This window comes from Rhodobacterales bacterium HKCCA1288 (assembly GCA_015693905.1).
Taxonomy (GTDB): Bacteria; Pseudomonadota; Alphaproteobacteria; order Rhodobacterales; family Rhodobacteraceae; genus M30B80.
In genome coordinates, this window is sequence record CP065161.1 from 1,595,001 (window position 1) to 1,651,211 (window position 56,211).

At 56.5% G+C, this 56,211-nt stretch carries 57 protein-coding genes and 1 tRNA gene (1 of these 58 cut by a window edge); 30 read left to right on the forward strand and 28 right to left on the reverse strand.

Annotated features, from left to right (window positions below):
- A protein-coding gene (msrP, locus tag I3V23_07805; protein ID QPI84511.1) for a protein-methionine-sulfoxide reductase catalytic subunit MsrP crosses the window boundary here: on the reverse strand, positions 1 to 589 show its 5' portion. Its footprint begins 317 nt before the window's first position; 589 of the gene's 906 nt are visible here — the first part of the coding sequence; it begins with the start codon at positions 587 to 589; its stop codon lies off the left edge, out of view.
- Positions 590 to 893: 304 nt separating this feature from the next.
- Between msrP and I3V23_07810 the strand changes: the two genes are divergently transcribed.
- Positions 894 to 1,376 carry a fasciclin domain-containing protein gene (locus I3V23_07810; GenBank protein QPI84512.1) on the forward strand — a complete coding sequence of 161 codons (483 nt, stop codon included), beginning with the start codon at positions 894 to 896 and terminating at the stop codon, positions 1,374 to 1,376.
- Between the two features lie 58 nt (positions 1,377 to 1,434).
- On the opposite strand, the gene clpB is transcribed toward I3V23_07810, so the two are convergent.
- Positions 1,435 to 4,050 carry an ATP-dependent chaperone ClpB gene (gene clpB / locus I3V23_07815; protein ID QPI84513.1) on the reverse strand — a complete coding sequence of 872 codons (2,616 nt, stop codon included), beginning with the start codon at positions 4,048 to 4,050 and terminating at the stop codon, positions 1,435 to 1,437.
- 117 nt (positions 4,051 to 4,167) lie between these two features.
- Positions 4,168 to 4,941, reverse strand: a complete 774-nt coding sequence (locus I3V23_07820) for a hypothetical protein (protein QPI84514.1) — start codon at positions 4,939 to 4,941, stop codon at positions 4,168 to 4,170.
- Positions 4,942 to 5,085: 144 nt separating this feature from the next.
- Here I3V23_07820 and pyrF point away from each other — a divergent pair, with 144 nt between their 5' ends.
- Positions 5,086 to 5,781 (forward strand): orotidine-5'-phosphate decarboxylase, encoded by a 696-nt coding sequence (pyrF, locus tag I3V23_07825; GenBank protein QPI84515.1) that lies wholly within the window; start codon positions 5,086 to 5,088, stop codon positions 5,779 to 5,781.
- Between the two features lie 11 nt (positions 5,782 to 5,792).
- Positions 5,793 to 7,046, forward strand: a complete 1,254-nt coding sequence (locus tag I3V23_07830; GenBank protein QPI84516.1) for a DNA polymerase IV — start codon at positions 5,793 to 5,795, stop codon at positions 7,044 to 7,046.
- Here I3V23_07830 and I3V23_07835 read toward each other — a convergent pair whose 3' ends face one another.
- The gene (locus I3V23_07835) at positions 7,047 to 7,931 is read right to left on the reverse strand and encodes an N-formylglutamate amidohydrolase (protein QPI84517.1); all 885 of its coding nucleotides are present in this window, start codon (positions 7,929 to 7,931) and stop codon (positions 7,047 to 7,049) included. It abuts the gene before it with no gap.
- A gap of 174 nt (positions 7,932 to 8,105) precedes the next feature.
- On the opposite strand from I3V23_07835, the gene I3V23_07840 reads away from it, so the two are divergent.
- Both I3V23_07840 and rpmJ read left to right on the forward strand, forming a co-directional pair.
- Positions 8,106 to 8,180: transfer RNA gene (locus I3V23_07840), tRNA-Val, on the forward strand.
- 63 nt (positions 8,181 to 8,243) lie between these two features.
- Complete coding sequence (gene rpmJ / locus I3V23_07845; GenBank protein QPI84518.1) at positions 8,244 to 8,369, forward strand: 50S ribosomal protein L36; 126 nt, start codon at positions 8,244 to 8,246, stop codon at positions 8,367 to 8,369.
- A gap of 69 nt (positions 8,370 to 8,438) precedes the next feature.
- Here the strand turns inward: rpmJ and I3V23_07850 are convergent, their stop codons facing one another.
- Positions 8,439 to 8,966: a DUF4329 domain-containing protein gene (locus I3V23_07850; protein QPI84519.1), complete on the reverse strand. Its 528-nt coding sequence runs from the start codon at positions 8,964 to 8,966 to the stop codon at positions 8,439 to 8,441.
- A gap of 267 nt (positions 8,967 to 9,233) precedes the next feature.
- Between I3V23_07850 and I3V23_07855 the strand changes: the two genes are divergently transcribed.
- Entirely contained in the window at positions 9,234 to 10,277 is a 1,044-nt protein-coding gene (locus I3V23_07855) for a saccharopine dehydrogenase (protein ID QPI84520.1), read from the forward strand.
- 13 nt (positions 10,278 to 10,290) lie between these two features.
- A complete protein-coding gene (locus tag I3V23_07860; GenBank protein QPI84521.1) occupies positions 10,291 to 11,433 on the forward strand; it encodes a saccharopine dehydrogenase NADP-binding domain-containing protein in 1,143 nt (380 codons plus the stop codon).
- Here the strand turns inward: I3V23_07860 and I3V23_07865 are convergent.
- The 4 genes from I3V23_07865 to I3V23_07880 are packed head-to-tail and all read right to left on the reverse strand — an operon-like array spanning position 11,430 to position 15,496.
- Positions 11,430 to 12,158: an SDR family NAD(P)-dependent oxidoreductase gene (locus tag I3V23_07865; GenBank protein ID QPI84522.1), complete on the reverse strand. Its 729-nt coding sequence runs from the start codon at positions 12,156 to 12,158 to the stop codon at positions 11,430 to 11,432. The genes I3V23_07860 and I3V23_07865 overlap by 4 nt on opposite strands.
- Positions 12,159 to 12,188: 30 nt before the next feature.
- Positions 12,189 to 13,427, reverse strand: coding sequence for an MFS transporter (locus I3V23_07870; protein QPI84523.1), 1,239 nt, complete (start codon positions 13,425 to 13,427; stop codon positions 12,189 to 12,191).
- Positions 13,427 to 14,191, reverse strand: a complete 765-nt coding sequence (locus tag I3V23_07875; GenBank protein ID QPI84524.1) for a DUF1365 domain-containing protein — start codon at positions 14,189 to 14,191, stop codon at positions 13,427 to 13,429. Before I3V23_07875 ends, I3V23_07870 begins: the two co-directional genes overlap by 1 nt.
- A gap of 12 nt (positions 14,192 to 14,203) precedes the next feature.
- Positions 14,204 to 15,496: an FAD-dependent oxidoreductase gene (locus I3V23_07880; GenBank protein QPI84525.1), complete on the reverse strand. Its 1,293-nt coding sequence runs from the start codon at positions 15,494 to 15,496 to the stop codon at positions 14,204 to 14,206.
- 274 nt (positions 15,497 to 15,770) lie between these two features.
- On the opposite strand from I3V23_07880, the gene I3V23_07885 reads away from it, so the two are divergent.
- From I3V23_07885 to I3V23_07910, 6 genes are all read left to right on the forward strand, one after another.
- Positions 15,771 to 16,349 (forward strand): sigma-70 family RNA polymerase sigma factor, encoded by a 579-nt coding sequence (locus tag I3V23_07885; protein ID QPI84526.1) that lies wholly within the window; start codon positions 15,771 to 15,773, stop codon positions 16,347 to 16,349.
- On the forward strand, positions 16,346 to 17,005 hold the full coding sequence (locus I3V23_07890; protein ID QPI84527.1) for a cupin domain-containing protein: 660 nt from the start codon (positions 16,346 to 16,348) through the stop codon (positions 17,003 to 17,005). The genes I3V23_07885 and I3V23_07890 overlap by 4 nt, the downstream gene beginning before the upstream one ends.
- Positions 17,006 to 17,075: 70 nt before the next feature.
- Positions 17,076 to 17,942 carry an MBL fold metallo-hydrolase gene (locus tag I3V23_07895; GenBank protein ID QPI84528.1) on the forward strand — a complete coding sequence of 289 codons (867 nt, stop codon included), beginning with the start codon at positions 17,076 to 17,078 and terminating at the stop codon, positions 17,940 to 17,942.
- Positions 17,939 to 18,154, forward strand: coding sequence for a hypothetical protein (locus I3V23_07900; GenBank protein ID QPI84529.1), 216 nt, complete (start codon positions 17,939 to 17,941; stop codon positions 18,152 to 18,154). The genes I3V23_07895 and I3V23_07900 overlap by 4 nt, the downstream gene beginning before the upstream one ends.
- Positions 18,155 to 18,161: 7 nt before the next feature.
- Complete coding sequence (locus tag I3V23_07905) at positions 18,162 to 18,812, forward strand: RluA family pseudouridine synthase (protein ID QPI84530.1); 651 nt, start codon at positions 18,162 to 18,164, stop codon at positions 18,810 to 18,812.
- Between the two features lie 114 nt (positions 18,813 to 18,926).
- Positions 18,927 to 19,580: a peroxiredoxin gene (locus tag I3V23_07910; GenBank protein QPI84531.1), complete on the forward strand. Its 654-nt coding sequence runs from the start codon at positions 18,927 to 18,929 to the stop codon at positions 19,578 to 19,580.
- Between the two features lie 35 nt (positions 19,581 to 19,615).
- Here the strand turns inward: I3V23_07910 and I3V23_07915 are convergent, their stop codons facing one another.
- The 3 genes from I3V23_07915 to rpsO all read right to left on the reverse strand — a co-directional run bounded on the left by I3V23_07915 (position 19,616) and on the right by rpsO (position 23,077).
- Complete coding sequence (locus I3V23_07915) at positions 19,616 to 20,263, reverse strand: L,D-transpeptidase (GenBank protein ID QPI84532.1); 648 nt, start codon at positions 20,261 to 20,263, stop codon at positions 19,616 to 19,618.
- Between the two features lie 156 nt (positions 20,264 to 20,419).
- Positions 20,420 to 22,555, reverse strand: coding sequence for a polyribonucleotide nucleotidyltransferase (gene pnp / locus I3V23_07920; protein ID QPI84533.1), 2,136 nt, complete (start codon positions 22,553 to 22,555; stop codon positions 20,420 to 20,422).
- Between the two features lie 252 nt (positions 22,556 to 22,807).
- Positions 22,808 to 23,077, reverse strand: coding sequence for a 30S ribosomal protein S15 (rpsO, locus tag I3V23_07925; protein QPI84534.1), 270 nt, complete (start codon positions 23,075 to 23,077; stop codon positions 22,808 to 22,810).
- Between the two features lie 354 nt (positions 23,078 to 23,431).
- On the opposite strand from rpsO, the gene I3V23_07930 reads away from it, so the two are divergent.
- Positions 23,432 to 24,928, forward strand: a complete 1,497-nt coding sequence (locus I3V23_07930; GenBank protein QPI84535.1) for a hypothetical protein — start codon at positions 23,432 to 23,434, stop codon at positions 24,926 to 24,928.
- Here the strand turns inward: I3V23_07930 and I3V23_07935 are convergent.
- Genes I3V23_07935 through rbfA form a run of 5 tightly spaced genes read right to left on the reverse strand, consistent with a single transcriptional unit; the run spans position 24,925 to position 28,457 of the window.
- Positions 24,925 to 25,818, reverse strand: coding sequence for an alpha/beta hydrolase (locus I3V23_07935; GenBank protein ID QPI84536.1), 894 nt, complete (start codon positions 25,816 to 25,818; stop codon positions 24,925 to 24,927). The genes I3V23_07930 and I3V23_07935 overlap by 4 nt on opposite strands.
- A gap of 14 nt (positions 25,819 to 25,832) precedes the next feature.
- Positions 25,833 to 26,339, reverse strand: coding sequence for a DUF1643 domain-containing protein (locus tag I3V23_07940; GenBank protein ID QPI84537.1), 507 nt, complete (start codon positions 26,337 to 26,339; stop codon positions 25,833 to 25,835).
- A complete protein-coding gene (truB, locus tag I3V23_07945; protein ID QPI84538.1) occupies positions 26,336 to 27,241 on the reverse strand; it encodes a tRNA pseudouridine(55) synthase TruB in 906 nt (301 codons plus the stop codon). The genes I3V23_07940 and truB overlap by 4 nt, the downstream gene beginning before the upstream one ends.
- Positions 27,242 to 27,274: 33 nt before the next feature.
- The gene (locus I3V23_07950; GenBank protein ID QPI84539.1) at positions 27,275 to 28,054 is read right to left on the reverse strand and encodes a phosphodiester glycosidase family protein; all 780 of its coding nucleotides are present in this window, start codon (positions 28,052 to 28,054) and stop codon (positions 27,275 to 27,277) included.
- The gene (gene rbfA / locus I3V23_07955) at positions 28,038 to 28,457 is read right to left on the reverse strand and encodes a 30S ribosome-binding factor RbfA (GenBank protein QPI84540.1); all 420 of its coding nucleotides are present in this window, start codon (positions 28,455 to 28,457) and stop codon (positions 28,038 to 28,040) included. The genes I3V23_07950 and rbfA overlap by 17 nt, the downstream gene beginning before the upstream one ends.
- Before the next feature lie 112 nt (positions 28,458 to 28,569).
- Between rbfA and I3V23_07960 the strand changes: the two genes are divergently transcribed.
- Both I3V23_07960 and I3V23_07965 read left to right on the forward strand, forming a co-directional pair.
- Entirely contained in the window at positions 28,570 to 29,379 is an 810-nt protein-coding gene (locus tag I3V23_07960; protein ID QPI84541.1) for a 4-hydroxy-tetrahydrodipicolinate reductase, read from the forward strand.
- A 56-nt stretch (positions 29,380 to 29,435) separates the two neighbouring features.
- Positions 29,436 to 29,798, forward strand: a complete 363-nt coding sequence (locus tag I3V23_07965; protein QPI84542.1) for a dihydrodipicolinate reductase — start codon at positions 29,436 to 29,438, stop codon at positions 29,796 to 29,798.
- Positions 29,799 to 29,813: 15 nt separating this feature from the next.
- On the opposite strand, the gene I3V23_07970 is transcribed toward I3V23_07965, so the two are convergent.
- Complete coding sequence (locus tag I3V23_07970) at positions 29,814 to 29,999, reverse strand: DUF1674 domain-containing protein (protein ID QPI84543.1); 186 nt, start codon at positions 29,997 to 29,999, stop codon at positions 29,814 to 29,816.
- A 91-nt stretch (positions 30,000 to 30,090) separates the two neighbouring features.
- On the opposite strand from I3V23_07970, the gene I3V23_07975 reads away from it, so the two are divergent.
- The 9 genes from I3V23_07975 to rmuC all read left to right on the forward strand — a co-directional run bounded on the left by I3V23_07975 (position 30,091) and on the right by rmuC (position 41,679).
- Positions 30,091 to 31,374, forward strand: coding sequence for a 16S rRNA methyltransferase (locus I3V23_07975; GenBank protein QPI84544.1), 1,284 nt, complete (start codon positions 30,091 to 30,093; stop codon positions 31,372 to 31,374).
- A gap of 103 nt (positions 31,375 to 31,477) precedes the next feature.
- Positions 31,478 to 33,157: a heparinase II/III family protein gene (locus I3V23_07980; protein QPI84545.1), complete on the forward strand. Its 1,680-nt coding sequence runs from the start codon at positions 31,478 to 31,480 to the stop codon at positions 33,155 to 33,157.
- A 51-nt stretch (positions 33,158 to 33,208) separates the two neighbouring features.
- Positions 33,209 to 34,798, forward strand: a complete 1,590-nt coding sequence (gene purH / locus I3V23_07985) for a bifunctional phosphoribosylaminoimidazolecarboxamide formyltransferase/IMP cyclohydrolase (protein ID QPI84546.1) — start codon at positions 33,209 to 33,211, stop codon at positions 34,796 to 34,798.
- A 10-nt stretch (positions 34,799 to 34,808) separates the two neighbouring features.
- Complete coding sequence (lspA, locus tag I3V23_07990) at positions 34,809 to 35,282, forward strand: signal peptidase II (GenBank protein QPI84547.1); 474 nt, start codon at positions 34,809 to 34,811, stop codon at positions 35,280 to 35,282.
- Positions 35,283 to 35,327: 45 nt separating this feature from the next.
- Positions 35,328 to 35,843 carry a DUF3035 domain-containing protein gene (locus I3V23_07995; protein ID QPI84548.1) on the forward strand — a complete coding sequence of 172 codons (516 nt, stop codon included), beginning with the start codon at positions 35,328 to 35,330 and terminating at the stop codon, positions 35,841 to 35,843.
- Between the two features lie 107 nt (positions 35,844 to 35,950).
- Positions 35,951 to 37,294 (forward strand): insulinase family protein, encoded by a 1,344-nt coding sequence (locus I3V23_08000; protein QPI84549.1) that lies wholly within the window; start codon positions 35,951 to 35,953, stop codon positions 37,292 to 37,294.
- 2 nt (positions 37,295 to 37,296) lie between these two features.
- On the forward strand, positions 37,297 to 38,616 hold the full coding sequence (locus I3V23_08005; protein ID QPI84550.1) for an insulinase family protein: 1,320 nt from the start codon (positions 37,297 to 37,299) through the stop codon (positions 38,614 to 38,616).
- 48 nt (positions 38,617 to 38,664) lie between these two features.
- Positions 38,665 to 40,536 (forward strand): DNA mismatch repair endonuclease MutL, encoded by a 1,872-nt coding sequence (mutL, locus tag I3V23_08010; GenBank protein ID QPI84551.1) that lies wholly within the window; start codon positions 38,665 to 38,667, stop codon positions 40,534 to 40,536.
- Between the two features lie 3 nt (positions 40,537 to 40,539).
- A complete protein-coding gene (rmuC, locus tag I3V23_08015; GenBank protein ID QPI86750.1) occupies positions 40,540 to 41,679 on the forward strand; it encodes a DNA recombination protein RmuC in 1,140 nt (379 codons plus the stop codon).
- Between the two features lies 1 nt (position 41,680).
- Here the strand turns inward: rmuC and I3V23_08020 are convergent, their stop codons facing one another.
- A complete protein-coding gene (locus tag I3V23_08020) occupies positions 41,681 to 42,130 on the reverse strand; it encodes a GAF domain-containing protein (protein ID QPI84552.1) in 450 nt (149 codons plus the stop codon).
- A gap of 129 nt (positions 42,131 to 42,259) precedes the next feature.
- Between I3V23_08020 and I3V23_08025 the strand changes: the two genes are divergently transcribed.
- The 3 genes from I3V23_08025 (at position 42,260) to I3V23_08035 (ending at position 44,889) form a co-directional block, all read left to right on the forward strand.
- On the forward strand, positions 42,260 to 42,604 hold the full coding sequence (locus tag I3V23_08025) for an STAS domain-containing protein (GenBank protein ID QPI84553.1): 345 nt from the start codon (positions 42,260 to 42,262) through the stop codon (positions 42,602 to 42,604).
- Positions 42,605 to 42,644: 40 nt separating this feature from the next.
- The gene (locus I3V23_08030) at positions 42,645 to 43,097 is read left to right on the forward strand and encodes an ATP-binding protein (protein QPI84554.1); all 453 of its coding nucleotides are present in this window, start codon (positions 42,645 to 42,647) and stop codon (positions 43,095 to 43,097) included.
- Positions 43,098 to 43,308: 211 nt separating this feature from the next.
- Positions 43,309 to 44,889: a gamma-glutamyltransferase family protein gene (locus tag I3V23_08035; protein ID QPI86751.1), complete on the forward strand. Its 1,581-nt coding sequence runs from the start codon at positions 43,309 to 43,311 to the stop codon at positions 44,887 to 44,889.
- 2 nt (positions 44,890 to 44,891) lie between these two features.
- On the opposite strand, the gene hspQ is transcribed toward I3V23_08035, so the two are convergent.
- Positions 44,892 to 45,218: a heat shock protein HspQ gene (gene hspQ, locus I3V23_08040; protein ID QPI84555.1), complete on the reverse strand. Its 327-nt coding sequence runs from the start codon at positions 45,216 to 45,218 to the stop codon at positions 44,892 to 44,894.
- A 191-nt stretch (positions 45,219 to 45,409) separates the two neighbouring features.
- Between hspQ and I3V23_08045 the strand changes: the two genes are divergently transcribed.
- Positions 45,410 to 45,994, forward strand: a complete 585-nt coding sequence (locus I3V23_08045) for a lytic transglycosylase (protein ID QPI84556.1) — start codon at positions 45,410 to 45,412, stop codon at positions 45,992 to 45,994.
- Here I3V23_08045 and I3V23_08050 read toward each other — a convergent pair.
- The 4 genes from I3V23_08050 to I3V23_08065 all read right to left on the reverse strand — a co-directional run bounded on the left by I3V23_08050 (position 45,991) and on the right by I3V23_08065 (position 52,156).
- Positions 45,991 to 46,590, reverse strand: coding sequence for an outer membrane lipoprotein carrier protein LolA (locus tag I3V23_08050; GenBank protein ID QPI84557.1), 600 nt, complete (start codon positions 46,588 to 46,590; stop codon positions 45,991 to 45,993). The two genes, I3V23_08045 and I3V23_08050, sit on opposite strands and share 4 nt — an antisense overlap.
- A gap of 55 nt (positions 46,591 to 46,645) precedes the next feature.
- On the reverse strand, positions 46,646 to 49,531 hold the full coding sequence (locus I3V23_08055) for a DNA translocase FtsK 4TM domain-containing protein (GenBank protein ID QPI84558.1): 2,886 nt from the start codon (positions 49,529 to 49,531) through the stop codon (positions 46,646 to 46,648).
- Positions 49,532 to 49,539: 8 nt separating this feature from the next.
- A complete protein-coding gene (locus tag I3V23_08060; GenBank protein ID QPI84559.1) occupies positions 49,540 to 50,721 on the reverse strand; it encodes an aminotransferase class I/II-fold pyridoxal phosphate-dependent enzyme in 1,182 nt (393 codons plus the stop codon).
- 82 nt (positions 50,722 to 50,803) lie between these two features.
- Positions 50,804 to 52,156, reverse strand: coding sequence for an amidase (locus I3V23_08065; protein QPI84560.1), 1,353 nt, complete (start codon positions 52,154 to 52,156; stop codon positions 50,804 to 50,806).
- A gap of 91 nt (positions 52,157 to 52,247) precedes the next feature.
- Here I3V23_08065 and I3V23_08070 point away from each other — a divergent pair, with 91 nt between their 5' ends.
- Positions 52,248 to 53,474 (forward strand): UbiH/UbiF/VisC/COQ6 family ubiquinone biosynthesis hydroxylase, encoded by a 1,227-nt coding sequence (locus I3V23_08070; protein QPI84561.1) that lies wholly within the window; start codon positions 52,248 to 52,250, stop codon positions 53,472 to 53,474.
- Here the strand turns inward: I3V23_08070 and I3V23_08075 are convergent.
- The 4 genes from I3V23_08075 to I3V23_08090 all read right to left on the reverse strand — a co-directional run bounded on the left by I3V23_08075 (position 53,471) and on the right by I3V23_08090 (position 56,090).
- The gene (locus I3V23_08075) at positions 53,471 to 53,659 is read right to left on the reverse strand and encodes a Trm112 family protein (GenBank protein ID QPI84562.1); all 189 of its coding nucleotides are present in this window, start codon (positions 53,657 to 53,659) and stop codon (positions 53,471 to 53,473) included. The two genes, I3V23_08070 and I3V23_08075, sit on opposite strands and share 4 nt — an antisense overlap.
- Complete coding sequence (locus I3V23_08080; protein ID QPI84563.1) at positions 53,656 to 54,300, reverse strand: LON peptidase substrate-binding domain-containing protein; 645 nt, start codon at positions 54,298 to 54,300, stop codon at positions 53,656 to 53,658. Before I3V23_08080 ends, I3V23_08075 begins: the two co-directional genes overlap by 4 nt.
- A 27-nt stretch (positions 54,301 to 54,327) precedes the next feature.
- Positions 54,328 to 55,230, reverse strand: coding sequence for a co-chaperone YbbN (locus I3V23_08085; GenBank protein QPI84564.1), 903 nt, complete (start codon positions 55,228 to 55,230; stop codon positions 54,328 to 54,330).
- 71 nt (positions 55,231 to 55,301) lie between these two features.
- Complete coding sequence (locus I3V23_08090; protein ID QPI84565.1) at positions 55,302 to 56,090, reverse strand: exodeoxyribonuclease III; 789 nt, start codon at positions 56,088 to 56,090, stop codon at positions 55,302 to 55,304.
- Between the last annotated feature and the right edge of the window lie 121 nt (positions 56,091 to 56,211).

Genomic DNA, 56,211 nt, shown 5'->3' on the forward strand with positions numbered 1-56,211 from the left:
GGCGGCCATAAATCCCCGTGGCCATAATCGTCAGCGGATGCATCGCCTCGTCTAGGCGCAAACCCTCGCGATACGGCCAATCCAAAACAGGGTAGCGCAGGCCAGGCATCTCGTCTGGTCGCATGACAGTTTCAAACGCCACATAATTTGCGCCCTCCTGAACACCGACCCGTGTCAGAATATCTGCAAGTTCGATCCCATTCCATGGAATGACCATCGACCACGCCTCGACACAGCGAAAGCGATAGATGCGTTCTTCAACCTCAAGACCATCAATCAACTCGGCCAGATCATAGGTTCCAGGGTTGTCCACCAACCCATCCACCTCAATCGTCCAAGGCGAAGTTGTCAGGCTGCCTGCATTATTGGCAGGATCCTCTTTGCCCGTGCCGAATTCGTAGTAGTTGTTATAAGAGGTAATCTCTTCCCAAGAATTCGGGACAAGCTCCTGCGCGTTTGCCCGACCAAGACCAAGGGCGGTTGCACCAATCAAACCTGCCGCACCCGCCATGATTTGGCGGCGGTTGATATAGGCCGCATAAGGCGTGGCATCTGCAATGCTCAGATCATTTGTCCAACGTCTTGCCATCAGCTTACCCTTTCTGTCGTCACGTTTTGCGACGAACATGGACGCGGATGCGCCATTTCCCAAGCCTTGTTGCACGATCTCACGAAACTGTTTGCAACGCGTGATCGCAGTTTCATTCACATAGGCTCACACGCAATCACATCAAATTTATTGGAAGATCAAAATGCCCCGCGCTTCGGCGCGATACGCCGCGCGTCAAGTCACGCGCATTCACATCTGCACTATTGTTATCTCTATTTTTGCATCCATTTCGCAGCGAGACGGCAACCTGAACTTTAACCCCATATTGATTACGAGGCTAACCATGTTCAAACGCACTGCACTTGCACTTGCCACAACCGCAGCTTTTGCCACTTCGGCTTTTGCGATGGGTCACTCGAAGGATATCGTTGACACGGCCGCAGCCGCAGGCAGCTTTACCACGCTTCTGGCTGCTGCCGAAGCCGCAGGTCTGGTTGAGACGCTGAAAGGCGAAGGCCCTCTCACCGTGTTCGCACCAACAGACGAGGCGTTTGCCGCCTTGCCCGAGGGCACAGTTGAAACCCTGCTCTTGCCAGAAAACCGTGATCAGCTTGTCGCGATCCTGACCTATCACGTCATCGCAGGCGCGGTGATGTCTGGGGATCTTTCTGATGACATGACTGCCGCAACCGTTCAGGGCGCAGATATCACCATCGACCTCGACAATGGTGTGATGGTCAATGACGCCAATGTCGTCACCGCCGATATCGAAGCGTCAAACGGCGTGATCCATGTCATCGACAAGGTGATCATGCCTCCGATGTAATCCGCAACACGGATTGCGCATAAAGAAGGCCCCGCAAGATGCGGGGCCTTTTTCGATCTTAATGCACCACGGCATCATCAGGTTTGGGGCGATTTGTGGCCGCCACCCTGTCACCGATGATCAGGCCATCCGCACCTGCACTGACAACAACCCGCGCGCCATCCTTGACCTCACCGGCCAAGATCATCTCTGCCAACGGGTCTTGCAGGCTGCGTTGGATGACCCGCTTCAAGGGCCGCGCCCCGAAGACAGGATCATATCCTTCGGAGGCCAACCAATCCTTGGCCGCATCATCCAGATCAACGGTTATTTTACGCGCAGCGAGGCGTTTCGCCAAAAGCCCAAGCTGGATTTCAACAATCCCACCCATATCGGCGCGGCCCAAACGATCAAACACAATCATATCGTCTAGGCGGTTTAAGAACTCGGGGCGGAAATGCGCCCGCACCGCATCCATCACATCGCGCTTGGCGCCTGCAATGTCCCCACCATCTGGCAACTGACTGAGCGCTTGCGCCCCCAAATTTGACGTCAACACAATCAAGGTTTGTTTGAAGTCAACGCGCCGCCCTTGGCCATCAGTCAGGATGCCATCATCCAAGACCTGCAACAGGACATTGAACACCTCGGGATGTGCTTTTTCGACCTCATCAAAGAGGATCACCTGATAAGGTCTGCGCCGCACGGCTTCGGTCAGAACGCCGCCTTCGTCATATCCGACATAGCCCGGAGGCGCGCCGATCAAACGGGCAACCGCGTGTTTCTCCATGAATTCGGACATATCAATCCGCACCATGGCCTGATCATCGTCAAAGAGATATTCAGCCAAGGCTTTGGTCAATTCGGTTTTCCCTACACCCGTTGGCCCAAGGAATAGGAATGACCCAAGCGGGCGATTTTCATCCTGAAGCCCTGCCCGCGCGCGGCGCACCGCACGACTGACGGCAGAAACCGCCTCGCGCTGGCCGATGACGCGGCGGCCAAGCTCCTCCTCCATCCGCAAAAGCTTTTCTCGCTCCCCTTCCAACATTTTGGACATGGGGATCCCCGTCCAACGCTCGACCACAGCGGCAATTTGCTCGGGGCGCACAGCCTCTTCGACCATGACATCTTCTTCGGCATTCTCAGCCTCGGCCAATTGCCGCTCGAGATCAGGGATCACCCCATAGGACAATTCGCCTGCACGACCTAAATCGCCCCGCCGTTTGGCCTGATCCAATTCAGCCCGCGCTTGATCAAGCGCCTCTTTCAGCTTGCGCGCTGCATCAAGCTTGTCGCGCTCGCCCTGCCACTGTGCCGTCATTTGCGCAGATTGCTCCTGCAAATTGGCCAATTCTTTCTCAAGCTTTTCCAACCGTTCACGGCTGGCGCTGTCTTCTTCTTTCTTGAGCGCCTCAGCTTCGATCTGCATTTGCAGGATTTGACGATCAAGCGCGTCTAATTCTTCGGGCTTACTGTCGACCTCCATCCGCAAACGGCTTGCAGCCTCATCAACAAGGTCAATCGCCTTATCGGGCAAGAATCGATCCGTGATATAGCGGTTCGACAAGGTAGCCGCGGACACAAGCGCCGCATCCGAGATCCGCACCCCGTGGTGAAGTTCATACTTCTCTTTGATCCCGCGCAGGATAGAGATTGTATCTTCCACCCCAGGTTCTTCGACCATCAAAGGTTGGAACCGCCGCGCAAGAGCGGCATCTTTCTCAACATATTTGCGATATTCATCGAGCGTGGTTGCACCCACGCAATGAAGCTCGCCACGGGCAAGCGCAGGCTTGATCAGATTGGCCGCATCCATGGCACCATCAGATTTGCCCGCCCCGACCAGAACGTGCATCTCGTCAATAAAGAGGATGATTTCACCAGATGCAGCCTCGATTTCTTTCAAAATCGCCTTCAGCCGTTCCTCGAATTCACCGCGATATTTCGCACCCGCAATCAGCGCGCCCATATCCAAAGCCATCAAACGCTTGTCGCGCAGGCTTTCGGGAACGTCACCATTGATGATGCGCAAGGCAAGACCTTCGGCAATCGCGGTTTTCCCGACACCCGGCTCCCCAATCAGAACGGGGTTATTTTTGGTGCGGCGGCTGAGAACCTGCATCGCGCGGCGGATTTCCTCATCGCGCCCAATGATCGGGTCAATCTTCCCGTCCCGCGCAGCCTGCGTCAGATCTCGCGCATATTTCTTGAGAGCCTCATAGCCATCTTCAGCCGAGGCCGTATCAGCCGTGCGACCCTGACGGATGTCATTGATTGCAGCGTTCAGGGATTGAGCATTGACCCCGCCCGCCTCAAGCGCAGATTTCGCTGGCGATTTCACAAGGGCCAACGCGGTCAAAATCCGCTCGACAGGCACGAAACTATCGCCCGCTTTGGTGGCAAGCTTTTCGGCTTCGTCCAAAACCTTTACGGTTTGGCTGTCTATATAGACCTGCCCCGCATCCCCTGTGACTTTGGGTAATTTGACCATGGCGGCATCATTAGCAGCGCGCACCTCGCGCGCATCGCCCCCTGCCTTGGTGATCAGATTGCCTGCCATACCCTGCTCATCGTCAAGCAGGGCTTTGAGCATATGCTCTGGTGCCAATTTTTGGTGATCTTCGCGCTGCGCCACTGTTTGAGCGGCCTGAATGAACCCGCGCGCACGGTCTGTGAACTTTTCAAAGTTCATCGTCTGTCTCCTTCATCTAAGCACCCGTCTCGCACCACCCGCTTTGCGGCATGATGCATCTTTCGGGCCTTCTCTTTAAACTTGGGAGGTCAGCGCGCCTTGTTCAAGGGTTAAGGCTCAATCACGAATGCGTTCTGACAAAAGTTTTGCGGGCCGCAATCGCTCCGCCGCCTCAAAGAGCGAGAATGTTTGGTTGACGTAATTCGTCACCGCGGCCAGCTCATTCATATACCCCATCAATTCCGCTGTGCGGGCCGCCTCAACCAATTGAACTGCACGGGCGGGGTCATGGGTTTCAAACTGGACATAAAATAAAGGCTCCCCCCGCCTCAGCACCAAATCTTTCCCCGTTTGGTGCCATTCGAACGCCCACATCAGCGGACGCGGCCAAATATGCAGCGGAAACCGCCCCCCAAAAATCGTGCCCGGAAGGGGGTCTGTGCGGTAATGGGCAAAAGCGGCCAGTTGGGTCAGATAGATGGGCTCATCCGCAATGAAGCAATAGGGCAGTGCAAGCTGAATGGTCGGGCGATCAGCATAGCGCCATTCCGCCTCGGACACCAAGGTCACCACTTGGGCAATCTTATTGCCACGGATTGTGCTGCTCGTGCCTGCGCGATTGATCAAGACGGCCTTCCCATCTTTGTCACGCCCAAATCCTAAATGCAGATCATAGGGGCAGCGCACCATAAAGTAGCGGCTTTCCATCTGAACCACGGCAGGGCATCGCGCTGCTGATTTCGCATGCGCACGGCTGGCCCCGCGAGAGGCCACGCGTTCGGGCGCATCAAAAAGCACTGCGCCTTTTTCTTCGGTCAAAAACCACCCCACACGCGCAGGGCCCTGTTCGGGCTTTGCATCGTCACGCGACACTTCAATCGACAATTTCATGATCTGACGTTCCGTCCAGTTTAGCTATTCTGAGAATGAAGGTTGCAGAAGGGCGCGTCAATGCTGCCTTGGTCGGGCAATTGACCCACGGGCCAAGCATCGCTACCACGGGACGGAAGCCCAACCCATGAATAAGGACGTCCAATGACCGCTGCATCTGACCGCTTGATTGTTGCCCTTGATGTGCCACATGCGGTGGCGGGTTTAGAATTGGCCGCCAAACTTGGCAATGCAGTCAGCTTTTACAAAATCGGCTTGGGGATGCTGACGGGCGGCGGGCTTGCCTTGGCGCAAGAGCTGAAAGACGAACACGGCAAGCGCATCTTCCTCGACATGAAGCTATTCGATATCGGCGCAACAGTCGAAGCGGCGGTGCGCGGGCTTGCCCAATTCGACCTCGATTTTCTGACTGTGCATGGTGATCCCCATGTCGTGCGCGCGGCAAAAGAAGGGGCTTCTGGACACAAGACCAAGATTCTGGCTGTGACCATCCTCACCTCATTGGATCGCGCGGATTTAGACGCAAGCCTGATCACCGCAGGCGACATTCCCGATCTAGTCACAACCCGCGCTGCGCGTGCCTTTGAAGCGGGCGCAGATGGGGTTATCGCCTCACCACAGGAGGCCGCAATGATCCGCGCCCTGCCCGAGGCCGCAGGACGCCTCATCGTCACCCCAGGTGTGCGCCCCGCAGGCAGCGCGCTTGGCGACCAAAAGCGCGTTGCCACACCAGCCCAAGCCATCTCTGACGGGGCCGATCACATCGTGGTGGGGCGCCCAATCTGGCAAGCCGCCGACCCCGCTGCAGCCGCCCGCGCCGTGTTGGCGGAGATTGGCTAAGGGCGCCGCCCATGCCCGCCCTCTGCCGCGATTGTCTGAGCGAGTTTGAGGCAGGCAGCCGCTGCCCCGACTGCGGGCGGCCAAATGTGATCTCTCATCCTGAACTGTTCGATCTATCCATCGCGCATATGGATTGTGACGCATTTTACGCTTCGGTGGAAAAACGGGACAATCCCGATCTTGCGGATAAACCCCTCATCATCGGTGGCGGGCGGCGTGGTGTCGTCTCGACTGCCTGTTATATTGCCCGCATCCGTGGCGTGCGCTCTGCCATGCCGATGTTTCAGGCTCTTAAACTTTGCCCTGACGCGGTGGTGCTGCGGGGGCGGATGTCGCATTACGCGGCAGTCTCGCGCGAAATTCGCGCATTGATGAACGAACTGACCCCCGCGATTGAGCCGTTATCGCTTGACGAGGCCTTTTTAGATCTCTCGGGCACGGGCAAATTACATGGTCACCCGCCCGCTGTGATGTTGGCGCGCTTGGTCAAACGAATGAAAACCGAATTGGGGCTGACGGGGTCGATTGGCCTCAGCCATAATAAATTTCTGGCCAAAATCGCCTCTGACCTCGACAAGCCACAGGGCTTTGCGGTGATTGGCCAAGCGGAAACACAAGATTTCCTGACTCAAAAGCCCGTGTCGATGCTGTGGGGAATTGGCGCAGCCGCACAGGCGAATTTGCAGGCGGCAGGCATTCACAAAATCGGTGATCTGCGCCGTTGGCCCAAAGATGAATTGATCGCGCGTTTCGGCGCATGGGGCGCGCGACTGCATGATTTGTCTTTCGGACGGGACAACCGCAAAATCTCGGCTACGCGCGAGGTGAAATCAATCTCAAACGAAACCACCTTTCCCAATGATCTCCGTGATCCTGATTTGCTCGATGGACATATCTGGCGTCTGGCAGAAAAGCTATCGGCACGGGCAAAAGCGCAGGGGCTTGCAGGGCGTGTTGTGGTGTTGAAATTGAAAACCCATGATTTCAAAACGCTGACCCGCCAGACCGCTCTGCCCGATGGCACGCAAATGGCAGACCGCATTTATGCGCAAGCCGCGCAATTGCTCGCGGCTAATCTGAAATTTGCGCCCTTTCGACTGATCGGTTTGGGGCTGGGGGATTTGATCCCCGAAGCTCAGGGGGATCGCGCAGGCAATCTGCTTGACCCACAAGAGGCCAAACGCCTCCAAGCGGAACGCGCCTCGGATGAAATTCGCAAAAAATTTGGCGATCAAGCGATCGTAAAGGGCCGCGCGCTGCGATGATCACTCAGCGGCGAGGGGCTGCGCGTCAGTTTCCTTAAAGGCCTTAATGACCTGAGCCAAAGCCGCTGTGACCCGCAGACGGGTATCTTCGAACCCTTCATTTTGGGCAATCGCAGCCTCATCCATATAAAGAGCGCGGTCAATTTCGATTTGCACAGCATGAAGCCCGCGGTTCGGCTTGCCATAGGCTTGGGCAATATACGCCCCTGCAAAGGGCGTGTTGCGCGCCACAGTGAACCCTTGCTCTTCAAATGCGGCATGGACAAGATCAACAATCTCACGATCTGCGGCACCACCAAACCGATCCCCCAGAATGAGATCGGGGCGCTTAGTTTTGCTGCCCACCAAAGCTGCGCCCAAGGCGTCATGGGGCATGGAATGCATATCCAGCAAAATGGCGCGGCCAAATTGCGCGCGCGCAGTAGCCATCAAATCACTCAGACAGGCGTGATAGGGATACCAAACACGGGCCAGACGCGCCTCAGCCTCAGCGCGGGTGATCTTGCCGCGATAAATACTTCGCCCATTGGCCACCACGCGCGGAATCACCCCAAGCCCTGCCGCAATGCGTGGCGATGCCGCCCCCCGCGCCACCCCGAAGATGACAGCGGGATCCAATTCATCCGCATTGCGATTGAGATCAACATAGGCACGCGGGAATCGAGCCTTTAAAAACGGAACCCCAAATTCAGCAGTGCGTTCCGCCAAAAGATGCACAAACGCATCTTCGGAACTGCGGATTTGGTGGGGATCAATATCAATCGCGCCCAGAAACTCTGCGGGATAGACATCACCAGAATGCGGCGAAGCCACAACAACAGGGGCCAGATGCACCTCTGGCAAGGTCAAATCATAGGCGGGACTGCTATTTTGTGCGTTTCTCATGTGTTGGATATAGCCCAGTTCTGGAAAATACCAAAAGCCCTTGAACCGCCCCGCGATTCCTTTTAAAGACCGCGCTACTGCGGAACGGGCTTGGCTCGTGACGTCCGTTTTTCTGTTTCATTTGGCTTTACCTTAAGGCCGCGTGGAAAAAGCGGTGCGATCCGTAACGACATCGGGCGGTTAGCTCAGCGGTAGAGCACTACGTTGACATCGTAGGGGTCACTGGTTCGATCCCAGTACCGCCCACCATCGGCACAATCCCGTGCCAAACGAACAAAGGCGCACCGCCGCGCCGCGAGAAGGAGAAGACCCATGAAGGTCAAGAATTCGCTCCGTTCGCTCAAGCAGCGTCACCGCGATTGCCGCGTCGTGCGCCGCAAGGGCCGCGTCTATGTGATCAACAAGACGCAGCGCCGCTTCAAAGCCCGTCAGGGCTAAGCCAAGCGCAAGAGCTTATGATCTAATGAAAAACGCCGCCCTCTTTTGGGGCGGCTTTTTTCTTTGCGCCTACCAACCAGATTGGCGATCTTCTAATTCGTCCAAACTATAGCTGTCTTGGATTTGATCTGAGACATCCTCACGATAACGCGGATCTTGGCCCATGCAATTCGGCCCACAGATCAGATAGGCAACCCCATCCTCTCCGTCATTGAACCATAGCCGCCCACCCGGTGTGGCGACATATCCATTAACGCCTTCGTCTATGTCGCCCGCGAGATCCTCAACGGACGGCACCTCACTATCGGCATCAGGGTCATAGCCTGCATGGGTGTGGAAGGATGCCGTAACCTCGACAAAGCGGCTTTCATCCCCACGCGACAGACAGGAATCCGATGTCCCCCGTGTCACCTCGGTCGCCATATAGGTGCCATCGGGCATCAGGCCAATATAGCCGCAATATTCTCGATTCTCCGCGAAAGATCGGCTTTGCAGTTCTAACAATATCTCGCGCGCCGCCTCCATCTCGCCCGCAGGTTGGGCCGTGGCCATGATCGGACAAAGGCCAAAAGCCCCAAGCATCACTATGTGCCGCATCTTCATTTTTCATAAAACCCCAAGAAACCCATCTTGTCGCAAATTTGCGGCCCGCATCAAAATGGGGCAAGTTTTCTGCGACACGGCACAGCAAACGGCCTCACAATTCCCTAAAAAGAGGCATAAAAAACACAATAAGACCGCCGCAGATACGATGCTGCGCCGTCTTGCAACTCGCCCGCGCATATGCGCTTTTGTGCCAAAAGCGCGGTTGCCGCAAAAAGCTGGCTCGCCTAAAGACAGATCCGCATTTGGAAGGAAGAGGGCATGACACATATCTGGCTGCGCGCCGAAGAACGCGAAAGCGAGGAGCGGGTGGGACTAACCCCAGAAGGCGCTGCCGCACTGATCGCCAAAGGCATGAAAATTACGGTTGAAGAAAGCCCTGCGCGCGTGATCCCTTTGGAGGGATATATCAAAGCAGGCTGTGCAACCGCACCCTTTGCCTCGTGGGCGGATGCCCCCCAAGATGCGATCATCTTCGGCCTCAAAGAATTGCCAGAAACCGATCAACCCCTGCACCATCGTCACATCATGTTCGGACATGCCTATAAGGGCCAACCTGCAGGACAAAGGTTGTTGAAACGATTCAAGGCGGGCGGCGGCACGCTTTACGATTTGGAATATCTGGTCGATGAAAATGGCCGCCGTGTAGCCGCCTTTGGATATTGGGCGGGGTTCGCGGGCGCGGCAGTGTCGCTGAAGGCGCTTATTGCACAACCCAACGTCATGGGGCCGATCCAAGGCTATCCCAACAAAGACGCTTTGATTGCCGAATTGCAGCGTGAGATGACAGCAATTGATCTGCCCCGCGCCATCATCATCGGTGCCTTGGGGCGGGTCGGGACAGGCGCGCGCGATCTTTGCGCGGCACTTGGTATTCCAGTGGCTGCTTGGGACATGGCAGAAACGGCATCAGGCGGGCCATTCCCAGAAATTCTGGATCATGAAATGTTCCTCAATTGCATTCTCGCGGATCCTTCTGTGCCCGTATTTGTGCCTCAAAGCGCCAAAGAGGCCCCGCGCGCATTGCGCGTCATTGGGGATATTGCCTGCGATCCAAGTTCCGATTTCTCGCCAATCAAGGTCTATGATCATGTCACCACATGGGGGAAACCTGCGTTGCGGGTGCATGATGCGCCACCATTGGATGTCATGGCGATTGACAATCTACCCTCTCTCTTGCCGCTAGAAAGTTCGGAAGATTACGCCGCGCAGCTTTTGCCATCTTTGCACGGGTTAGGGGATTTAACCCAAGGCGTGTGGGGCCGCGCCAAGGCCCGCTTTGACCACCATATCGCACAAGTTTAAGGGAGTTTAGATCATGACAATTCATTGGTGTGGAACAGGTCTGTCCTCCATTCCAGGCCTGCGCCATCTGATTGAAACCGAAGGCGATGTGGTCGTGTGGAACCGCAGTGTCGACAAAGCTAAGGCCGCTGTGGGGGATATCGCAAAAGACATCCGCGCGTTTGATATGGCAGCCCTCGCCGAAGCCACGAAAAAGGGCGATGTGGTAATCTCAATGCTGCCTGCCGATATGCATGTGCCGCTGGCCACAATGGCGATTGCGGCAGGGGCACATTTTGTCTCCTCCTCCTATATCGCACCTGAGATGCGCGCATTGGATGAGGCGGCACGCAAGGCTGGGGTTCGCGTGATCAATGAAGTGGGCCTTGACCCGGGCATTGACCATTTGATGGCCCATGCCCTTATGCATGACTATCGCAACAGTGCTGCTTTTGATCCGCAAAATGCGCATGATTTCATCTCTTATTGCGGCGGGATTCCCAAAATCCCGAACCCGTTTCGCTACAAATTCAGCTGGTCGCCGCTTGGCGTTCTCAAGGCACTGCGGTCGCCTTCGCGTTCCATTGCCGATGGCAAAGAATTGAACGTCTCGCGGCCTTGGGATGCGATTTCGCACTACACCGCACCCCTTGAAACGCCAGAGGAATTTGAGGTCTATCCAAACCGCGATAGCCTGCCTTTCATGGCCGAATACGGGTTTGAAGCCGATTGGAATGTGCAGCGCTTTGTGCGCGGCACTTTGCGACTTGATGGGTGGTCTAAGGCATGGGCGCCCGTGTTCCGCGAAATCGAAACCCTCGAGGGGGCGGCGGGCGATGCGCGGCTGCGCGAGATGTCTGACCAATTCTGGCGCGAAAATTCCTATGAGGCAGATGAGCCAGACCGCGTTGTTTTATGCGTCTCTCTCAAGGCTGAGGTCGCGGGAACTGCACGGTGGCACAAAACCTATGTGATGGATGCATGGGGCGATGCGCGCGGCACAGCGATGGCGCGGCTTGTCTCAACCCCTGTCGCACTGGCCGTCAAAGCGGCAATCACAGGGGCCGTGCCTGCGGGCGTATCCGCTGCGCCGCATGATATCGGGCTTGTCCGCGACTGGATGGAGGTTGTGGGAACCCTTGCCCAAAGCCTGTCTGTGGTCGACCATCTCGCCTAGAAAATGCGGTAATAAAGCCAATCGGGGAAGAACTGACTGACCCTGAAAAACGCCCCAAAGCCCCATGGAAAACTGCAACTGAATTTCTTGCGCCGCATATGGCGCAAGAAAATATCTGCCGCAGGTGCGGCGTCCATGATGAACGGCATGGCAAAATTGTTCTTATCGGTCAGCCTTGTGCGGATGAAACCAGGGTTGACCAGTTGCACTGCAACATTGCTGCGCCGCATATCCACACGCAGGGATTCCGCCATATGCATCACCGCTGCCTTCGATGCGCCATAGCCCGTGGCCGAAGGAAGGCCACGAAAGCCCGATAGACTGCCCGTGATGACGATATGACCTGCATCCTTTGCCACGAATTGCGGCACGACATGGCCCAAGACGCGCGCCGCACCCATGACATTGATATCCATCATCGCCAAGACTTGGTCACTATCCCAAGCGCTGGCATGCATCGGCCAATAAACGCCTGCAAGATAGACTATCCCATCTATATCGCCGACATCCCTAGCGGCTTTAGCCACGCTTTTCGCGTCACTGACATCCATCGGCACAACCCGAGATGGGCCGTTTAGGCGTGTAGCAACCTCGTCAAGCCGCGCCTCAGATCGGGCGGATAAGATCACCTCCGCGCCCGCGCCAGATAATTTCTCAGCCAAGGCTGCACCCAACCCTTCGGATGCGCCGACAAGCCAATATGTCTTTCCTGCAAAATCTCGCATAAAATCCCCATCTCTCTCGCGAAGGTAAACCTAGCGCGCGCGTTCTTGTGGCAAAGGTGTGATGCTCAGAATCGTGATCGCAAGCAGCTTGAGCGCGCAGGGAACCGCCGCATAGAGCAGCACCAAGCGCGACAATGCCGCTTCGGGATTGGTCGCGCCCGCCTCAAACCCTGCGGCCTGCAACAGGGGCAATAGGGTAACGGCGGCGAAGGCCAAGGTGAATTTGGTCGCGAAAGACCACAATCCGAAGGCTGCGCCCGCCTCAGGTGCGATTTTGGACAAATGACGCGAGAAAATGGCAGGTAGGATCGTCAAATCTGCCCCAAGCGCCATGCCCGAAGCCAAACAAATCAAAGCAAAAGCGACCACATCGCCCGCCCCCAAAGCGAGGGTGAAGGCGAAGGCTAAAATCGACAAAGCCATGCCAAACAACAATATAGGCTTGGCCCCGAAGCGCGTGGCGGCCCGTGTCCAAAATGGGGCGGAAAGCGCGGCAGCGAGGAAGAACAACAACAAAAGCGGCCCCTCCCATCCAAGAGCCTGCAACACCCCTTCAACGTAGAACAGGAAAAGGGTGGAGGTCACCGCGACTGGGGCGGCATTGATCAAAGCAATGCCCAACAAACGCCGCGCCGTCTGATCGCGCAAGATTGTGCCAAAGGCGGTTGGCGGTGTCGCCGCCCCCTGCCCCCAGTCAGGGCGCATCAACACATAGGCAAGGGCGCAAAGACCCACAAAGCCAATCGCAAAACCCGTAAACGGGTTGGGCAAGAAGCTTGCCAATGCAATCGGGGCAACTGACGCCAAGCATACCCCCAACAACCCCCCCGTTTCGCGCCATGTGGCAAGGCGCAAATGACCATCTTTTCCAAGCCGCTCGGCGGTTTGCACACCCTCGGCGTAAAAGCAGATCGTGAGGAAGGAGAAAGACGAGAACAATCCGATTAAGGTCAGCGCAAACCACCACATCGGGGCAATCGGGGGCGCAATGGCAAAGAGGCCATACATGGAGGCGGCAAGGATCGTCACAGCGCCAGCCACCATGCCCCCCCGATAGGCGCGGGTGGTGCGTGCCAACCATCCCAAAGCGGGGTCTTGCACCACATCAAATAACCGCAAGCCGAAAAGGATGCCCCCCAGCGCCGCAAGGCCCAAGCCATATTCATCGACATAGAATTTAGGAGCATGGATATAAATGGGCAGGCCCGCGCTCGACAGCATGGCGGCAAAAACTGCGTAGCCCGCCAAGGGCGCGCTGCGCTCAACCATCAAGACACCTCGCGTTCGGGCGGCTCAGGGCGCGGACGATAGGGCGCGCCCTTGATCCATAATTTCAGCGCCTGCCAATGGATCAGGCCCAAAACCCTGCGCGACCCAAAAGGCCGCCGCCATAAGGCGCGCAAGATATCGCCATTGCGCAACGGACGGCGCGCGCCGGTCAGCGTGGCATAAAGCCCCTCATTCCCCGTGGCATAATCAATGAAAATCCCCACCCGATCCGCACGAATATCAAAGCGGAATTCATAACCGCCCTCAATTTCTTGGAAGGGCGAGACGTGGAAGATCTTTTTCGCGCGCAGAATATCGTGACGGGTGATTTCCTCGAGATCTTCGCGATGGCAAAGATAGGAATGCCGATCACCGAAAGTATTAGAAACTTCGGCAATAACAACGCGCAGGCGCGCTTGGGTATCATAGGCCAACCAAAAACTGACAGGGTTGAACACATGACCCAAGAGACGCGGTTGCGCCAAAAGCATCAGTTGCCCTTGGGTCTGCTCGGCCAATCCATGCGCGTCCAAAACAGCGCGCGCCCAACTGGCCCCCGCTCCGTTTTTGGGCGCACCGCCATGGTCAAGATCCCGTAGGGATGCAAGATTTCCCTTGTTCCGGCCAAACAATGCGGGGGCAATCAGATCATCCGCCTCTGCATCAAGCATCACGTAATCAATGGAATATCGAAACGCATTTTCCACAGCGCCCCTGCGGCCATGAAACGTTTCGCCTGCGATATAATCCACCGATGATGACACTGCTTTCTCCCGTCAGGCCGCCGCGACCATGCGATCCCGTTCGGCCATGGCATTGACCACATCAATCGCACTGGCCAACCCGTCCTCGTGGAACCCATTTTTCATCCACGCCCCGCAGAACCAAGTGTTTCCGGTGCCATTCATGGCCCGCACTGTGCCTTGCGCAGCTAGTGCGGCCAAATCATAAACGGGATGACGGAAGGTTGCTGTGTCATAGATCAAATCATCTGCAATTTCACCGCGGCTGTTCAATGTCACAAACAGCGGGTCAGATTTTGGGATAGGTTGCAGGCGGTTCATCCAATAGGTCAGATCAATTGGGCCACCGCTATGGCCTGCACGCTCGGTGTAATTCCAACTTGCCCATGTGACTTCGCGTAATGGCATCGCGCGGCGATCTGCGTGCAACACCATTTCATTGGGCTGATAGCGGACTGCGCCAAGGGCGGCTTGTTCTTGCGTGGTCGGATCGGCCAAGAGCGCCAAACTGTCATCAGAATGTGTTGCAAATACCACCTCGTCAAAGCGCTGCCATTGGCCATCGCGGCGGAGCTCAACACCGCCCGCCACGCGCTTGACCTTGTCCACACCTGCATTGGTGACGATGGTCACCCCGCGCTCGCTCAACGCGCGCTCAAGCCGCGTGACATATTCAATAGAACCGCCATGCACAGTCCACCATTGGTGTTGGCCTGACGCCTGCAGCAAGTTGTGGTTTTGGAAAAACCGCACAAGGGCCTGGGCGGGGAAATCCATGATCTCCTCTTTCGGGGTCGACCAAATCGCGCCAGAAATTGGGGTCAGATAGTAATCGCGAAACCACGCGCCCATACCCAACTCATCCATGAACTCGCCCAAGGTTTGTGAGCTGTCATTGGCCAAACTGGCCGCCTGCGCGTTAAAGCGCATGATGTCGGCCAACATGCGCAGATATTGCGGCCGCATGAGGTTTTTGCGTTGCGCGAAAAGCGCCTTGAGCGAATGCAGGCCATATTCAATCGCCCCGCCCCCGATTGAGGCCGCAAAACTCATGTCACTCTCGACAACAGGAACCTGCAGCTCTTCGAACAGACGCACCAAATTGGGATAGTTGACGTAGTTGAATACGATGAACCCCGTATCAACAGGCTGATCGCGGTGGCGGCCTGCAACCACTGTGCGCGCGTGCCCCCCAAGGCGATGCTCCGCTTCAAACAAGGTTACCTTGGCATTTGGCGCAAGGTAATAAGCGGCCCCCATCCCTGAGATCCCTCCCCCGATGACGGCCACAGTGCGAGGGGGGGCGGGAGGTGTTTCAAATGGCACGGATGTTTTCCTTGTTAGTGTTCTTTCTCTGTCTAGCCAAGTTTACGCCCCCTGTCGCGCCTTGGATTAAAAATTGCCTCAATTTTTTCTAAGCGTGCGTCAAAGTTCGAAGGGGGGACGGCGCTCACGATAATTTTTTGATCCAACCCTGTAACCTGCGCGTAACCGTGTTATGCTCGACCTTGATGTTCATAATTTGACGGCAGGTAACCCTCGCGATGCACATTGCGCGCAAGGTCGGCATGAGTCAGCCCCCGCTGATGCGGAACCGCTGATGTCAAAACCGCTGACCCCTCCCCCCCTCAAGGCGCAGTCCTGCGAATGGATCGCCGAAGTGATGGCGATTGCGCAAGATCGTGATCAAGCGGCCTTCGCTGCTTTGTTTCGGCATTTCGCCCCACGCGTTAAGGCCTTTTTGATCAAGTCAGGCGCGGATGAGACGCTGGCGGAAGAATGCATGCAGGATGTGATGGCCACTTTGTGGCGCAAAGCACATCTGTTTGATCCCGCACGGGCCTCGGTTGCGACATGGATTTTCACCATTGCGCGGAACCGCAAGATTGACCTGTTGCGCAAATATGCACGACCAGAGCCAGAAGATTTACCATGGGGGCCAGAGGCAGAACCCGACCAAGAAGATGTTCTTGCCCTCCAACAAGAGAGCCGCAAACTGGCCGAAGCCCTAAAAAGACTACCTCAGAAACAAAGAGTTTTGATCGAAAAAGCCTATTTTGGGGATCTCAGCCATGGCGAGATTGCAACAGAAACTGGCCTGCCCCTTGGCACGATCAAATCGAGAATTAGGTTGGCGCTAGAGAGATTGCGTCATAACATGAGCCAAGCGACCAAATGACCGAAGTAAAACACCATATCAGTGACGACTTTTTGATCGGCTACGCGGCAGGCAGTTTGCCTGCGGCTTTCGATCTTGTTGTCGCCACTCATGTCTCGCTCAGTGATGACGCCCGCGCAAGGCTGCATGCCTTTGATGCGGTTGGCGGCTGCATCCTAGACGAAATGGACGAGGCCCCCCTTGCACAGGACAGCCTTTCCAAAACCCTGAGCCTTATTAATGAAAACGCCGCATCAGACGCGGCCAGCTCGCAAAATCAAACTCAGCCAGAAGATGGCATTTTCCCTGCCCCGCTGCGCGATATGATTGGGTGCGATTTGGCAGATGTGAAATGGCGCCCGATTGGAATGGGCTGCAAGCAAGCGATTATCAGCGAAGGCAAGGACGCCACCGCGCGGCTTTTGTTCATTCCAGCGGGCCAGGCGATGCCCCGCCACACACATCGCGGAACCGAAATGACCTTGGTGCTTCAAGGGGCCTATCGTGATGAAACCGACCGTTTCGGGCGTGGTGACATCGAAATTGGTGATGAAACCATGAACCACACCCCTGTGGCTGAGGCGGGCGAAGATTGCATTTGTCTGATTGCCACTGATGCGCGCCTGAAATTTGAAGGCCTGTTGCCGCGTATCGCGCAAACATTCCTGCGCATCTGATCAACTGGCCGCTTTCCATTCACGCCCTGCTTGGCTAGGCAGGGGCGTGAACAGGCGAAAGGGCGCTCTCATGTCCAACAAAGTCGTGCTTATGGGTGTAAAAGGCGGGCCTGCAATTCGCCCCAATGGCCCAATGCCCACCTCTAGCTTGCTTGAGATTGCAGGGCGCAGCTGTGTTGTGGATTGCGGACTTGGTGTGTCCAAGGGGCTTGTGCAGACAGGGCTTTCGCTCAAATCGCTTGATCTGATTTTCATCACCCATCTTCATTCAGACCATATTTTGGAATTGGGAGGGTTGATCCACACCGCTTGGACATCTGGCCTTGCCACCCCTGTCCATGTTTACGGCCCCAAAGGCATTGGCGCAGTATGGGAAGGGTTCCTTGCGTCCCTCGCCTTCGATATTGACCTACGCATTGATGATGAGGGCCGCCCCGATTTGCGTGGGTTGGTGACGATCGCCGAATATGATGAGGGCATCGTGGCAAATCTGCCAAATGGCCTAGTGGTGCGCGCGTTGCGGGTTGATCACCCCCCCATTCTTGATTGCTTTGCGCTACGCTTTGACAGCCCTGACTGGTCAGTCTGTTTTTCAGCCGATACCGCATATTTCCCACCTTTGGCCGATTTCGCCCGTGGATGTGATCTCTTGATCCACGAAGCCATGCTTGAGGCAGGGGTGGATCGCTTGGTCGCCCGCACCACGGGCGATGGGGCAAAACTCAAAGCGCATATTGTGCGCGCCCATACAGAGGCGCGTGATGCTGCCGAAATCGCACAAGCTGCTGGCGTGCCGCGTCTGGCCCGGCACCACCTTGTGCCCGCAGATGACCCCGAGATCACAGCCGATCACTGGCGCGCGGCCTGTGCAGATGCGTTCTCGGGCGAAATCATCATCGGTTACGATGGATGTGTGATAGAGGGGCCAAACTCATGAGCAAAAAGCGCAAATTCGGGCCAGATCGTGCCGAGCTTTGGTTTCGCCTCTGCTTTTCCTTGGTGGGTGTGGCCGCGCTTGGCGGTGCTGTCGCGTATCGTGGCCTGCCATCTGGCCCCGCAATGGCGGAGATTGGTATAATTGCGGGTGGGTTTTTCATTGGCAGCGCGATTTGGTCAGCATGGCGTTTGATCACGCGCGATCATCCCTAAGCCTCCCATGACCGAATTCGTCTACAGCCCCCCAAACACGCCCCTTGAATTGATCCATGAGGATCATGAACTGCTGGTCGTTAATAAGCCCGCAGGTCTTTTATCTGTTCCAGGCAAGGGGGAGCATCTGAAGGATTGCCTGATCACCCGCCTGCAAGCCGCCTTTCCTGAGGCCCTATTGGTGCATCGGCTGGATATGGATACCTCTGGCGTGATTGTCTTCGCGCGCACCCCCGCTGCACAGCGCCATTTGGGGCTGCAATTCGAAAAGCGGATGATGAAGAAATCCTACCTCGCCTTGGTCTGGGGCCAAGTTGACGGTAAAGAGGGCGTGATTGATCTGCCCCTGATTGTGGATTGGCCAAACCGCCCCTTGCAAAAAGTCTGCCACGAGACGGGCCGCGCGGCGGTGACGGAATGGAAGGTCTTGCGGCATGACGAGACAAGCACACGGATGCGGCTGTTCCCCCAAACGGGCCGCTCGCACCAATTGCGTATCCATATGCGGGAATTGGGACATCCAATTTTGGGCGATCCGTTCTATGCTACAGGGCCTGCACGCGACTTTCCGCGCCTCATGTTGCATGCAGAAACCCTGCGTCTGCGCCACCCTGATGGCGGGCGTGGCATGACCTTTCGAGCGAAAAACCCGTTCTAGGACCTGCGGCGCTTTGTCATGTCATAATTAGAATAATTCTAAAGATTGGGCCTGTAAGGCGCGAGTTAGCTTTCCTATATCGAGGGGATAACGGCAAAAAAAGGAACCTCCCCCATGGGCTTACGTATCAATGACATTGTCCCCAATCTTGAACTGACCACCGATCATGGCACCTTTAAATTCCATGACTGGATTGGCGATCAATGGGCCATTTTATTCTCTCACCCCAAAGATTTCACACCCGTCTGCACCACGGAATTCGGCGCAGTCTCTCAGCTTGGCGCAGAATGGGCCAAGCGCGGCACCAAAGTTATTGGCCTTTCCGTGGACAGCGTGGAAGAGCATGGCAAATGGAAATCAGACATTGAAAGCTTTGCTTCCGCCAAGGCCGAATTTCCAATCATTGCAGACCTTGATCTGACCGTGTCCAAAGCCTTTGATATGCTGCCAGCCGAGGCCTACCTGCCCGATGGTCGCACCGCCGCAGATAGTGCAAGCGTGCGCTCGGTCTTCATCATTTCGCCTGACAAGAAGGTGCAATTGATCATGACCTACCCCATGTCGGTTGGGCGCAATTTTGCCGAAGTTTTGCGCGCTCTGGATGCGTTGCAAGCCACCTTCGGGCAGCCAATTGCAACACCTGCAAATTGGCAACATGGCCAAGATGTGATCGTGGCGCTCTCGCTCAATGACGATCAAGCGCGTGAAAAGTTTGGCGAGATTGATGTGAAATTGCCTTACCTGCGCACCACGAAACAGCCAAGCTAATCAAAAAAGCCCCCGACACTCGGGGGCTTTTTATTTTACGCGGCAGTGCCGTTGCCTGTGATGGCGTAATTCGGCCTATGCAGATGCACGACCGTGCCAATCGGCAATTTTTCATAAAGCTCGATGACATGCGCGTTGACCATACGCACGCAGCCCGATGACGCGCTGGTGCCGATTGACCAAGGCTGTGGCGTGCCATGAATGCGCAAATAGGTATCGCGATCCCCGTCATAAAGATAAAGCGCGCGCGCACCCAATGGGTTTTCAGGCCCACCGGGGACACCGCTTGCAAATTCTGCGTAAAGATCTGGTTCGCGCGCAATCATCGCGGCTGTCGGTTGCCAACTCGGCCATTCAACCTTGCGGCGGATCGTATATTGCCCAGGCGATTGCAGGCCCGAACGGCCAACAGCCACGCCGTAGCGCATAGCGGTGCCATCATCGAGAATGTGGTAGAGATATTTTGCAATCGGGTCGACATGCACATGACCTGGCACCATGCCAGCCTTATGCACAATCCGTGTCGGCATCAGCCGGGGATGTAACCCCCACGGGTTTGGGCCTTGTGGTTCGGGGCGCTCAATCGTCTCGTCAAAGCCTACGGCATCTTGTGCCACGGCTGGGGTCGCAAGAAAAGCGGCGCTGCCTGCAAGAAACTGTCTGCGATCCATAGCAAAATCCATCGTTATGGGGCCAATTTATTAGCCGAAATATGCCGCAACTGCCCCTAATGACACAAGAACATCACGCATTGGGGCGGTTAACATTTGCGTCAGTGACGCCTTGGTAAAAACCCCCGCAACCAAAGCTGCGGGGGTTTTCTTAGTCTCAGGCGGGGCTTACTCCGCTGATGCTTCTTCTTCGCTGCGTTCTTCGCCAGTCTCTTGGTCAACCATTTTCATGGCCAAACGCACTTTGCCGCGGTCGTCAAAGCCCAAGAGCTTCACCCAGACCTCTTGGCCCTCCTGAAGAACATCGCTTGGATGGTTCAGACGGCGGTTTTCGATCTGGCTGACATGAACGAGACCATCGCGCTTGCCGAAGAAATTCACGAAAGCACCGAAATCAACGATTTTGACAACTTTGCCTTTGTAAACCTTGCCTTCTTCAGGCTCAGCCACGATGGAATAGATCATATCATTGGCCGCTTTGATGGCGTCTTGGTTCGCACTTGCGATCTTGATGATGCCATCATCATTGATATCAACCTTGGCGCCCGAGGTTTCCACGATCTCGCGGATCACTTTACCGCCAGACCCGATCACTTCGCGAATCTTGTCGGTTGGGATTTGCATGGTCTCAATGCGTGGGGCATGTGCCGAGAACGCATTGGCCGAAGACAATGCCTTGGACATTTCGCCAAGAATATGCATCCGCCCTGCTTTCGCCTGCGCAAGCGCCTTTTTCATGATTTCAGGGGTGATCCCTGCAACCTTGATGTCCATCTGCAGCGAGGTGATCCCCGCTTCAGTGCCTGCCACTTTGAAATCCATGTCGCCAAGGTGATCTTCATCACCAAGGATATCGGTCAAAATAGCGTAGGAGCCATCTTCTTCCAAGACCAGACCCATGGCCACACCCGCAACAGGGGCTTTCAACGGCACGCCTGCATCCATCATCGACAAGGAACCGCCACAGACCGAAGCCATTGAGGAAGACCCGTTCGACTCTGTGATCTCAGAAACCACGCGGATCGTGTAAGGGAAATCGGTTGGCGCAGGCAGAACCGCCTGCAACGCACGCCAAGCCAGCTTACCATGGCCGATTTCACGGCGACCTGGTGAGCCAACACGCCCAACCTCGCCCACAGAATAGGGGGGGAAGTTGTAATGCAGCAGGAAGTTTTCTTTGAAATTGCCATGCAGCGCATCGATGAATTGCTCATCATCGCCTGTGCCAAGCGTGGTCACAACCAAGGCCTGAGTTTCACCACGGGTGAACAGCGCCGAGCCATGCGTGCGGGGCAGAAGACCCGTTTCGCTGACAATCGAACGAACCGCATCCAAGGCACGGCCATCAATCCGCTTGCCGTCTTTCACAACCGAACCACGCAGAACCGAAGATTCCAGCTTCTTCAGTGCCGAACCAAGGTTTTCATCTGCCAATTCTTCTTCGGAAAGCTGCGCTTTGATCGCTTCTTTTGCGGCGGATACAGCGGCAACGCGGTCTTGTTTATCAAGGATCGCATAGGCGTCACGCATCTGCGCTTCACCCAAGGATTTCACCTTTTCATACAGCGCGCTGTAATCGGGTGGGGTGAAATCAAACGGCTCATTCGCCGCAACTTCTGCCAGATCAATGATCAGATCAAGCACGGGCTGCATTTGCTCATGGGCAAATGTGACCGCGCCGAGCATTTCATCCTCGGTCAGTTCATAGGCCTCGGATTCAACCATCATCACGGCGTCTTTGGTGCCCGCCACAACCAAATCCAAACGCTGGTCGGGGTTGTTGCGCAGACCCTGCATATCGTCAACGGTCGGGTTCAGGATGTATTCCCCATCCTCAAAGCCAACGCGGCAGCCTGCAATCGGCCCCATGAAAGGCACGCCCGAAATGGTCAGCGCTGCAGAAGCGGCGATCATCGCAACGATGTCAGGATCATTCACCAAATCATGGCTGAGAACCGTACACATCACGAGAACTTCGTGCTTGAAGCCCGAAACGAACAAGGGGCGAATGGGTCGGTCGATCAAGCGCGCGGTCAGCGTCTCTTTTTCGGTAGGACGCGCTTCGCGCTTGAAAAAGCCACCAGGCACCTTGCCTGCGGCGTAGTATTTCTCTTGGTAATGCACAGTCAGCGGAAAGAAATCCTGACCTGGCTTAGCTTCTTTGGCGAAGGTCACATTTGCCATAACGCTGGTTTCCCCGAGCGTTGCGATCACTGTGCCATCTGCCTGACGGGCAACCTTGCCCGTTTCTAGGGTGAGGGTTTCCTCGCCCCATTGAATCGATTTTTTCACTTCGTTGAACATCATCATTTCCTGTGTGGAAGCACTCCCAAGCCTTCTCGGGTCTTCCGTTTCATTGGCGGCCCCATTGCCGCCGACCCCCTTCATCATCCCATGCGCCGGGGTCGTTGCGTCACGTCTCAGATGCGCGCCACATAGCGCAGATTGTGCGATATGAAAAGCATAGACAGAAATCGCGCCTGAAATATCCAATGATCAAATGAAAAACGCCCGCTGACGGGATCAGCGGGCGCTTCAAACTGATAAAGGCAAAGATTAGCGGCGGATGCCCAAACGCTCGAGGAGCGACTGGTAACGCGCTTCGTCTTTCCCACGCACATAATCCAGCAACTTACGGCGCTGAGCAACAAGCTTAAGCAAGCCGCGGCGCGAATGGTTGTCTTTTGCGTGAGTTTTAAAATGCTCAGTCAGCGTAGTGATGCGCGATGTCAGGATCGCGATCTGCACCTCGGGGGAACCAGTGTCGCCCTCTTTGGTGGCAAATTCTTTGACCAAACGGTTCTTTTCTTCAGCAGTAATCGACATCGGGCTCTCCTTTACATTAGAGGGTTGCAGCACAGGCCGGGATGTCGTCCAGCAAGGCCATTTTCCCAAAGCGCAAGCGCCATGGATTGCGGCCACATAGGGGGGAATCGCGGAAATGAAAAGGCTTTTTTGACCTGTGCCGCCCAGGCCCGTTAACCTTGAGCGCAAATTTTCATCCAAAACCGCGGCGATTTATGGCATCTTCGGGCCTCGCCATACGCCGTTCATCGGCGCTTGGCATCACGCATCTGCTGCTGCCATAGCATCAGATTTTGCCATTAGGGCAAGGTTCGCGCCACATCACGCAAATCCGGTGATCGTTTGTGGGTATCGCATAATGTGCGGGAGTGGGTGATGCTTGCGCTTACGGGTTTGATCAGTTTGATCGCGGCGGGCTATGCCGCTGCAGGTATGTTTGACCTGCAATTGGATGAGGCCGAAGACGGGCCTGCGGAAAATAATCCGCAGATCACACCCCTGACCCTAAATTCTGCCCCGCTTGGGTTTTTGATCATGGGGGGCGAACAGCCTGACGCATTGATCGGCAGCGATGGTAACGATGAAATTCTCGGCGAGGATGGTGATGACATTTTGCTCGGCGGTATGGGACGGGACGTTCTATATGGCGGCACGGGCGATGACCTGATTGGTTTAGATCGCGATGATGTGGCGTTTGGTGGCTTCGGTGCAGATACATTCGCGCTGTCCTTTGATCCGCTCAATGGCTCCGATCAGCTTCCAGAAATCGCTGATTTCTCCCGCGGCGCCGATAAATTGGTGGTGAATTTAGCAGGCGACTGGGGCAGCGCCCCGAGCGTCACCTATGACAACACCACCCTTCCTGGAAATATCACGCTCTATGTCAATGATATGCCGGTTGCATTTCTCAGCGACATCTCCGACCTATCCGTTGATGATCTTGAATTTAATCTCCCCGATGGCGTGAGCATCGCCGACATTGCGCCGCGTTTCCCCGATCTGCTTGCGCCGAACACGCCACCTGCGCCCACTGGGCCAGTTTCGTCCCCAACACTTAATCTGCCAGAGGCCAATACCCCAGACCCAAGTCTCTCCGATTTGATTGACGAAAGCCTCGCACCCGCCGTTGAGGCGCGCGCCGACATGGCCGACAATCTTGGCCCCGTCTCAAACGATGCAATAACGGGCAGCGATGGGAATGACACAATCACAGGCGGCCTTGGCAATGATGCAATATTTGGAAATGACGGCAATGACATCCTCCAAGGCGGGGAAGGTGCGGATGAGTTGGTTGGGGATGGCGGCGATGATGGTATCCTTGGCGGCGCGGGAAATGACTTTATTGACGGCGGCGAAGGCAATGATGCGCTGATCGGTGAAACGGGGGATGATTACATCCTCGGCGGTGAAGGCGATGACATCATTCTCGCGGGCCTCGGCAATGACAGCCTCACGGGCGGGGCAGGTCATGATCTCATTCTGGGCGGCGCTGGCAATGATCGCATTGATGGGATCGTTGATGAGGCCGCAGGGGGCAGCGCTGACGATTTATCAGGCGATGAGGGTGACGACACCATCATCGCAGGCGCGGGCGATACCGTATTCGCGGGCAGTGGCGCAGATTTAATTATCGCGGCACCCTTGCTGCAACAGGCAGGCACCGCTGCACATATCCTAGACTTCGACCCTCAAGAGGATCGGATTGAACTTCTCTATGATCCGACCACAAACCCTGACCCAAGCCTTGAACTGCGTGAAATAGATGGCAGGACAGATGTCTATCTTGATGGCAATCTCGCCCTATCGCTGAGCCAGATAACGGGTCTAAATCCCGACAATATCCATCTGCGCGCGATTGGAGGCGCGTCCTAAAGAAAATGCGCCCGTAAGGCGGCCAAAACCGCCTCAGGCTGTTCTTCGGGCATGAAATGGCCTGTATTGGCCACGGCCTGCCCCGTCACGTTTTCCGCCCATGCCCGCCAGATCCCCAAAGGATCACCCGTGCGCGCGGGAAAGCCTGCCTCAGCCCAGAGAAAGCAGAGGGGCGCCGTGATCATCCGACCCGCCGCCCGATCTTCTGCATCCAATCCGCGATCAAAAAATGCGCCCGCGCGGTAATCGTTGCACATTGCTGCAATGCGCGCAGGATCAGCCGCTTGGGCGCGATAGGCGGCCAAAGCCGCGTCAGAAAAGGCGCTTAGATCTTTGGTATATGTCCATGAGGCCAATGTCCAATCCATATAGGCCGGCCCATCTGTCGCGATCATCCGCTCGGGCAAAGGGGCGGGCTGCGCAAGGAACGTCCAGTGATAGGCCTTCATCGCCAATTCCGCATCCCATGCCGCCCAAAAATCAACGGTCGGAACGATTTCCAAAATCGCCAAACGCTCAAGCCTATCAGGATGATCCAAAGCAAAGCGATAGGCCACGCGTGCGCCGCGATCATGCCCCGCAATATGGGCCTTTTCGATGCCGAAATGATCCATCACGCCCGCCACATCCAAAGCCATCTCACGCTTGGAGTACATGCGATGTTCTTCATCGGCGGCGACAACTTCACTCTCACCATAGCCGCGCAAATCAGGGATGATCACATGAAAATCGCGGGCCAAATCGGGCGCGACTTTTGACCAGCACATATGGTTTTGAGGATAGCCATGCAGCAAAATCAAGGGCGCACCATGACCGCCATGATGCACTGAAAGCGTGATTCCGTTGGTTTTGATTTGTTCCTTCACAAAACCTGAAATCGCGCTGTCCATCGGTGCCTCCAAGATCAATTCCACAAAATTGGCGTGGTCGAATAGGGAATATAGAGCGGGTGTTTGGGATGACCTTCCTTCGACAATCCCAAATGGTAAAGCGGTTTTTCAACTTGGCGCAGCAATGCCGCCACCTGCGCCCCCCGCCCCAAAAACGCCCCATGCGCCCCCCATGCACAGATGATCTGATGCGCCGCAGTTGCGCATTCTAAAATGGCATCATCATTGGCAGGCCCAATCGGATCAGCGGCGGCCCGCATCGCGCGGGGGTCTGTGTCGCGCCATGCGAAAATATTCACCACTGTGAAGCTGCCAAACCCAAGCGCGCGGGCACGGCGTTCGCAGCGCTCGACTGTGGGGTCGTTTTGCGTCTCGGTCGCGGTGGAGGGGTTCAGCATCACAAACCCCACGCGCTGGCCGTCTCCCTCCCAAATCCGCGTGAGGCTATAGCGATAGGCCTCACAATCGGAATAGACCGCCTCTGACGCGGCATCACCCTTTTGGAACACGCGGCGGATCACAGGTTGAACACGCGGCTTGGATGCAGCTCGCCCCCCATATACCGCCCAATGGCAACAGGCCGCCCCTCAAAACTGGCCCATGCTTGATCACCATAATTGGGTGCAGCATCCATCACCTGCCCAGGGTTTCCAACCCGCAGGCGCTGCGCGCCTTCTGAGGTTGCGCGCACATGTGGCAAACCGTCCAACGCATATTCGAGTGGCAAGAGAGCCGCATCAAGCGCCGTGGTTTTTGCGGCCAATTCAACCTGTTCCAAGCTCACAGCATCGTCCAAGTCAAAAGGCCCCGACCACAGACGGCGCAACCACGCAACATGGCCATAACAGCCCAATGCGGCACCCAAATCGCGCGCAATCGCGCGCACATAACCCCCCTTGCCGCAGACCATCTCTAAGACAGCAGACTCAGGGTTTTTGCGCGAAACCAGATCAAGCGTCTCAACGTAAAGCGGCCGCGCGGATAGTTCCACATCTTCGCCCGCCCGCGCCAAGGCATAGGCGCGCTGACCATCTATTTTCACAGCTGAATATTGCGGCGGAATTTGCGTGATATGCCCCCGAAACGCGGCTAGGCCCGCACGAATATCGTCATCACTCGGCCTCAGGTCAGAGCGCGCGATCACCTCGCCTTCGGCATCATCAGTATTGGTCGCCGCGCCAAAGGTGACTTCAAACTCATAGGCTTTGAGGGCATCGGTGATGTAAGGCACCGTCTTGGTTGCTTCGCCAAGCGCCACCGCCAAAAGGCCTGTCGCTTCAGGATCAAGCGTGCCTGCATGGCCCGCTTTATTCGCATCCAACGCCCATTTCACTTTGTTCACCACAAAGTTGGAACTCACCCCCGCAGGTTTATCGACAATCAACCAGCCTGAGATGTCGCGTCCCCGTTTGCGCCGTGCCATGCGTGATCCTTCCAAAATCCAAGAGGGGTCGCGTTACTCTAGGCCTGTTTGCGCGTCAACCACAGCCCCTAAGATCGGCCCAAGGGGCAAACCGAAATCCGCGCGCCCCAATTGCGGCGCATAGAAGCGGGATACGTTTCCGTCCAAAAACAGCGCGTTGTTGATGGCGAAATGATCCCGAAACACGCGGGCAAATTGGTGGAATGTGACAGGCGCATCCGAAATCACCGCCACAACAGATGTCCCATCCATCCGAACGCCAACGCCGTTGCGAATATATCGCGATGTGCTGTCGGGCAAAAAGGCGGGATGCAACGCACCATCAATCACCAACATCGGGCCAGATTGTGTCGCATATTCGCAAACGGGTGGCGCGGCTTCAAAGCTGCGCGCCTCAATCACCGCGGCCTTCCCTGCATTCAGGCAGAACACGCCATTTGGCAGAAGGCCAAAATTACCTGGCCCATCAGATGTGATGATCCGCATCTCCTCTTGGCCTTGCTCAACATAAAGACCGACAGGTCGGCGATCAGGGTGATACATCCCGCCATTCATTGCAAAGGCCAAAACCTGATTTTCAGGTAAGCTGTCAGCCACATTGAGGAAGGAACCAAAAATCTCGCCCGCACCATCGCGTAGAAAGAGCCGCATCTGAGCGCGGGTCAAATCAATTTCACACGCGGTGAAAGGCGTTTCTTCAAAGCGAAAATCCGCGCAAGATACAGGCGCCTGATCCGCCCATAGGACTGCAGGCCCGCCTCCGCCCAGCGCACATAAGGCGCCCAAAAGCAGTGATTTAATCTTCCCCGTCATCGCGATCTGGGGCCTCGACATCGCGGCGCACTTTTTCATCGGCAAACATACGGCGCGTCTCGTCCATGCGATCAAAGGTTTCATCAATCAAAAACCGCAGGTCAGGTGCATATTTCAGCGTCATCTCACGACTGATGGCGCGGCGTAATTCGCCCGTGTTGCGCCGCAGCGCTGTCAGGGCTTCCTCGCGCTGACCACCGCCCAACGGCATCACATAAACATGCGCCACTTTGAGGTCTGGGGTCGCGCGCACTTCGCCCACTGTGATTGACAGGCGATTAAGCTCGGCATCATGCACTTCGCCGCGGTTCAGCACATCGGACAGAGTGCGGCGGATCAATTCGCCCACGCGCAACTGGCGCTGTGATGGGCCTGGCCCCTCATGGAACTTGTTTTTTGCCATCCGCACTCTCCTAAGTCTCTCTCGCATCTAGGCGATCATGGCCCGCCTCGCAAGCGCGGGCTTTCCGATTTGCATCGCTTGCGGTAGAGGGAAGGGAACACAGGAGGATGGCATGAGCGAGTCAATCGGGATCATCATTACAGGCGCATCAGGCCGCATGGGGCGGATGTTGATCGAAACCGTAGAGGCCAACCCCGCCACCCATTTGGTCGGCGTCACCGAACGCCCGGGCCATACATGGATCGGTCAGGATTTGGGCGCAGCCATGGGGCGCGGTGAGATGGGTGTGCCAGTCGTGGACGACCTTCTTGAAATTTTGCCCAAAGCCAAAGCCATCATCGACTTCACATCGCCTGAAGCCACGGTGGCGCATTCAGTTTTGGCGGCCCAAGCCCGTGTGGCCCATGTCATTGGCACAACGGGCATGGATGATGCAGCGCTTGCAAAACTCAAGGCCGCCGCTCGCCATGCCACCGTCGTGCGCGCAGGCAATATGAGCCTAGGGGTCAACCTGCTCGTGCAGATCACCAAACAGGTGGCCGCTGCATTGGATGAGGATTTCGACATTGAAATCGTGGAGGCGCATCACAACCGCAAGGTTGATGCCCCTTCTGGCACGGCCATCATGCTCGGCGAAGCCGCCGCAGAGGGGCGCGGGGTTTCCCTTGCAGATGTCCGCGATGCAGGCCGTGACGGGATCACTGGCGCGCGGGAGGCGGGCGCAATAGGTTTTTCCGCCATTCGAGGCGGCGATATTGTCGGCGAGCATGATGTGATCTTTGCGGCGGCAGGGGAACGTCTTGTCCTGCGCCATATTGCAACGGATCGCGCCATTTTTGCGCGCGGCGCCCTCAAGGCTGCTATTTGGGCACAAGACCAAGGCCCAGGTGAATTTTCTATGCTGGATGTGCTTGGACTGTGATCTAAGCCGCTCTATCTTTCGTAACACAGCAATAGATGTTGGTTACGGAGCAGACTATGCTGAACAGATTGGCGCTCGGCACAATGCTTGGTGTCTTGATTGTGGCGGATGCCGCAGCGGCGGAAGGCTTTACGCCCGTGACGGATCGCGCAAGGTTCGTTTCTTTGATCGAAGGGCGCGAACTCACCCGTTTTGGCATTCGATTGACGGTTGAGCCTGATGGCGACATCACGGGCCGCGCCTTTGGACGCCCAGTTACGGGGGATTGGGCGTGGCAAAATGGCTATTTCTGCCGCAATCTCAGCTTTGGCGCAGAGCCATTAGAATATAATTGCCAATTGGTGGAGGAGCGGGAGGGCACCCTGCGATTTACGGCTGATGAGGGTGCGGGCATCTATGCTGACCTGACACTGCGCTAGGCGGCAGGGCCCGCATCAAAAATCAATGGCGATGCCTTTTTTCTCCCAATCGCCATAGCGCACGGGTTCGGGGCCATCGCGCCCCCCAAGCTCCTTGGGCAATTCTACCGCTTCCGCCTCAGCGCGGCGGGCTTCCGCCTCCGCCAAGGCCCGCTGTGCAGCGGGCGGCAGGTCACGCTTGTCCGTCTTAGTCTCACTCATAGCGGCCTCATAGCGCAGCAAAAGGGCTGCATGATTGATCTCTGTCTCCCCCGTGATATACGGCAGCGAAACCCAGAGACAAGGATAGAAAATGGCGCGGACACGCGAAGAGGGTCGCCAAGACACCCAAGGTTTAGGCCCCCGCAAGGCCGCATTGGCCATTTTGCGCGCGGTTTATCTTGACCGCCAGATGGTCGCTCATCTCGACCAACCGCGCGGTCTTGCCCCCGAGGATCGCGCCCGCGCCGAGCGTTTGGCCCAAACGGTGCTGCGCCACACAGGCCGCATTGACACCTTGCTGTCAGCCTATCTCGAGCGCCGTCCACACCCATTGGCCCAAAATATTTTGCGCCTTGGGGTTGCAGAATTGTTGCTTGATGAAGCCGAAGCCTATGGCGTGGTCAACGCGGCTGTTGCCATCGCCAAACAAGGCCGCGCAACAGGCGGCGCGGCTGGTTTGATCAACGCTGTCCTGCGTAAGGTTGATCAAGAAGGGCGTGCAAGATGGGCGCAACTGGCCCCACAAACCTTGCCCGTTTGGTTGCGCAAAGCGGTTGGGGGGGCATGGGGCGAAACCGCAACCCGCGCGATTGAAGCAGCGCATGAGGCAGGTGCGCCAATTGACATCACCTTACGCGACCAAAGCGCCCCCTTCGAGGCAGGTGAACCCTTGCCCACAGGCAGCATCCGATTGCCGCGCCAAACCCAAATATCCACGCTAGGCGGCTATGAGGCGGGTACGTTTTGGGTGCAAGATGCCGCCGCCGCCCTTCCTGTGAAACTCTTAGGCGATGTGTCAGGGAAACCTGTGCTTGATCTATGCGCAGCACCTGGCGGCAAGACCATGCAGCTTGCAGCAGCAGGGGCGAAGGTCACCGCTCTTGATTTGTCGAAACACCGTATGGGCCGCGTGCGTGACAATCTACGCCGCACGGGCCTGTCGGCGGATATGGTCACGGCTGACGCGTTGGAATTCAACAGTGGCCCTTGGCCCATCATCGTGCTTGATGCGCCCTGCTCGGCGACAGGAACAATAAGACGGCACCCCGACCTGCCCTTCGTCAAATCCGCCCGTGAAGTGGAAGCGCTGACAAAGCTGCAAATGCAAATGCTTGATCATGCTATATCGCTTTTGGACACAGGCGGGCGCATGGTGTTTTGCACCTGCTCGCTCTTGCCCAATGAGGGTGAAAACCAAATCAAAGCCGCGCTGAAACGACACCCTAACCTCGCCGTCTTGCCACTTGATCCCACAGCACTTGGGGTTGATCCCGCATGGATCAGTGCCGAAGGCGGTCTGCGTATCTTGCCGCATTACTGGCAAGATCGTGGCGGAATTGACGGATTTTACATGGCGCTTTTGCAAAAGCGGTGACAGCGCAGGTTCAAGCCGCTACACAAGACAGGACGCTTGGCCAGCTGCTTGAATTATACGCATAATGACATCACTCCCGCTCCCGATCAGGGGATCGCAATCGGTGCCTGCCTTACCCGTTTCGCAACCTCATCAGGCTGCGGGCCGTGTTCATTTGGGGCTCAGCATCGCGGATTTGCGATGGCTGCTCAGCCCCAAGGCCCTTGGTATCATTTGGCAGCCCGCGCCTTTTTCCCTGCCCAATCCACTGCGGGGGCAGCAGATTTTGGCGGGCAATTACGCAGGCGCGAACGGATTGATTGCCTTGGCAGGTCACGCCCCATGGCAGCACGCCACAGAGATTTCCGCGCATGGGTTTGACTGGCTTGATGACCTTGCTAGCTTGGGCAATCGCCCCGCCCGCGATCTGGCGCAGGGGTGGCTTGCCCTTTGGATCCGCGACCATGACCGCCCCTTTGCGCGCCAAGGCAAGGCTTGGACATTAGAGGCCATCTCTGCGCGCCAGATCAGCCTATTGACCCATGCGCATTTTTTAATGGCTGGACAAAACACCGCTGATCGCAAGGCGATGTTCAAACTTTTGGCGCGCCAAACGGCATGGCTTCGCCATGAGGTGACACGCTGCCCTGACCCTGTCGCGCGACTACACGGCGCAACCGCTTGGGTATTTTCGACTTCAAGCCTCATGGGAATGGAGGGGGTGCGACCCAAAGCGATACAGTGCCTTGAGAAAGCGGCCGCTCAGCTTAGCACTGCGCCTGAGGCCGATCTTCCCCGCAATCCTGCAAGACTTGCTTCGGCCTTAGCGGATTTGGTTTGGATGCGCGCGGTTCTCGGTCGTGCCGCAACCCCTCAGGCGGTGCAGCAGGCCATCACGCGCCTCTCTGATTGCGTCAGTGTTCTGCGCCCACCGCACGGCGCTTTAGCTCGATTTCATGGGTGCGATGGGGGCGCACCTGCCCTTTTGTCTCAAATCCAAGATCGGGCTGATGAGGGGCGTAAGCCCGCAGCCCTACCCCGTTTCAGCCATGCAGCAGGCTATATTCGCCTCAGCTGCGCCGCGTCTTGCCTGATATTGGACGCAAGCCCACCCCCCCTCAAAAGGGAAGGGGATATGGCCCATGCAAGCACGAATGCAATGGAATTCAGCGTCAACCGCTTGGCCTTTATCACCTCCTGCGGGACAGGGGCGGGGTTCGGGCCAGATTGGATGCGCGCGGGCCGCGCCACACAAAGCCACTCCACCGCCTGTCTCGCGGGTCGCTCCTCGGCGGGATTGGATGGTGCAACCTTGATTGGGGGGGCGACACAGGTCGCTCAAAGCTCAAAACCCACCCACGGCGCCGAGCGCGTGGCGGTTTCTCATAATGCGTGGCAAGCAGATTGGGGCCTGCACCACATTCGCGCCCTGACCCTATCCCATGATGGGATGCGCCTTGGGGGTGAAGATGCATTTGCGCCGCGCAATGAGGAAGATCGTGTCATTTTTGCGGCCCGCATGGCCCAAACCCCTAGGGGCAGTTTGGGCTTTAGCCTCCATTTCCACGTGCATCCCACGATCACAGCACAAAGCGACATGGGCGGACGGGCCGCCTCGTTCCTATTGCCAGATGGGCAAGTTTGGGTCTTGCGGCCAAGCGAAGGCGCAGAGCTTGTTTTGCGCCCTTCGGTTTACTTTGATCCCGACCATCGAAATCCACGCGCGACAAAACAGGTGGTTCTCTTTTCCACGCTAGCAGATTATGGGGGCGCCATCGGATGGTGTTTTCTGCGCGCGCAATAGCACGGGGGCATCATGCGACCCCGTGATTGATGCAAATGCCAAGGAAACCCCATGACCGATCTCGCCCCCCTCTCCCGCGCCCTGATCTCTGTTTCTGACAAGACAGGTCTGATTGAGTTTGCCACGGCCTTAGCCGCACGGGGGGTTGATCTTTTGTCGACAGGTGGCACAGCCAAAGCCCTGCGCGAGGCAGGTCTTGCGGTGCGTGATGTCTCCGAGGTTACAAAATTTCCTGAAATGATGGATGGCCGCGTCAAAACCCTGCATCCGATGGTTCATGGCGGCTTGCTAGCTTTGCGTGACAATCCTGATCACCAAGCCGCCATGGCCGAGCATAACATCGCGCCGATTGATCTATTGGTGGTCAATCTCTACCCGTTCGAGGCGACTGTCGCCAAAGGGGCAAGCTACGAAGATTGCGTTGAAAATATCGACATCGGCGGGCCCGCGATGATCCGCGCTGCCGCAAAGAACCACGGTTTTGTCAGCGTTGTGACTGATCCCGAAGATTATGCCGCCCTTCTGGCCGAGTTGGATGCGCAAAACGGCCAAACCACGCTGCGCTTCCGCCAAACTTTGGCGCAGACCGCCTATGCCCGCACCGCCGCCTATGATGCGGCTGTCTCCACTTGGATGGCCAATGCTTTGGGCGATCCCGCACCGCGCCGCCGTGCTGTGGCAGGGCGTTTGGTGCAGTCTTTGCGTTACGGCGAAAACCCACATCAAGCGGCGGCCTTTTATACCGATGGCACAGGCCGTGCGGGCGTTGCCACCGCGAAACAGCACCAAGGCAAAGAGCTATCCTACAATAACATCAACGACACAGACGCAGCCTTTGAATTGGTCAGCGAGTTCTTGCCCGAGGGCGGCCCTGCCTGTGCGATTATCAAACATGCCAATCCCTGTGGCGTTGCCCGTGGCGCAAGCCTGACCGAAGCCTATTTGCGGGCCTTTGACTGCGACCGCACATCGGCCTTTGGGGGGATTATCGCCTTCAACCAACCGCTTGATGGCGCGACTGCAGAGGAAATCACAAAGATCTTCACCGAGGTTGTTATTGCCCCCGGTGCAGATGAGGAAGCGCGCGCCATTTTCGCCGCCAAGAAAAATCTGCGCCTCTTGACCACGGATGCGCTTGCAGACCCAAAAGCAGCGGCAATGACCATCCGCCAAGTTTCAGGCGGGTATCTGGTGCAAGACAAAGACAATGGCCAAATTGATCTGAGCGATCTGAAAGTCGTGACCAAACTTAAACCATCCGATGCGCAGCTCACTGATTTGCTGTTCGCATGGAAAGTGGCCAAGCACGTCAAATCGAACGCGATTGTCTATGTCAAAGACGGCGCCACTGTTGGCATCGGCGCAGGCCAGATGAGCCGTGTCGACAGTTCGCGCATTGCCGCGCGCAAGGCGCAGGATATGGCCGACATCCTTGGTCTTGCGCAAAGTCCTGCGATTGGTTCAGTTTTGGCCTCTGACGCTTTCTTCCCCTTCCCCGATGGTCTGCTTTCGGCTGCAGAGGCAGGGGCCAAGGCGGTCATCCAACCAGGCGGCTCCATGCGCGATGACGAGGTGATCGCTGCCGCCGATGAGGCAGGCCTTGCGATGGTCTTTACAGGAATGCGCCATTTCCGTCACTAAGGGGGCCATGATGACCCGTTTAACACTTATTGCCGCACTGTTTTGGATCATCCTTGATCAGGCCAGCAAGTGGATCATGCTTTTGGTCCTTGATCTGGATCGTGTCGGACAGGTCTTGGTCATGCCGCCCTATCTGAATTTCATCATGGGTTGGAACCGCGGGATAAATTTTGGCCTCTTCGCCAACAGCCCCGACCTTCTGCGTTATGGTTTGATTGCTTTGGCGCTTGCGGTTTCCGCGTGGATGATCCAGCTGGGCCGCAACAGCCAGAGCAAACTCAGCGCGTTTGCGGCGGGCTCAGTGGCAGGTGGGGCTTTGGGAAATGCGTTTGACCGCCTCTATCACGGGGCGGTTGTGGATTTCCTGAACATGTCCTGCTGCGGGATCAATAACCCCTATACGTTTAATATCGCAGATATCGGTATATTTGCGGGTGTGTTCGGGTTGCTCTTGTTTTCGAATGACGAAAAGCCCAAGGTGTGAGAGAAACCTTGGCATGACGTGGTGCTTTGTGCCATGGAGGATTTTATGAGCCGCAAACCGCATATTCTCCTGACCTTATGCGCCCTGATGGGCCTTGCCGCCTGTTCACAAGGCGACCCATCTTTGATGAATTTACGCGCCAACCAATCTGGCCCAGATGAATTTGCCATTTTGCCAACACGCCCCATTGAAATCCCAACGGATTTGGCGGCGCTGCCTGAACCAACACCCGGTGGCACAAACCGCACCGACCCAACCCCTGAGGCAGATGCGATTGCCGCGCTTGGCGGAAATGCAGCGCGCGCCGGTGGTGTAACCAACAGCCTTTTGGCCCATGCGACACGCTTTGGTATTGAAGAGGGTATCCGCGACCAATTGGCTGCGGAAGATTTGGCCTTCCGCCGTGACAATGATGGGCGGCTCTTGGAGCGGGTCTTTGGCGTGAATGTCTATTACCGCGCCTATCGCCCGATTTCCTTGGATCGTTATGCCGAACTTGAGCGTCTGCGCCGTGCGGGCATTCGCACCCCCGCCGCACCCCCCGAGCCGCAGCCGCAGTGAGCCCGCATTGATCATCACTTTGTGACCGCGCCCTTGCGCGCGGCTGATTGAACCCTGTGCAGCGGCGGCCTATCTGTTTTTGCACATAGGCCAACCTAGGAGGAATTATGCGCAGGATCATTGCGGCTTTAGTGGGGCTTGCATTGCTGCCAATCGGCACAGGCTACGCGCAAACCTCTGGCGATGTGACGAGCTTTACCTTGGACAATGGCATGGATGTGGTTGTGATCGAAGATCACCGCAGCCCCGCCGTTGTGCATATGGTCTGGTATCGCACTGGCGCGGCCGATGAACCTGAAGGCAAATCAGGCATCGCGCATTTCCTTGAACATTTGATGTTCAAAGAAACTGAAACCCGCGAAAGCGGAGAGTTTTCGCGCATTGTCGAAGAAAATGGCGGCGATGATAACGCGTTCACCTCGTGGGATTATACGGCCTATTTCCAACGTGTGGCCGCTGACCGCTTGCCTTTGATGATGGAGCTTGAGGCCGATCGCATGGCCAATCTGCGCCTCAACCCTGATGAGGTGGAGACCGAGCGCAGCGTGATATTAGAAGAACGCGCACAGCGCACAGATAGCAATCCAGGCGCGCTGTTTAACGAAGAATTCCGCCAATTGGCCTATCCAAGCCACCCTTACGGCATTCCGGTCATCGGGTGGCGCACGGAAATGGAGACGCTCAGCCGCGAAGATGCGTTGGCCTTTTACGAAACCTATTACGCCCCAAATAACGCGATCCTTGTTGTGGCAGGTGATGTGACCCCTGAGGAGGTGCGCAGACTGGCGCAAACCTATTACGGCCCGCTCGCTTCTGCAGAATTGCCCGCCCGCGCGCGGGTCGAAGATACCACCCTTCCACAAGATCAACGATTTGAATTTGCCGATGAACGTGTCGCGCAGCCTTATGTGATGCGCAGCTATCGCGCGCCAGAGCGCGACCATGGCGCGCAGGAGGACGCCGCAGCCCTCAGCCTATTGGCTGAGATCTTGGGGGGTGCCCCTTCTACCTCCGTCTTGGGGCGCGCCTTGCAATTCGACACACAGCGCTCGGTCTTTGCGACTGCCTATTACTCGGGCCTCAGCCTTGACGACACGCAATTCACCTTGATCAATATGCCAAGCGCGGGCGTCACCCTTGCAGAGGCGGAAGCCGATCTAGATGAAGTCATTGCAGAGTTTCTAGAGCGCGGGATTGATCCAAACCAGTTTGAACGGATCAAATTTCTATATGAGGCCTCGGATATCTATGCGCGCGACAATGCTTCGGGGCTTGCGCGGCTTTACGGAATGGCCCTGACCTCAGGGCTTGAGGTGGAAGATGTCCAAAACTGGCCAGATGTGATTGCGGCCACCACGATGGACGATGTTATGGATGCGGCGCGGGCGCTGTTTGCAGATGCGCCGCGCGTGACAGGCTATTTGACCCAAGCACAGGCGGCGGAGAATTGATCATGCCTTTTGTCAAACATATCTCTGCCGCACTTTTTGCTGTTATCTCCCTCGTCACACCGCTGCGTGCGGAAATTCAAATTCAGCCTGTCCTCAGCCCCAATGGCCATAGCGCATGGTTGGTTGAAGATCATTCGATCCCCTTTGTGGCGCTTGATATTCGTTTTGAGGGCGGCACGAATTTGGATGAACCCGGCAAACGCGGGGCGACCTATATGATGACAGGCCTGCTTGAGGAAGGCGCAGGCGATCTCACGGCACAGGGTTTTGCCGAGGCTGTGCAGGGCTTGGCCGCAGAATTTTCATTCTCATCCTATCGCGATACTGTGGCCATCAGCGCGCGCATGCTGACGGAAAATCGCGATGCGGCGGCTGCACTTTTGCACGAGGCGTTAAGCAATCCTCGCTTTGATGCCGATGCCATTGAACGGGTGCGGGCTCAAATTCAGTCAATACTGGCAAGCCAAGCGCAAGACCCAAATGCAATTGCAGGCCAAACATTTAATGCCTTGGCCTTTGGCGACCACCCTTATGCATCCGCCGAAGAAGGCACCCCAGACAGCATTGCGTCCTTGACCCGCGATGATCTGATCACGGCCCATCGCAATGCTTTGGTCACATCAAGGGTGTCCATTGGCGCATCGGGCGACATCACTGCCGAGGAATTGGGCGATCTCATTGACCGCCTTCTTGAGGGGTTGCCACAAACAGGGCCTGCCTTGCCGAGCATGGCAGGGTTTTCACCAAACACGCGCCAAGCCGTAATTGACTATCCAAGCCCACAATCCGTGATCCTCTTTGGGATGGAAGGGATTGCGATGGATGACCCCGATTTTTTCCCTGCCTTCGTGTTGAATGAAATCATTGGGGGCGGGTTCCGCGCGCGGCTGATGGAAGAACTGCGCGTAAAGCGTGGGTTGACCTATGGGGTTGGCACAAGCCTCTCGACAGCCGATTGGCAGCCCATGTGGCTGGGACAATTCTCCTCATCAAACGCCACAGTTGGCCAAGCATTAGAGCTGGTCGATCAAATCCTGCGCGATGTCGCGGAAAATGGTGTAACTGACGAAGAATTACTGCGCGCCAAACGCTATATGACGGGGGCCTACCCCCTTCGCTTTGACGGAAATGGATCCATTGCAGGGATCATGGCAGGGATGCAGCAAAGCGGGATGCCGATTGACTATATCGCCAACCGCAATGCCTTCGTTGAGGCGGTCACATCTGAGGACATCGCCCGTGTCGCAAAACGGCTTTTGGATATTGATAAAATGCTGACCGTGGTTGTGGGGCAGCCCGAGGGGCTGAACACTGCCCCCTAACGCGCGTTCCATTTCCGAATCGTGCAGTCGCGTGCTACTGATAGTGGCATGGGAAAGCCTGACCACAACATAAATGCCAATGAAGCCGTAGCGCGGCCGGTGATCCGCCAGCTTGATGAAGCGGCAATCAACCGAATCGCGGCAGGCGAAGTCGTGGAGCGGCCCGCCTCCGCGGTCAAGGAATTGGTGGAAAACGCGATAGATGCAGGGGCACGGCGGATCACAGTAGAAATCGCACATGGCGGCAAAACCTTGATCCGCGTCAGTGATGATGGCTGCGGCATGGGCCCTGAAGATTTGCCCATGGCCCTCTCCCGCCATGCGACATCTAAGATTGACGGCTCAGACCTGTTGAATATTCAAAGTTTCGGCTTTCGTGGCGAGGCGCTGCCCAGTTTGGGCGCGGTTGGCCGCCTGACCATCACCAGCCGCGCAGCTGGTGAGGATGGTCATGAGATCTCTGTCTCGGGTGGACGGCAAGAGCGGATCAAGCCCGCCTCTATGTCACTTGGCACGGTGGTGGAATTGCGCGATCTGTTTTTCGCAACCCCCGCGCGACTGAAATTCCTCAAGACCGAACGCGCCGAAACCCAAGCAATCACCGATGTCGTCAAACGCCTCGCCATGGCCGAGCCCAGCGTTGGGTTCCAATTGATTGATTGCAGCGATGGCCGCCGCACTCTGTTTTCCGTTGATCCCGAAACAGGGGATCTCTTTGATGCGCTTTCCAGTCGATTGGGCCAAGTAATGGGCCGCGATTTTGTGGATAACGCCCTTCAGATTGACGCAACCCGCGAGGAAATCCGTCTCATCGGTCTGGCAGCCCTGCCAACCTATTCTCGTGGCTCTGCGGTGGCACAATATCTTTTCGTCAATGGTCGCCCCGTGCGCGACAAGCTTTTGATCGGGGCGCTGCGTGGGGCTTATGCCGATTTCCTTAGCCGCGATCGCCACCCTGCTGCGGCGCTCTTCATCGAATGCCCGCCTGAACGGGTGGATGTGAATGTGCATCCTGCAAAGGCAGAAGTGCGGTTCCGCGAGGCGGGTGTCGTGCGGGGGTTGATTGTCTCTAGCTTGCGCCATGCCTTGGCCGAGGCGGGCCATCGCGCATCAAGCACCGTGGCCGCAGAAACCTTGGGCGCCATGCGCCCCGAGGGTGGCGCGCCGCAGCAGGTCTATCAAGGTGGTTACTCGGCACCACAAACGCGGCCCAGCACCTATCGCAGCGCCTATGCGTTTCAAGCGCCCGAACAGGTTGGCCTCTCTGAAGCAGCCCCCCAATTTGACGCCCCATCCCACCGCGTGGCAGATTCTGAAATCGCGCCCTCTTTTGCCGAAAACAGCCATCCTTTGGGGGCGGCCGCGGCACAACTGCATGAGAATTACATCATCGCCCAAACCGCCACGGGCCTTGTGATCGTGGATCAACACGCCGCCCATGAACGCTTGGTTTATGAGCGGCTGAAAAAACAGATGGCCACCAACGGCGTGGCGCGGCAGACTTTGCTAATCCCTGATATTGTGACCCTTGGGCCTGATGCCGCCATTCTTCTGGATCACGCTGACAGTCTTGCGCAATTTGGTCTGATCATTGAGCCCTTTGGCGAAGGCGCACTTGCCGTGCGCGAAACCCCTGCCATTCTGGGTGCGGTCAACAGCGAGGCACTGCTGCGCGATATTTTGGACGAGATTGCCGATATGGGCGAAAGCCAAATGGTGCAGGCTCGGATTGAGGCGATCTTGTCACGCGTGGCCTGTCACGGATCCATCCGTTCGGGGCGTGCAATGCGCGTGGAAGAGATGAACGCGCTTTTGCGCGAAATGGAGGCCACCCCGCATTCTGGTCAATGCAACCATGGCCGCCCCACATATGTGGAACTTGCCTTGAGCGATATTGAAAAACTTTTTGGCCGCAGGTGAGTGATGCAGCTTGATCTGTCCAATCCAATAATCCTTGGCGCACTCATTGGAGGGGTGATCCTCATCGCCCTTTTTTGGGTGACCCTTGCAGGGGTGAAAGCGGCCAATCGATCGGCTGCAATGATGGAACCCTTGGCCCGCAACCTTGGCGGTCTTGAAGCACGGGTTCAATCTCTTTCCGATGGGCAACAGCAACTATCGGGTGGACTTGCGCAGGTGGTTGATCTGCAATCCAAGACCCAAGCACAGATGTTGCAGGCCATGGAGCGCCGCCTTGAGGAAGTGCAAAAGGGCATGAGTGAGACGCTGCACGGCACATCAACGCGCACAGCCCGCAGCCTTGGGGAATTGCAGCAGAAGCTCGAACAAATCGACCGCGCGCAGGCCAAGATTGAGAAACTGTCAGGCGATGTTTTGGGCCTTCAGGACATTCTTTCAAACAAGCAAACGCGCGGCGCATTTGGCGAAATTCAGCTCAATGATATTGTCTCAAAGGCGCTGCCCAGTGACAGCTACGCGTTCCAAGCGACCCTCTCAAACGGCAAGCGCGCCGATTGCTTGATCCATCTGCCCAAACCCCCTGGCCCGATTGTGATCGACAGCAAATTCCCGCTAGAGGCCTATGAGGCATTGCGCGCAGCAAAGACCGCACAAGAAACCCAAGACGCCGCCCGCGCCTTTCGCACATCTGTGCGCGGCCATATCAAGGCAATTTCTGAGCGCTATATTCTTGAGGGCGAAACCGCCGATGGCGCGCTGATGTTCCTGCCATCCGAAGCGGTTTATGCCGAATTGCACGCCAATTTCCCTGAGATTGTCCGCGAAGGATTCGCGGCGCGGGTCTGGATTGTATCCCCCACCACCTGCATGGCCACGCTCAACACGATGCGGGCGGTTCTCAAAGATGCACGGATGCGCGAGCAAGCGGGCGCGATCCGCAAGCAACTGGGCCTTTTACATCGTGATGTGGAACTGGTGTTTGAGCGGGTGAATAAGTTGAACACCCATTTCGGGCAGGCGCGCAAAGATATTGATGACATTTCAATCGCCGCAGAACGCGCAGGCAAACGGGCGATCAAGCTTGATAATTTCGATTTTGAGGAAATCGCCCCTGACCCAATGCCACCGCTTCCCGATAAATAGGTCAGCTCCGCGCGAAAACATGGGCGAGAATTTTGCTTAATTCCTTCACATCCGTTTCGGTAAAGGCATCCGCCTGATCGCTGTCGATATCAAAAACCGCAATTAACGCGCCCTTGGCATCAAAAACGGGCAAGACCAGTTCGGATAAGGTGCTGCTTGAACACGCAATGTGATCTGGAAACGCATTCACATCTGCAACCAATTGCGGGGCGCGACTGCGCGCGCAGGCCCCGCAGACCCCGCGCGAAAACGGGATCACCAAGCACCCATGCCCCCCCTGATAGGGGCCAATTTTAAGGGTTTCGGGCGCGGTGACGCGGTAAAAACCAACCCAATCAAACCGCGCATCGGCGTGATACACCTCGCAGGCGATGGTGGCCATCAGGGCGATCTGATCGGTTTCGCCATGGGTCAGGCTGTCAATCGTTGCGGCTAGGGTCGGGTAATCCATTGGGGGCCTCTTAATACTTCGCCTCGATATAGGCCATCCTGCGCGGCGAAGAAAGCTGCGCTTGGTAACCTTTCAGCAAGGAATTCGGACTAGCCTTTTGGTTGTGTTGCCCTCTCCATAGGTGATGAAATGGATGTGCGTCTGGATATTGAACCCATCCCTGACGGGTTGATCGTAAAGGTTTGCGCCAGTCGGGTGGATGCTGCCGCTGCCTTGGCCTTCCGTGATGCCTTTCGACAAGCCACCGCAAAAACCGAAGGTGCGCGGGTCATTTTGGATATGGAAGATGTGACATTCCTAGATTCCAGCGGTCTTGGCACGCTTGTCGCCATGCGCAAATCCCTTGGGCAGGATCGGCAACTTGAACTGACAAGCCTCTCCCCCTTGGTGGATAAGGTTCTGCGCCTGACGGCGATGGATAAAGTCTTTGCAATTCACCCAAATAAGACCGCAGCGCTGAACCAAAGCGCATGACAACAGGGACAGATATTCAAGCATGCGGGGGCGCAACGATATGATGTGGAGTTTGACAAGCCATCCCCAGTCAGTGCGGCAAACATTGGCACAAATTTGCACCTATCTGCGCGAATGCGACCTTGATGAAGGCCAGTGCTTAAATGTTGAATTGGTCTTGGCGGAAGCGCTGAACAACATTTGCGAACACGCTTATGCAGGGGCCGATGATGGACGCATTTTAACGGCGATTTCCTGTCGGGGCGCAGATGTGCAATGTCATATCACCGATAAAGGGCGCGCGATGCCGAACCTGACACCCCCTCTCGGTGGGTTCCGCGACCCCGACAGCTTTGCCTTTGATGAACTGCCCGAAGGTGGATTTGGCTGGGGCCTGATCCGCGCGATTGCGCAAGACGTCCAATATGAACGGCGCGATTTAGAAAATCATCTTTTCCTAACCATTGCAGCTGAGTTGGAACAAAGCCCGCAATTGGCCTGTAGACTTGTCTAAATTTGGCCAACACTGCCACAAAATCACCTTGGTCTGATCATAGCCGCGGCCAAATTCGCAGCCATTAAAGCAGTGTAGCGCTTATGCTTCCCCCGATGGTGCGTTTTTATCGCCCCCACTTGTTACGCATCATCGGGGTTCTTGACCACTTGCAGCGCCCCCCATTCCCGCTAGTTTTGCTAAAATCCTTTCGGCAGGAGCAGGGACAATGATGCGTGATTTCCAGAAGCAAGGGCGCTCAGCCTTGATTACCACCCAAGGGGCGGTTGCAACCTCGCACCCGCTCGCCGCCAAAGTGGGCGTGCAAATCTTGGAACAGGGCGGCAATGCGATGGATGCGGCCATTGCCACAGCGATCCTTCTGGGGCTCTGCGAGCCACAATCAACAGGGCTTGGCGGCGATTTATTCGCTATGGTGTCCTATGAGGGTCAGAAGGATATTATTGGCCTAAATGCATCGGGCCGCGCGCCAAAGGCGTTGGATGCGGCAGCGCTGCGTGCGGCAGGGCATCGCTCTATTCCGCTCGACAATATCAATGCTGTCACCGTGCCAGGGGCCGTTGATGGGTTTTGCCGCCTTCACCAAGATCATGGGACATTGCCGCTTGAAGACATCCTCGCCCCTTCGATCTTCTATGCTGAACATGGCATTCCCGTTGCACCGCGCGTGGCTTTCGATTGGGACGAGGCACGCGATACGCTCCGCGGTCGGGCCCGCGACATGTATATGTGGAACGACCAACCGCCCCAAATTGGCGCGCTGTTCACGGCCAATGGGCAGGCTGAGGTGCTGCGCCGCATCGCGCGCGAAGGTCGCGCAGGGTTCTACGAAGGCGAAGTGGCCGAGGATTTGGTTAACTCCCTGCGTGCCCTTGGCGGCAGCCACAGCCTAGAGGATTTCGCGACCACAGCTTGCGATTACGTCACCCCAATCTCGACCCGCTATCGTGATCATGACTTGATTGAATTGCCACCCAATGGTCAGGGTGCAACCGCGCTGTTGTTGGCCAATATCCTTTCCCAGTTTGAACTCGGCGCAATGGATCCTTTCGGTGCAGCCCGCGCCCATATCGAGGCCGAAGCAACCAAACTGGCCTATGATGCACGCAATCGATTTATCTCTGATCCTGATCACCTGACCCGTTTGGATCATATGCTGTCAGATCAAACCGCACAGGCCTTGGCAGGCTTGATTGATCCCACGCGCGCGATGGCTGACCCACATCAGGCCTCAGGCGCGGTGCATAAGGATACGGTTTATCTCAGCGTGGTTGATAAAAACCGCATGGCCGTCTCAATGATCTATTCGATCTTCCATTCCTTTGGCTCGGGCTATGCTTCTGATAAGTTCGGTATTTTGTATCAAAACCGTGGTGCGGGCTTCTCGCTACAAGAGGGGCACCCGAATGAAGCCATGGGCGGAAAGCGTCCCTTGCATACCATCATTCCCGCCTTCTTACGCTACCCTGACCAAAGTTTGATGCCCTTCGGGGTCATGGGCGGCGCGTATCAGGCCACGGGCCACGCACGCCTGATCACCAATATCATCGACTATGGGATGGATGTTCAAACTGCGATTGATGGTGCGCGCAGCTTTGCGGATCAGGGCAAATTGCAGCTTGAGCGGGGATATAGCCCACATGTGGCCGATGATTTACGCAAATTAGGACATGAAGTGGTCGACCCCTATCGGGCCATTGGCGGCGCGCAAGCTATTAAAATTGACGCAAGCTCAGGGCTTTTGATCGCAGGTTCGGATCCCCGTAAAGACGGTCTTGCCTTGGGGTATTGAGATCAATTCAGCTGGTAATCCAAAGGATAGGCCCCGTTCTGAAACTCACCGAACAATTCGGGCAGATCGGGGTGATCCACGGGTTCGCCTGTATCGTCAATCTCAAGGTTTTGTTCGGAAACATAGGCCACGTAGTAGCTATGATCATTTTCCGCCAGAAGGTGGTAAAATGGCTGCTCCTTGATCGGCCGCTTGTCCTCGGGGATGGAGTTATACCATTCCTCAGTATTCGAAAACTGGGTGTCGATATCAAAGATCACCCCGCGAAACGGGTGCTTCTTGTGGCGCACGACCTGCCCAAGATTGAATTTAGCATGCCGTTTGAGCATCTAGACCCCCTATGATCCAACGCGCACCGTAATCCTGTCGCCCTTATTTGTCCATGACCCGCAATGCAGATCAGGCGAAACAGATTGTTGAAACAAAGGATGCGGATCATGCGGGAATTTATTTTCATTTCGGCGCAACTGGCGTATGATTTCGCCATAAAAAGAGAGCAGTCCAATAAAGGATCAGGCATATGAACCGCTTTGCGTTGCTTCCGCTGGTGTTGGCGCTCGGCGCCTGCGTGGGATCAGCCACCCCACCACGCAATGTGGAAAATGCCTGCGCAATCATTGAAGAACGCCCCTATTATCTAAGCGCCATGCAGGCCACCGAGGCCAATTGGGGCGTCCCTGTCGCGGTTCAGATGGCCACGATCTACCATGAAAGTAGTTTCGTCAGCAACGCACGAACCCCGCGCCGCTATGCGCTTGGGGTCATCCCAGCAGGACGACAAAGCTCAGCGTTCGGTTACAGCCAAGCCCTTGATGGGACATGGGATGAATACCGCAATGACACAGGTCGGCGGTTTGCCAGACGCACCGATATCTCCGATGCGACCGATTTCATGGGGTGGTATATGAACCGCTCGCGCGAACGAAACGGCATCGCTCTGACGGATGCGCGCAACCAATATTTGGCCTATCATGAAGGCCATCGTGGTTATTCACGCGGCACCTATCGCAACAAAGCATGGCTTATGCGCGTGGCGGATCGTGTCGAAGCGCGCGCCGCGCTCTATGATCGGCAATTGGCAAGCTGCACCGCGACCCAAGGCTAACGGCTGCGCTGTTCCGCCTCAAAGGTCGGGCTGAACAGGAAATTCGAATAATCCTGCCCAAAGATGAAATCACCCAGCGCGACCACAACAGTCTCACCATATTCATTGCGGGTCATCCATTGCACAAGGCGCACAGGCGCATCCGCAAAGACCAGCGTCAATTCCCCTGCCTCTGGGCGGTCTTGATCACGGGCCACCACGCGGGTGGTGCCATCTTCGGCTTCTCGATGATCAACCACCAAATCCGAAGTCGCGAGAGACACGTTGCGACCCAAAATCAAATCAAGCGGGGTGACGCTTAACGGATATTGCAAGGGCTGCGCATCGGTCAGGTCTTCAAAAATTGCAACTTGCCCGCCGCCCACAACGACCAGAACATCACTATTGTCATACTCAAATCGCGCCCGCCCTGGGCGGTGCATGAAGAGACGCCCCGTCACCTCGGTGCCATCGGCGTTATACTGCGTGAATGGTGCTTCCGCTGTGCGAATACCTGCAAAATAAGCCGACAAATCTGCCAAGGAAATCGGGGCCGCCGCCGCGGGCAGGACAAAGAGCGCGGCCAAAACGGCCATGGTCACAAATGGTTTTTTCATGCCCCATCCATAGCGCGAAAGCACCCTCAATGACACGTCACATTTCAGCGAGGGCTCAGCCCTGTTCAGGCACTAAAATCTCACGCTTGCCGACATGGTTGGCGGTTGAGACAAGACCTGCCTCCTCCATCTGTTCGACCAAGCGTGCGGCCTTGTTATAGCCAATTCCAAGCTTGCGTTGGATGTAGGAGGTCGAGCATTTCCGATCGCGCACCACCACGGCCACAGCCTGATCATACAGCGCATCTTCGCCGTCCGTATTGCCGCCAAGACCAAGCACCAGATCAATATCGCTTTCCTTGTCCTCATCAGGGCCATCCAAAACGCTGGCCGCGTAGGCGGGAGGGCCAAAGGATTTCAGATGACGCACGATTTCCTCAACCTCTTCGTCACTGACAAAGGGGCCATGAACGCGGGTGATTTTGGAACCGCCCGCCATGTAAAGCATATCGCCCATACCCAAAAGCTGCTCAGCGCCCATCTCGCCCAAAATGGTGCGGCTGTCGATTTTTGAGGTCACATGGAAGGAAATACGCGTTGGGAAATTGGCTTTGATCGTGCCTGTAATCACATCCACCGAAGGGCGTTGTGTCGCCATGATCAAATGAATGCCGCTTGCCCGCGCCATTTGTGCAAGGCGTTGAATGCAAGCTTCGATCTCTTTGCCTGCAACCATCATCAGATCGGCCATTTCGTCCACGATCACGACAATGAACGGCATGACCTCGGGCTTGAACTCTTCGGTTTCGAAGATGGGCTCACCCGTATCCTCGTCAAAGCCCGTTTGGACAGTGCGCTTGAACATTTCGCCTTTGGACAGAGCATCGCGCACGCGGCCATTATAGCCTTCGATATTGCGCACCCCCATTTTCGACATTTTGCGATAGCGCTCTTCCATCTCACCCACGACCCATTTCAAAGCGACAACAGCCTTCTTGGGGTCAGTCACAACGGGGCTGAGAAGATGCGGAATGCCGTCATAAACCGACAATTCCAACATCTTGGGGTCAATCATGATCATGCGACATTCTTCAGGGCGCAATTTATACAGCAGCGAGAGGATCATGGTGTTAATCGCCACCGATTTCCCCGAGCCTGTCGTGCCCGCAATCAGCAAATGCGGCATCTTGGCGAGATTGGCCACAACAGGCTCGCCACCGATTTCCTTACCCAAAGCCAAAGGCAGCTTGTGATTGCCATCGCCAAAATCACGGCTCGACAAGATTTCGCGCAAAACCACTTTTTCGCGGTGCGAATTGGGCAATTCGATCCCGATCACAGAGCGACCTGGAACGGTTGAGACCCGCGCAGAGAGCGCCGACATTGAGCGGGCAATATCATCAGCCAGACCGATCACGCGGCTGGCCTTTAGGCCTGGTGCGGGCTCCAACTCATACATCGTAACAACTGGGCCGGGGCGGACGCTGACAATCTCACCTTTGACGCCGTAATCATCCAACACGTTTTCCAACATCCGTGCGTTTTCTTCGAGGGCCTCATCGGACAAATGAAAGCGTTCAATGGTGGTCGGGCTGGACAACAAAGAGAGTGGCGGGAATTCATATTCCATCTCGCGCGCCTCTAAGGGCAAGGAGGGCTGCGCATCCGCCATTGCCTGACGAGAGGGCGCGGCGGCCTTTTTGGGGCCGTGCTGCACCACGCGCCGCGCTTCTGCCCCAGTGCGGACAGGATGCGTAGCAACAGGCGTATAGTCCTCATCTTGCGGCGACACGCTGAAGCTTTCATCATCGTCAAAACCATCGGCGAAAATATTGTCGCTGTCATCCTCATCGGCATAAGGGTCATAGTCTTGCGCAATCTGTGGATCAGCCACACGCGCAGAGGTAGAAAGCGGAGGAACCTCGCGATAAATCTCGCCTGCAATTTGCGAGGGGCTTTGTGCGGTCAATGGTGGCGCCACGCGCTTGGCGGGATTGGGAATGCCATCGGTGACCCGCAACGCCTCAGGCCGCGCAGAGGTCGCACGATTGCGCACCGCGTTTGAGATTTTTTCGCGCAGGCGCGCATTCTCATCGGTCGCAAGGGGCGGTTGCTGCGCCACATCTGCGGTGCGATCTTCGCCACCGCGGATGGCGCGCAAAATGGGCACGCGGTCAAACAATCCTTGTTGCGCAGGGGCTTCGGGCGCTGCGGCTTGAGGGGTCGAAAATGGCACCTGCAGCGCATCATCGTCATCCACCAACAGATCATTGGAGGAATATTGCGCCGCGCTACGCGGACTTGGCGCGCGCATGCGCCCGCCGATTTGGCCGCTCACTTGGCTGACGCCGCGACCGATACCTGCCGCCATTCCCGAAGCGCCATTGCTGGCGTGGAAAAGCGCAATCAATCCACCACGGGTAAAGAGGCGCACTTCAGAGCGCGTCACCCCAAGCGCATAACCTGACAAACCAAGGCTTGCCACACCCATAGCAATCCCCAAAACGGCGATAGACATATTCATCGAAACGGGCAGGATATTGACCAAAACCCCCATCACAGTGTCGCCAAATAGCCCGCCCAAACTAAAGCTGTGCTGCCATCCCGAACCAGGAGGGAAGCTGACCATGAATACAGAACAGGCAGCAATCGCAAATGGCAGCATGATCAAGCGCGACAGCGCGCGCTCTTCACCTTTGTGCAGGGTCAAGCGCAGACCCCAAACAACCAAACCCACCGCCATCAAATAGGATGCATAGCCAACAATCATGATCAGAATTGCAGACATGGACGCCCCAAAGCGGCCAAGCAGGTTCTGTGGCGGCGTATCTGTTGCGACCATCCAATTTGGGTCATTTGGCGTATAGCTGACCAACATGGCCCCAACCGCAAGCCCTGCAAGCACCAACATAAGGCCAAGCAGTTCCTTGCCACGCCGTTCCAATGCCTCTTGCATCGGGGCGTCCAGAAGGGGGTCACGTTGTCTGGTTTGATACGCCATTCTTCACCTCACTGATACAAACAGCCATGCAGGCGCAAAAGCCCGCGCTGTAATTCTTGTTCTTCTGCCACCAAAGCCACGCGCAGGCGGTCTTGGCCTATGGCCTGACCCGCAACAGCGCGCGACAAATACGATCCAGGCAAGCAGCGCACGCCCGCCTCGCGCCACAGTTTCAAGGCTGCGGCCTCATCATTCTCAACAGGCAGCCAAAGGAAAAACCCCGCCTCAAGCGCCTGATACTCTGCGACATTGCCAAAAATCTCATCGGCCATTTGGTATTTGCGGCGATAGATGGCGCGGTTTTCTTCCACATGGGCCTCATCGCGCCATGCAAGGGCAGCCGCCGCTTGCAGGGGCAAAGGCAAAGGGGCGCCTGTGTAATTCTTCAACTGCTTCATCGCTGCGATATTGCCAGAACCCGATGCGGCAAAGCCCGATCGCAACCCTGGAAGGTTTGAGCGTTTCGACAGCGAATGAAACACCACAATCCGATCAGGGTCTGCGCCCATGTCATGGGCTACCTGCAAAGCACCTACAGGGGGGGTGTTGCGATAAATCTCGCTGTAACATTCATCCGCGAAAATTCGGAAATCATGTTTCTCGGCCAAGGCAATCAGATCACGCCAATAGGCCTCGGTGGCAACCGCACCTTGCGGATTGGCCGGCGAACAAAGATAGGCAATGGTCACGCGATCAAGAAGGGCCGCAGGCAGCGCGGCATAATCAGGCAAATCGCCCGTTTCAGCGGTTGCAGGCACATAGATTGGCTCTGCATTAATCGCGAGGCTTGCCACCGCATAAACCTGATAAAACGGGTTTGGCATCAAAACAGCGGGTTTTTGCCCCGCCTTTTCCTCAACCCCAAGCGCAAGAGCCGCATTGAACAACCCCTCACGCGTGCCGTTCAGGGCGAGGATATGCTGATCTGCGTCAAGGTGAACACCGTAGCGGCGCGCGATCCAAGCCACAATCGCCGCGCGCAAATCTTCGCCCCCCTCATTGGGGGGGTAACGGCCAAAACCCTCAAGCGCCTCAGAAATTGCGCGTCCGATGAACTCAGGGAACGGATGACGCGGCTCACCGATAGACATATTAATCGGATCGCCGCCCGCCTGATGGACGTCAAGCAATTTCCGCAAACGCGGAAAGGCGTATTCTGGCAGGTTCGAAAACCGCTCGGGAAACACCATGACTGCCTCAAATATCGGGGTCTGTTTTCGCCCCTTTGACAGCCAAATTAACCTCTTATGACGCAAACGTCCAGAAAAAGGATCAAGCTTGCAATGCGGCCTCTGCCGCCGCCCCAAGACGCAGAAGCCGTTCCTCCTGACCTGCGGGGCAAAGCAGCATTACCCCCGTAGAGGGCACCCCAGTGGGCAATGTAAGGCCGCAAGACCCCATCAAATTGCCAATTCGCGTGTTGCGCAAAGCCAGTAGATTTTCTGTGACATAATACTCTTCGTCCACCATCAACCGCGCGATATTGGGAGGCAAAATCGCGACAGTGGGCGCAATCACCGCGTCATACCCCGCCGTCTCACGATGAAAATCTTCGCGCAAAGCCTCAAGCTTTTGCCAAGCTGCGATATAATCACTCGCCAAAACATCCGCCCCGCCACGGAAGCGCTGCAATATGGGGCCAAACATCTTTTCAGGATTGGCCTCAATCATTTCGCGCCAAGTCGCATAGGCCTCAGCGGCAAAAAGAATGGGCGAAAGCGCCATCGCCGCGTCAAGTGCCGCTGATTTATGCCGCACAATCTGCGCCCCTGCTGCAGCAAAGGCTTCAACCGCACGAGCAAAGCCTGCGGCGGGCGCATCGCGCACATCCTCCGCATATGGTTCCATCACCAAAAGCCGCCGCCCTGCAAGGCTTGCGTTCTTGAGGTCAACGGCGCGCGCGCCTGCCAGAACGGCAAACACCTCGGCGCAATCTTCGACCGAGCGCGCAAGCGGCCCAACTGTGTCGAATTTCGCGCAAAGCGGAACAACCCCACGATTGGACAGGCGTCCATGGCTTGTTTTCAAGCCGACCAAATCGTTGAACGCAGCAGGCACCCGCACAGAACCGCCCGTGTCAGACCCAATTGCAACCGCAGCCAATCCAAAGGCCACCGAAGCAGCGGCACCAGAACTAGAGCCACCCGGCACGGCGTCTGGGTCATTGATGTTGGGCGGCGTTGCAGGCAAAGGATCAAGCCCTTCGCCAAACATCGGGTTCAACCCAAGGCCAGAAAACGCCAATTCTGACATATGGGTTTTGCCCAAACATACGCCCCCCGCCTGCGTGGCGCGGGCCAAAACATCGGCATCTCGTGTTGGAACGCGCCCCGCAAGCAAGCGCGAGCTGGCCTCAGTCGCGACATGGGCGCTATCAAATAGATCCTTCCACGAGACAGGCACCCCATCCAGAATACCCCGCCGCACCCCGTTGCGCGCCCGAGATCGGGCTGCTTCGGCCTCGGCTAGGGCGCGGGCCTCGGTCAGGCGGGCATAAATACGCGCGCCTGCGGGATGCGATTTTATCGCGCTCAAATAGGTTTCGGTCAGGCCCACTGGATCAATCGAGCCTTCGCCAATCGCGCGCCCTTGTTCACTTGCCGTGCGTGTCAACCATTCGCGCATCTTCATCCCTTTGCCGCTTTTGTCTCGCATGGGCAGAGTAATGACGCTATGCCGCGTGGACAATTCCATAAATTAGCCCATCATAACCTGCATGACATGTGACACAGATATTTTGATTGTAGGTGGCGGGCTGAACGGGCCGACCCTTGCGCTTGCGCTCGCGCAGTCAGGGTTTCGAAGCATCGTGATTGATGCAAATTCCCGCCCTAAGCGCGAAGCGGATACATTCGATGGCCGCGCCTATGCTTTGGCCCGTGCCTCGCAAAAAATGTTGGCGGCTTTGGGCTTGTGGGACGCTGTCGCAAAACAGGCGCAGGCCATTTCCGAAATCAAAGCCTCAGACGGTCATGCAGGGCGCGGGGCAGCGCCGCACTTCCTACACTTCCAAGCGGCAGAGATGGAAGAAGGCCCTATGGGCTATATGCTTGAAGACCGCTACCTCCGCCGCGCGCTGATCGCGACGATGGAGGCCAATGATAAGATCACGCATCTCAGCGACAGCATGGTCGTAGATCAAAGCACCGATGGGGCTCTGGCCGAGGTTACATTGGCCGATGGTCAGCGTTTACAGGGGCGAATTTTGATTGGCGCGGATGGTCGCGCGTCAGGTGTGGCAGCACGCGCTGGCATTCGCCGCCAAGGTTGGGATTATGGGCAAACCGCCCTTGTCTGCGCCGTCAAACATGAATTGCCCCATAACGGCATTGCACATCAGTTCTTCATGCCATCGGGGCCTTTGGCGATCCTACCTTTGCCTGACAATCGTTGCTCTATTGTCTGGAGCGAAAAAACCGCCCGCGCCGCCCAAATTGCGCGCGCAAATGACGCTGAGTTTCTCAAGGCATTGCGCCCCGCATTCGGTGACTTTCTGGGTGAGATCGAATTGGCGGGCGTGCGGTTCAGCTATCCGCTGAAGCTCACCTTGGCCGAGCAATTCATTGCCCCGCGCCTTGCCCTTGTTGGCGATGCGGCGCATGGCGTGCATCCTATCGCAGGTCAGGGGCTTAACCTGGGCTTTCGGGACATTGGGGCATTGACCGAAGTGCTCCACGAGGCACGACTGCATGGCGAAGATATCGCCTCGGAACTGGTGTTGGAGCGGTATCAGCAATGGCGGCGCTTCGACACCACCGCGCTTGCGCTTGGGATGGACACAGTCAATCGCCTGTTCTCAAATGACAACCCTGCCCTTCGGCTGATCCGCGATATCGGCATGGGCCTTGTCAGTGCAACGCCCGCGTTACGGCGTGGGTTCATGCGGCAGGCGGCCGGTCTAACGGGGGATTTGCCACGCCTCTTGCAGGGCGAGGCGCTTTAACCCTCAATCTCGCGGGCTTCGTTCTCTAGCATGATTGGAATGCCTTCCTTAATCGGAAAGGCCAATTTTGCTTTTTCGGAGATCAATTCTTGACGCTCTGCATCATAGCGCAGGCTCCCTTTGGTCAAAGGGCACACCAATGCCTCAAGCATATGTCTGTCAAACACGGGGCTGTCTGCGCTCATTGCATGGCCTCATCGGATGATCCACCCCGCAAGGCAAATTCGATCAAGGTTACAAGCGTCTCGCGCCGCGTAGACAGGGAGGGCGCCTCAAGCAAGGCTTGCTTTTCTTCTGGGTCAAAGGGGCATAGCATTGACAGCGAATTGATCAGCAATTCATCTTCGGCATCTTTCATACTGTCCCAATCGGTCGACAGTGACATGGCCGCGAAATAGCGCTCCAACAGATCCATAAAGACGGGACGATCAAAGCCCTGATCCTGCTCGACCTTGCCCAAATCATTCTCAAAGCCTGCCCAATCGACATCACCTTTAAGATAGGGGGTAAAGCCTGACTGTTCGCGTTGCAGGCGAAAGCGCGAAATTCCCGTCAGCGTAATCATATACCGCCCATCCTCGGTTTCCGAGAATTGGGTCAGACGACCTGCGCAGCCAATGCTGTGCAACCGCTTAGCACTGCCTTTGGGCACCTCAAGCGGTTGGATCATACCAATCAATCGGTCGGGCGTGCGCATGCAATCTTGCAGCATGGCCAAATAGCGTGGTTCAAAAATGTGCAATGGCAATCGCGCCCGCGGCAGCAGCAACGCGCCGGGAAGTGGAAAGAGCGGTATCGTATCAGGCAGGTCGCTGTGATGGATCATGAAGTATGAAGTAGCGGCCAAATGCGATCAGGCAAATATCATCGATGACAATCTTCTGCGGCCCTTTTGCACCAAAGGATCCGTGGGCTTAAGCGCATCGAAGATTGTAAAGAGCTGTGCCTTGGCAGCCCCGTCATTCCATTCGCGATCACGGCGGAAGAGATCAAGCAATTCTTCAATCGCCGCCTCCGCCTGCCCTGCTGCATAGAGCGCCTTTGCATAATCGAACCGCGCTTGCAGATCATCAGGGTTGGCCGCCACGGCGGATTGCAACTCGGCCAAGGGCCCTGCCTCATCGGCTTGGCGCGCCAAGGCGATCTGAGCGCGTGCGGCCTCAATCTCGGGCGCGGCGGCGATTGCGGGGGCGGCGTTATTCAGCAAGGCCTCCGCCGTGTCCAAATCGCCCATCGCGATATGAGCGCGCGCCAAGCCACCCATGGCGGCTGCATTTTCAGGTTCTTCACCCAAAATCGCCGCAAAGGTCTGCGCCGCATCGGCAACGGCCCCTTGAGCAAGCATTTCTTCAGCGGCCTCAAGCGCCTCGCCCAAGCCACCATCGCCTGCGAGGGCGGCGATTTTTTCAACGAAGCGCTGCACATCCCCTTGCGAAAGCGCCCCTTGGAACCCGTCCACGGGTTGGCCCTGCCAAAACGCGTAAACGGTAGGAATAGACTGCACCTGCAATTGGCCCGCGATCATCTGATTCTCATCAACATTGACCTTGGCCATACGCACCGCGCCCTTTTTGGCCTGCACCGCCGCCTCAAGCTGTGGCCCAAGCGTCTTGCAAGGGCCGCACCATGGCGCCCAGAAATCTACGATGACAGGAACCTCGCGGCTGGCCTCAACGACATCGGCCATAAAGGTCTGATCGGTGACATCCTTGATGACATCCGCGCCTGCGGGCTGTGCTTGACCAAATTCCAACATTTATTTCTCCGTCACTGATGAGATCTGCGCGTGCCCTCTATATGCGCGTTTCGGGCCCATTCTCCAAGGGGTCAGAGATCAATTGTCGCAAAAACAGGGGCGTGATCCGATGGCTGCTCCCACCCGCGAGCGGCGCGCAGGATACGGCTTGAATGCGCAGCATTGGCAATATCTGCGGTGGCCCAGATGTGATCCAAACGGCGGCCTTTATCCGCCTCGTCCCAATCACGAGCGCGATACGACCACCAACTATAGAGCAACCCCTCGGGTATATCCTTGCGGGTGACATCCACCCAATTCCCCGCCTCTTGCACTTGGGCCAGATGATCCACCTCAATCGGCGTGTGGCTGACCACCTTTAACAGCTGTTTGTGGCTCCAAACATCGTCTTCACGCGGCGCAATATTCAAATCGCCCACAAGGATAGATTTTTGCGGGGCATCCGCACGAAACGCATCGCGCATCTCCGTCAGAAAATCCAGCTTTTGGCCAAATTTTTCGTTGACGTCCCGATCCGCAATATCGCCCCCTGCGGGAATGTAGAAATTATGGATGACCACCCCATTGGGGAGGCGCGCCGCCACATGACGAGCATGACCAAGCCCAGCCCAGTCCCGCGCGCCCGCCTCTTCAAGCGGCAGCTTGGACAGGATCGCCACACCATTATACCCTTTCTGACCACGCGCGACCATGTGGGTGTAGCCCAGCGCCGCAAAGCCTTCGGTGGGGATTTTTTCAACGGGGCTTTTGCATTCTTGCAAGCACAAAACATCTGGCGCTTCTTCACGCAGCAGTTTCAGCACCAATTCTTCGCGCAATCGCACCGAGTTGATGTTCCATGTTGCAAGTGAGAACGCCATTTTGCCATGCCCTTTGATGAAACCTGTCCCCCTCCTAAGGGCTTGAGGGGCATGGTGCAATGCGAAGGAAACTGAAAAAGGCCCCCGCTTATGCAGGGGCCAGTCCAACAGGGAGAAACCA

Excerpts from the sequence above, each read along its gene's own strand:
- I3V23_07810 (QPI84512.1), top strand. The coding sequence starts at position 894 with ATGTTCAAACGCACTGCACTTGCACTTGCCACAACCGCAGCTTTTGCC.
- clpB (QPI84513.1), bottom strand. The coding sequence starts at position 4,050 with ATGAACTTTGAAAAGTTCACAGACCGTGCGCGCGGGTTCATTCAGGCC.
- I3V23_07820 (QPI84514.1), bottom strand. The coding sequence starts at position 4,941 with ATGAAATTGTCGATTGAAGTGTCGCGTGACGATGCAAAGCCCGAACAG.
- pyrF (QPI84515.1), top strand. The coding sequence starts at position 5,086 with ATGACCGCTGCATCTGACCGCTTGATTGTTGCCCTTGATGTGCCACAT.
- I3V23_07830 (QPI84516.1), top strand. The coding sequence starts at position 5,793 with ATGCCCGCCCTCTGCCGCGATTGTCTGAGCGAGTTTGAGGCAGGCAGC.
- I3V23_07835 (QPI84517.1), bottom strand. The coding sequence starts at position 7,931 with ATGAGAAACGCACAAAATAGCAGTCCCGCCTATGATTTGACCTTGCCA.
- rpmJ (QPI84518.1), top strand. The coding sequence starts at position 8,244 with ATGAAGGTCAAGAATTCGCTCCGTTCGCTCAAGCAGCGTCACCGCGAT.
- I3V23_07850 (QPI84519.1), bottom strand. The coding sequence starts at position 8,966 with ATGCGGCACATAGTGATGCTTGGGGCTTTTGGCCTTTGTCCGATCATG.
- I3V23_07855 (QPI84520.1), top strand. The coding sequence starts at position 9,234 with ATGACACATATCTGGCTGCGCGCCGAAGAACGCGAAAGCGAGGAGCGG.
- I3V23_07860 (QPI84521.1), top strand. The coding sequence starts at position 10,291 with ATGACAATTCATTGGTGTGGAACAGGTCTGTCCTCCATTCCAGGCCTG.
- I3V23_07865 (QPI84522.1), bottom strand. The coding sequence starts at position 12,158 with ATGCGAGATTTTGCAGGAAAGACATATTGGCTTGTCGGCGCATCCGAA.
- I3V23_07870 (QPI84523.1), bottom strand. The coding sequence starts at position 13,427 with ATGGTTGAGCGCAGCGCGCCCTTGGCGGGCTACGCAGTTTTTGCCGCC.
- I3V23_07885 (QPI84526.1), top strand. The coding sequence starts at position 15,771 with ATGTCAAAACCGCTGACCCCTCCCCCCCTCAAGGCGCAGTCCTGCGAA.
- I3V23_07890 (QPI84527.1), top strand. The coding sequence starts at position 16,346 with ATGACCGAAGTAAAACACCATATCAGTGACGACTTTTTGATCGGCTAC.
- I3V23_07895 (QPI84528.1), top strand. The coding sequence starts at position 17,076 with ATGTCCAACAAAGTCGTGCTTATGGGTGTAAAAGGCGGGCCTGCAATT.
- I3V23_07900 (QPI84529.1), top strand. The coding sequence starts at position 17,939 with ATGAGCAAAAAGCGCAAATTCGGGCCAGATCGTGCCGAGCTTTGGTTT.
- I3V23_07905 (QPI84530.1), top strand. The coding sequence starts at position 18,162 with ATGACCGAATTCGTCTACAGCCCCCCAAACACGCCCCTTGAATTGATC.
- I3V23_07910 (QPI84531.1), top strand. The coding sequence starts at position 18,927 with ATGGGCTTACGTATCAATGACATTGTCCCCAATCTTGAACTGACCACC.
- I3V23_07915 (QPI84532.1), bottom strand. The coding sequence starts at position 20,263 with ATGGATTTTGCTATGGATCGCAGACAGTTTCTTGCAGGCAGCGCCGCT.
- pnp (QPI84533.1), bottom strand. The coding sequence starts at position 22,555 with ATGTTCAACGAAGTGAAAAAATCGATTCAATGGGGCGAGGAAACCCTC.
- rpsO (QPI84534.1), bottom strand. The coding sequence starts at position 23,077 with ATGTCGATTACTGCTGAAGAAAAGAACCGTTTGGTCAAAGAATTTGCC.
- I3V23_07930 (QPI84535.1), top strand. The coding sequence starts at position 23,432 with ATGCTTGCGCTTACGGGTTTGATCAGTTTGATCGCGGCGGGCTATGCC.
- I3V23_07935 (QPI84536.1), bottom strand. The coding sequence starts at position 25,818 with ATGGACAGCGCGATTTCAGGTTTTGTGAAGGAACAAATCAAAACCAAC.
- truB (QPI84538.1), bottom strand. The coding sequence starts at position 27,241 with ATGGCACGGCGCAAACGGGGACGCGACATCTCAGGCTGGTTGATTGTC.
- I3V23_07950 (QPI84539.1), bottom strand. The coding sequence starts at position 28,054 with ATGACGGGGAAGATTAAATCACTGCTTTTGGGCGCCTTATGTGCGCTG.
- rbfA (QPI84540.1), bottom strand. The coding sequence starts at position 28,457 with ATGGCAAAAAACAAGTTCCATGAGGGGCCAGGCCCATCACAGCGCCAG.
- I3V23_07960 (QPI84541.1), top strand. The coding sequence starts at position 28,570 with ATGAGCGAGTCAATCGGGATCATCATTACAGGCGCATCAGGCCGCATG.
- I3V23_07965 (QPI84542.1), top strand. The coding sequence starts at position 29,436 with ATGCTGAACAGATTGGCGCTCGGCACAATGCTTGGTGTCTTGATTGTG.
- I3V23_07970 (QPI84543.1), bottom strand. The coding sequence starts at position 29,999 with ATGAGTGAGACTAAGACGGACAAGCGTGACCTGCCGCCCGCTGCACAG.
- I3V23_07975 (QPI84544.1), top strand. The coding sequence starts at position 30,091 with ATGGCGCGGACACGCGAAGAGGGTCGCCAAGACACCCAAGGTTTAGGC.
- purH (QPI84546.1), top strand. The coding sequence starts at position 33,209 with ATGACCGATCTCGCCCCCCTCTCCCGCGCCCTGATCTCTGTTTCTGAC.
- lspA (QPI84547.1), top strand. The coding sequence starts at position 34,809 with ATGACCCGTTTAACACTTATTGCCGCACTGTTTTGGATCATCCTTGAT.
- I3V23_07995 (QPI84548.1), top strand. The coding sequence starts at position 35,328 with ATGAGCCGCAAACCGCATATTCTCCTGACCTTATGCGCCCTGATGGGC.
- I3V23_08000 (QPI84549.1), top strand. The coding sequence starts at position 35,951 with ATGCGCAGGATCATTGCGGCTTTAGTGGGGCTTGCATTGCTGCCAATC.
- I3V23_08005 (QPI84550.1), top strand. The coding sequence starts at position 37,297 with ATGCCTTTTGTCAAACATATCTCTGCCGCACTTTTTGCTGTTATCTCC.
- mutL (QPI84551.1), top strand. The coding sequence starts at position 38,665 with ATGGGAAAGCCTGACCACAACATAAATGCCAATGAAGCCGTAGCGCGG.
- rmuC (QPI86750.1), top strand. The coding sequence starts at position 40,540 with ATGCAGCTTGATCTGTCCAATCCAATAATCCTTGGCGCACTCATTGGA.
- I3V23_08020 (QPI84552.1), bottom strand. The coding sequence starts at position 42,130 with ATGGATTACCCGACCCTAGCCGCAACGATTGACAGCCTGACCCATGGC.
- I3V23_08025 (QPI84553.1), top strand. The coding sequence starts at position 42,260 with ATGGATGTGCGTCTGGATATTGAACCCATCCCTGACGGGTTGATCGTA.
- I3V23_08030 (QPI84554.1), top strand. The coding sequence starts at position 42,645 with ATGATGTGGAGTTTGACAAGCCATCCCCAGTCAGTGCGGCAAACATTG.
- I3V23_08035 (QPI86751.1), top strand. The coding sequence starts at position 43,309 with ATGCGTGATTTCCAGAAGCAAGGGCGCTCAGCCTTGATTACCACCCAA.
- hspQ (QPI84555.1), bottom strand. The coding sequence starts at position 45,218 with ATGCTCAAACGGCATGCTAAATTCAATCTTGGGCAGGTCGTGCGCCAC.
- I3V23_08045 (QPI84556.1), top strand. The coding sequence starts at position 45,410 with ATGAACCGCTTTGCGTTGCTTCCGCTGGTGTTGGCGCTCGGCGCCTGC.
- I3V23_08050 (QPI84557.1), bottom strand. The coding sequence starts at position 46,590 with ATGAAAAAACCATTTGTGACCATGGCCGTTTTGGCCGCGCTCTTTGTC.
- I3V23_08055 (QPI84558.1), bottom strand. The coding sequence starts at position 49,531 with ATGGCGTATCAAACCAGACAACGTGACCCCCTTCTGGACGCCCCGATG.
- I3V23_08060 (QPI84559.1), bottom strand. The coding sequence starts at position 50,721 with ATGGTGTTTCCCGAGCGGTTTTCGAACCTGCCAGAATACGCCTTTCCG.
- I3V23_08065 (QPI84560.1), bottom strand. The coding sequence starts at position 52,156 with ATGCGCGAATGGTTGACACGCACGGCAAGTGAACAAGGGCGCGCGATT.
- I3V23_08070 (QPI84561.1), top strand. The coding sequence starts at position 52,248 with ATGACATGTGACACAGATATTTTGATTGTAGGTGGCGGGCTGAACGGG.
- I3V23_08075 (QPI84562.1), bottom strand. The coding sequence starts at position 53,659 with ATGAGCGCAGACAGCCCCGTGTTTGACAGACATATGCTTGAGGCATTG.
- I3V23_08080 (QPI84563.1), bottom strand. The coding sequence starts at position 54,300 with ATGATCCATCACAGCGACCTGCCTGATACGATACCGCTCTTTCCACTT.
- I3V23_08085 (QPI84564.1), bottom strand. The coding sequence starts at position 55,230 with ATGTTGGAATTTGGTCAAGCACAGCCCGCAGGCGCGGATGTCATCAAG.
- I3V23_08090 (QPI84565.1), bottom strand. The coding sequence starts at position 56,090 with ATGGCGTTCTCACTTGCAACATGGAACATCAACTCGGTGCGATTGCGC.